General features: G+C 64.7%; 56 protein-coding genes (2 of these 56 running past the window's edge). 16 read left to right on the plus strand and 40 right to left on the minus strand.

Annotated elements, in window-relative coordinates:
- Positions 1–183: the 3' portion of a thermonuclease family protein gene (locus HZS63_RS03925; protein WP_180682738.1), read on the plus strand. It extends 312 nt beyond the left edge of the window; only the last 183 of its 495 coding nucleotides appear in the window; its start codon lies off the left edge, out of view; the stop codon is at positions 181–183.
- A gap of 11 nt (positions 184–194) precedes the next feature.
- On the opposite strand, the gene HZS63_RS03930 is transcribed toward HZS63_RS03925, so the two are convergent.
- Entirely contained in the window at positions 195–1,403 is a 1,209-nt protein-coding gene (locus HZS63_RS03930; RefSeq protein WP_180682739.1) for an HD-GYP domain-containing protein, read from the minus strand.
- Between the two features lie 76 nt (positions 1,404–1,479).
- On the opposite strand from HZS63_RS03930, the gene HZS63_RS03935 reads away from it, so the two are divergent.
- Together HZS63_RS03935 and HZS63_RS03940 are read left to right on the plus strand one after the other, a co-directional pair.
- On the plus strand, positions 1,480–2,814 hold the full coding sequence (locus HZS63_RS03935; protein ID WP_180682740.1) for a cyclic di-GMP phosphodiesterase: 1,335 nt from the start codon (positions 1,480–1,482) through the stop codon (positions 2,812–2,814).
- The gene (locus HZS63_RS03940) at positions 2,811–5,228 is read left to right on the plus strand and encodes a sensor domain-containing protein (RefSeq protein WP_180682741.1); all 2,418 of its coding nucleotides are present in this window, start codon (positions 2,811–2,813) and stop codon (positions 5,226–5,228) included. Before HZS63_RS03935 ends, HZS63_RS03940 begins: the two co-directional genes overlap by 4 nt.
- On the opposite strand, the gene HZS63_RS03945 is transcribed toward HZS63_RS03940, so the two are convergent.
- Positions 5,216–5,737, minus strand: coding sequence for a TlpA family protein disulfide reductase (locus HZS63_RS03945; protein WP_180682742.1), 522 nt, complete (start codon positions 5,735–5,737; stop codon positions 5,216–5,218). The genes HZS63_RS03940 and HZS63_RS03945 overlap by 13 nt on opposite strands.
- Positions 5,734–6,336 (minus strand): hypothetical protein, encoded by a 603-nt coding sequence (locus HZS63_RS03950; RefSeq protein ID WP_180682743.1) that lies wholly within the window; start codon positions 6,334–6,336, stop codon positions 5,734–5,736. The genes HZS63_RS03945 and HZS63_RS03950 overlap by 4 nt, the downstream gene beginning before the upstream one ends.
- A gap of 49 nt (positions 6,337–6,385) precedes the next feature.
- Between HZS63_RS03950 and mpl the strand changes: the two genes are divergently transcribed.
- Positions 6,386–7,807 (plus strand): UDP-N-acetylmuramate:L-alanyl-gamma-D-glutamyl-meso-diaminopimelate ligase, encoded by a 1,422-nt coding sequence (gene mpl, locus HZS63_RS03955; protein ID WP_180682744.1) that lies wholly within the window; start codon positions 6,386–6,388, stop codon positions 7,805–7,807.
- Here the strand turns inward: mpl and HZS63_RS03960 are convergent.
- From HZS63_RS03960 to rodA, 4 genes are all read right to left on the minus strand, one after another.
- A complete protein-coding gene (locus HZS63_RS03960) occupies positions 7,797–8,117 on the minus strand; it encodes a hypothetical protein (protein ID WP_180682745.1) in 321 nt (106 codons plus the stop codon). The genes mpl and HZS63_RS03960 overlap by 11 nt on opposite strands.
- 70 nt (positions 8,118–8,187) lie before the next feature.
- Entirely contained in the window at positions 8,188–9,327 is a 1,140-nt protein-coding gene (locus tag HZS63_RS03965; RefSeq protein WP_180682746.1) for a 3-deoxy-7-phosphoheptulonate synthase, read from the minus strand.
- Between the two features lie 259 nt (positions 9,328–9,586).
- On the minus strand, positions 9,587–11,047 hold the full coding sequence (tldD, locus tag HZS63_RS03970; protein ID WP_180682747.1) for a metalloprotease TldD: 1,461 nt from the start codon (positions 11,045–11,047) through the stop codon (positions 9,587–9,589).
- 23 nt (positions 11,048–11,070) lie between these two features.
- On the minus strand, positions 11,071–12,225 hold the full coding sequence (rodA, locus tag HZS63_RS03975; protein WP_180682748.1) for a rod shape-determining protein RodA: 1,155 nt from the start codon (positions 12,223–12,225) through the stop codon (positions 11,071–11,073).
- A 21-nt stretch (positions 12,226–12,246) separates the two neighbouring features.
- Between rodA and HZS63_RS03980 the strand changes: the two genes are divergently transcribed.
- The 6 genes from HZS63_RS03980 to HZS63_RS04005 all read left to right on the plus strand — a co-directional run bounded on the left by HZS63_RS03980 (position 12,247) and on the right by HZS63_RS04005 (position 18,648).
- Positions 12,247–12,849 (plus strand): YqiA/YcfP family alpha/beta fold hydrolase, encoded by a 603-nt coding sequence (locus HZS63_RS03980; RefSeq protein ID WP_180682749.1) that lies wholly within the window; start codon positions 12,247–12,249, stop codon positions 12,847–12,849.
- 9 nt (positions 12,850–12,858) lie between these two features.
- Positions 12,859–14,259 (plus strand): DNA repair protein RadA, encoded by a 1,401-nt coding sequence (radA, locus tag HZS63_RS03985; protein WP_180682750.1) that lies wholly within the window; start codon positions 12,859–12,861, stop codon positions 14,257–14,259.
- Positions 14,260–14,594: 335 nt separating this feature from the next.
- Positions 14,595–16,070, plus strand: coding sequence for a HEAT repeat domain-containing protein (locus HZS63_RS03990; protein ID WP_180682751.1), 1,476 nt, complete (start codon positions 14,595–14,597; stop codon positions 16,068–16,070).
- Position 16,071: 1 nt separating this feature from the next.
- A complete protein-coding gene (locus HZS63_RS03995; protein ID WP_180682752.1) occupies positions 16,072–17,109 on the plus strand; it encodes a DNA-methyltransferase in 1,038 nt (345 codons plus the stop codon).
- Positions 17,110–17,212: 103 nt separating this feature from the next.
- A complete protein-coding gene (locus tag HZS63_RS04000) occupies positions 17,213–17,770 on the plus strand; it encodes a hypothetical protein (protein ID WP_180682753.1) in 558 nt (185 codons plus the stop codon).
- Positions 17,771–17,859: 89 nt separating this feature from the next.
- Positions 17,860–18,648 (plus strand): toll/interleukin-1 receptor domain-containing protein, encoded by a 789-nt coding sequence (locus HZS63_RS04005; RefSeq protein ID WP_180682754.1) that lies wholly within the window; start codon positions 17,860–17,862, stop codon positions 18,646–18,648.
- Positions 18,649–18,855: 207 nt separating this feature from the next.
- Here HZS63_RS04005 and HZS63_RS04010 read toward each other — a convergent pair whose 3' ends face one another.
- Both HZS63_RS04010 and HZS63_RS04015 read right to left on the minus strand, forming a co-directional pair.
- Positions 18,856–19,278 (minus strand): PIN domain-containing protein, encoded by a 423-nt coding sequence (locus HZS63_RS04010; RefSeq protein ID WP_180682755.1) that lies wholly within the window; start codon positions 19,276–19,278, stop codon positions 18,856–18,858.
- On the minus strand, positions 19,275–19,532 hold the full coding sequence (locus HZS63_RS04015) for a type II toxin-antitoxin system Phd/YefM family antitoxin (RefSeq protein ID WP_180682756.1): 258 nt from the start codon (positions 19,530–19,532) through the stop codon (positions 19,275–19,277). Before HZS63_RS04015 ends, HZS63_RS04010 begins: the two co-directional genes overlap by 4 nt.
- 305 nt (positions 19,533–19,837) lie before the next feature.
- Between HZS63_RS04015 and HZS63_RS04020 the strand changes: the two genes are divergently transcribed.
- The 5 genes from HZS63_RS04020 (at position 19,838) to ruvC (ending at position 24,889) form a co-directional block, all read left to right on the plus strand.
- Positions 19,838–20,506 carry a 7-cyano-7-deazaguanine/7-aminomethyl-7-deazaguanine transporter gene (locus tag HZS63_RS04020; protein WP_180682757.1) on the plus strand — a complete coding sequence of 223 codons (669 nt, stop codon included), beginning with the start codon at positions 19,838–19,840 and terminating at the stop codon, positions 20,504–20,506.
- Positions 20,507–20,625: 119 nt separating this feature from the next.
- Positions 20,626–22,695 (plus strand): ribonuclease catalytic domain-containing protein, encoded by a 2,070-nt coding sequence (locus HZS63_RS04025; RefSeq protein ID WP_180682758.1) that lies wholly within the window; start codon positions 20,626–20,628, stop codon positions 22,693–22,695.
- 59 nt (positions 22,696–22,754) lie between these two features.
- A complete protein-coding gene (locus HZS63_RS04030) occupies positions 22,755–23,600 on the plus strand; it encodes an energy transducer TonB (protein ID WP_219339085.1) in 846 nt (281 codons plus the stop codon).
- Positions 23,601–23,611: 11 nt separating this feature from the next.
- On the plus strand, positions 23,612–24,322 hold the full coding sequence (mtgA, locus tag HZS63_RS04035) for a monofunctional biosynthetic peptidoglycan transglycosylase (protein WP_180682883.1): 711 nt from the start codon (positions 23,612–23,614) through the stop codon (positions 24,320–24,322).
- Positions 24,323–24,340: 18 nt separating this feature from the next.
- On the plus strand, positions 24,341–24,889 hold the full coding sequence (gene ruvC, locus HZS63_RS04040; protein ID WP_180682884.1) for a crossover junction endodeoxyribonuclease RuvC: 549 nt from the start codon (positions 24,341–24,343) through the stop codon (positions 24,887–24,889).
- A gap of 88 nt (positions 24,890–24,977) precedes the next feature.
- Here the strand turns inward: ruvC and HZS63_RS04045 are convergent, their stop codons facing one another.
- The 31 genes from HZS63_RS04045 to HZS63_RS04195 form a co-directional block, all read right to left on the minus strand.
- Entirely contained in the window at positions 24,978–25,154 is a 177-nt protein-coding gene (locus tag HZS63_RS04045; protein ID WP_180682760.1) for a hypothetical protein, read from the minus strand.
- Between the two features lie 17 nt (positions 25,155–25,171).
- The gene (gene lpxC / locus HZS63_RS04050; protein ID WP_180682761.1) at positions 25,172–26,095 is read right to left on the minus strand and encodes a UDP-3-O-acyl-N-acetylglucosamine deacetylase; all 924 of its coding nucleotides are present in this window, start codon (positions 26,093–26,095) and stop codon (positions 25,172–25,174) included.
- Between the two features lie 188 nt (positions 26,096–26,283).
- Positions 26,284–27,528 (minus strand): cell division protein FtsZ, encoded by a 1,245-nt coding sequence (gene ftsZ, locus HZS63_RS04055; protein ID WP_180682762.1) that lies wholly within the window; start codon positions 27,526–27,528, stop codon positions 26,284–26,286.
- Positions 27,529–27,702: 174 nt separating this feature from the next.
- A complete protein-coding gene (gene ftsA / locus HZS63_RS04060) occupies positions 27,703–28,932 on the minus strand; it encodes a cell division protein FtsA (RefSeq protein WP_180682763.1) in 1,230 nt (409 codons plus the stop codon).
- Between the two features lie 15 nt (positions 28,933–28,947).
- Positions 28,948–29,748, minus strand: coding sequence for a cell division protein FtsQ/DivIB (locus tag HZS63_RS04065; protein ID WP_180682764.1), 801 nt, complete (start codon positions 29,746–29,748; stop codon positions 28,948–28,950).
- 2 nt (positions 29,749–29,750) lie between these two features.
- Positions 29,751–30,728 (minus strand): D-alanine--D-alanine ligase, encoded by a 978-nt coding sequence (locus tag HZS63_RS04070; protein ID WP_180682765.1) that lies wholly within the window; start codon positions 30,726–30,728, stop codon positions 29,751–29,753.
- Positions 30,725–32,149 carry a UDP-N-acetylmuramate--L-alanine ligase gene (murC, locus tag HZS63_RS04075; protein WP_180682766.1) on the minus strand — a complete coding sequence of 475 codons (1,425 nt, stop codon included), beginning with the start codon at positions 32,147–32,149 and terminating at the stop codon, positions 30,725–30,727. Before murC ends, HZS63_RS04070 begins: the two co-directional genes overlap by 4 nt.
- Complete coding sequence (gene murG, locus HZS63_RS04080) at positions 32,146–33,243, minus strand: undecaprenyldiphospho-muramoylpentapeptide beta-N-acetylglucosaminyltransferase (RefSeq protein WP_180682767.1); 1,098 nt, start codon at positions 33,241–33,243, stop codon at positions 32,146–32,148. The genes murC and murG overlap by 4 nt, the downstream gene beginning before the upstream one ends.
- Positions 33,240–34,529 (minus strand): putative lipid II flippase FtsW, encoded by a 1,290-nt coding sequence (gene ftsW / locus HZS63_RS04085; protein ID WP_180682768.1) that lies wholly within the window; start codon positions 34,527–34,529, stop codon positions 33,240–33,242. The genes murG and ftsW overlap by 4 nt, the downstream gene beginning before the upstream one ends.
- Entirely contained in the window at positions 34,526–36,085 is a 1,560-nt protein-coding gene (gene murD, locus HZS63_RS04090) for a UDP-N-acetylmuramoyl-L-alanine--D-glutamate ligase (RefSeq protein WP_180682769.1), read from the minus strand. The genes ftsW and murD overlap by 4 nt, the downstream gene beginning before the upstream one ends.
- A complete protein-coding gene (gene mraY / locus HZS63_RS04095; protein ID WP_180682770.1) occupies positions 36,082–37,260 on the minus strand; it encodes a phospho-N-acetylmuramoyl-pentapeptide-transferase in 1,179 nt (392 codons plus the stop codon). The genes murD and mraY overlap by 4 nt, the downstream gene beginning before the upstream one ends.
- Positions 37,250–38,668 (minus strand): UDP-N-acetylmuramoyl-tripeptide--D-alanyl-D-alanine ligase, encoded by a 1,419-nt coding sequence (locus HZS63_RS04100; protein ID WP_180682771.1) that lies wholly within the window; start codon positions 38,666–38,668, stop codon positions 37,250–37,252. The genes mraY and HZS63_RS04100 overlap by 11 nt, the downstream gene beginning before the upstream one ends.
- The gene (locus tag HZS63_RS04105; RefSeq protein ID WP_180682772.1) at positions 38,665–40,197 is read right to left on the minus strand and encodes a UDP-N-acetylmuramoyl-L-alanyl-D-glutamate--2,6-diaminopimelate ligase; all 1,533 of its coding nucleotides are present in this window, start codon (positions 40,195–40,197) and stop codon (positions 38,665–38,667) included. The genes HZS63_RS04100 and HZS63_RS04105 overlap by 4 nt, the downstream gene beginning before the upstream one ends.
- The gene (locus tag HZS63_RS04110) at positions 40,197–41,927 is read right to left on the minus strand and encodes a peptidoglycan D,D-transpeptidase FtsI family protein (RefSeq protein ID WP_180682773.1); all 1,731 of its coding nucleotides are present in this window, start codon (positions 41,925–41,927) and stop codon (positions 40,197–40,199) included. Before HZS63_RS04110 ends, HZS63_RS04105 begins: the two co-directional genes overlap by 1 nt.
- On the minus strand, positions 41,924–42,268 hold the full coding sequence (gene ftsL, locus HZS63_RS04115) for a cell division protein FtsL (protein ID WP_180682774.1): 345 nt from the start codon (positions 42,266–42,268) through the stop codon (positions 41,924–41,926). Before ftsL ends, HZS63_RS04110 begins: the two co-directional genes overlap by 4 nt.
- Entirely contained in the window at positions 42,265–43,200 is a 936-nt protein-coding gene (gene rsmH / locus HZS63_RS04120) for a 16S rRNA (cytosine(1402)-N(4))-methyltransferase RsmH (RefSeq protein ID WP_180682775.1), read from the minus strand. The genes ftsL and rsmH overlap by 4 nt, the downstream gene beginning before the upstream one ends.
- A 9-nt stretch (positions 43,201–43,209) precedes the next feature.
- Positions 43,210–43,638, minus strand: coding sequence for a division/cell wall cluster transcriptional repressor MraZ (gene mraZ, locus HZS63_RS04125; RefSeq protein WP_180682776.1), 429 nt, complete (start codon positions 43,636–43,638; stop codon positions 43,210–43,212).
- 247 nt (positions 43,639–43,885) lie between these two features.
- Positions 43,886–44,023: a hypothetical protein gene (locus HZS63_RS04130; RefSeq protein ID WP_180682777.1), complete on the minus strand. Its 138-nt coding sequence runs from the start codon at positions 44,021–44,023 to the stop codon at positions 43,886–43,888.
- A gap of 49 nt (positions 44,024–44,072) precedes the next feature.
- A complete protein-coding gene (locus HZS63_RS04135) occupies positions 44,073–44,600 on the minus strand; it encodes a DUF4893 domain-containing protein (protein WP_180682778.1) in 528 nt (175 codons plus the stop codon).
- Positions 44,601–44,625: 25 nt separating this feature from the next.
- The gene (locus tag HZS63_RS04140; RefSeq protein ID WP_180682779.1) at positions 44,626–45,510 is read right to left on the minus strand and encodes a class I SAM-dependent methyltransferase; all 885 of its coding nucleotides are present in this window, start codon (positions 45,508–45,510) and stop codon (positions 44,626–44,628) included.
- Between the two features lie 115 nt (positions 45,511–45,625).
- Positions 45,626–46,954, minus strand: coding sequence for an ATP-dependent protease ATPase subunit HslU (hslU, locus tag HZS63_RS04145; RefSeq protein WP_180682780.1), 1,329 nt, complete (start codon positions 46,952–46,954; stop codon positions 45,626–45,628).
- A gap of 2 nt (positions 46,955–46,956) precedes the next feature.
- Complete coding sequence (hslV, locus tag HZS63_RS04150) at positions 46,957–47,517, minus strand: ATP-dependent protease subunit HslV (RefSeq protein WP_180682781.1); 561 nt, start codon at positions 47,515–47,517, stop codon at positions 46,957–46,959.
- Positions 47,518–47,519: 2 nt separating this feature from the next.
- On the minus strand, positions 47,520–49,214 hold the full coding sequence (locus HZS63_RS04155) for an STAS domain-containing protein (protein ID WP_180682782.1): 1,695 nt from the start codon (positions 49,212–49,214) through the stop codon (positions 47,520–47,522).
- Positions 49,215–49,263: 49 nt separating this feature from the next.
- Positions 49,264–50,007, minus strand: a complete 744-nt coding sequence (gene dksA, locus HZS63_RS04160) for an RNA polymerase-binding protein DksA (RefSeq protein WP_343039944.1) — start codon at positions 50,005–50,007, stop codon at positions 49,264–49,266.
- A gap of 146 nt (positions 50,008–50,153) precedes the next feature.
- Complete coding sequence (locus HZS63_RS04165) at positions 50,154–51,221, minus strand: CobW family GTP-binding protein (protein WP_180682783.1); 1,068 nt, start codon at positions 51,219–51,221, stop codon at positions 50,154–50,156.
- Positions 51,222–51,311: 90 nt separating this feature from the next.
- On the minus strand, positions 51,312–52,496 hold the full coding sequence (locus HZS63_RS04170) for a class I SAM-dependent rRNA methyltransferase (RefSeq protein ID WP_180682784.1): 1,185 nt from the start codon (positions 52,494–52,496) through the stop codon (positions 51,312–51,314).
- Positions 52,497–52,537: 41 nt separating this feature from the next.
- Positions 52,538–52,966 carry a DsrE family protein gene (locus HZS63_RS04175; RefSeq protein ID WP_180682785.1) on the minus strand — a complete coding sequence of 143 codons (429 nt, stop codon included), beginning with the start codon at positions 52,964–52,966 and terminating at the stop codon, positions 52,538–52,540.
- A gap of 89 nt (positions 52,967–53,055) precedes the next feature.
- Positions 53,056–53,997 (minus strand): tyrosine recombinase XerC, encoded by a 942-nt coding sequence (locus HZS63_RS04180; RefSeq protein WP_180682786.1) that lies wholly within the window; start codon positions 53,995–53,997, stop codon positions 53,056–53,058.
- Between the two features lie 22 nt (positions 53,998–54,019).
- Positions 54,020–54,703: a DUF484 family protein gene (locus HZS63_RS04185; RefSeq protein ID WP_180682787.1), complete on the minus strand. Its 684-nt coding sequence runs from the start codon at positions 54,701–54,703 to the stop codon at positions 54,020–54,022.
- A 24-nt stretch (positions 54,704–54,727) separates the two neighbouring features.
- Positions 54,728–55,612, minus strand: coding sequence for a diaminopimelate epimerase (gene dapF / locus HZS63_RS04190; protein WP_180682788.1), 885 nt, complete (start codon positions 55,610–55,612; stop codon positions 54,728–54,730).
- 30 nt (positions 55,613–55,642) lie between these two features.
- On the minus strand, positions 55,643–56,296 hold the full coding sequence (locus HZS63_RS04195) for a YiaD family glycine zipper/OmpA-like lipoprotein (RefSeq protein WP_180682789.1): 654 nt from the start codon (positions 56,294–56,296) through the stop codon (positions 55,643–55,645).
- 132 nt (positions 56,297–56,428) lie between these two features.
- Between HZS63_RS04195 and HZS63_RS04200 the strand changes: the two genes are divergently transcribed.
- A protein-coding gene (locus tag HZS63_RS04200; protein ID WP_180682790.1) for an MBL fold metallo-hydrolase crosses the window boundary here: on the plus strand, positions 56,429–57,143 show its beginning. It continues 941 nt past the right edge of the window; the window shows 715 of its 1,656 coding nt (coding positions 1–715); the start codon lies at positions 56,429–56,431; the stop codon falls past the right edge of the window.

A 57,143-nucleotide genomic window follows, 5' to 3' on the forward strand; every position in this document is an offset into this window, starting at 1 on the left:
ATCAACCTCATGATGGTACGAGACGGCATGGCTTGGCATTACCGGCAGTTCCAACGCGACCAGCGCCCGGCCGACCGAGCGCTGTATGCGGCGGCCGAACGCGAGGCCCGTGCCGCACGCAGAGGACTCTGGGCCGACCCCGAGCCCCAGCCCCCGTGGGAGTTCCGACGCCAGTCCCGCTGACGCGGTTGCGCTCAGAGACGGGCCAGCAGCCGGGCGGGCTGGATACGCACCCGTACCTCGTCGGCCGCAATGCCCTCCTTGACTTCGAGACCGTGATCGGCGGTGTCGCGCAATGCGGGTTCGCCCAGCGGCATGCCATGCCGACCGACCAAGGCGAACACCAAAGGGGCGTTGGCCTTGCGGCCGCGCCGAACCACCACGGCCAGCTCGCCATTGGCCAGCCGCACGTAGCTGCCTGGAATGTACACCCCCAAGGTTTTGATGACCGCCGCCCCCAGGGGTGTCGGCTGCCCCTGGGGATCGAGGGAAATGTCGCGGGCAGCCCGGTGCGGGGGCAGGCCCCGGCGTCCGGCCCGGGGACTGATGCGCGCCACAAACACATCGCTCAGATGCAGAAGCTGCGCCATGACGATCAAAGGGTCGGTCCCTGCACCAGTAGCGACCGGCGGCAACTCGGCATGGTGATGGCGCACCAGCTTGAGCCAGGTATCGTCCGTCACCCCCAGTCGATGCAGCATCTGGGCACCGATCAAAGGGTGTGTATCGATGACCTTGCGCTCCTCTGCAGTGGGCTGGCCCGGTCGGACGGCCAGCGCGTCGTGCAGGTGGCTCATGCCGATGTTCATCGTCAGGCTGGCCCGCAACAAGCTCTGCCGCTGGGGCTCCGGCCAGCCCATCTGGCCCGACACCAGCCGGCACACCACGGCGCAAAGCAAGGCGTGGCTGGCACTGTACCCCATGGAGCGGTCGTGCAGCATCTGCACCAGCAGAAACAGACTGTCGTCCACGCGCGAGCGCAGGGCATGCAGCAGGCGGCGCTCCACGCCCTGGAGGCGAGCGAGAAAATCGCCGGCTTCGCTGCCCTGGCGCAGCAGCAGGCTGAGGACGGCGTGCAGGTCAGGCCAGAGTTCCGCCAGGGGTCTTTCGGGTGCCTGGCTCACCCGTTCGACCTCTACCCCCATGGGCCGGGTCACGCTGGCAATCGCCTCCAGGCGCTCGTTGTCACGCAGCTTGCGGTCGATCGCCGCCGTGTAACGGAACGTCCATTGCCGGTATTCCTCCTCGTCCACCATCGGCAGATGGGTCTGGAGCAGGTCGCGGTGCGCTTCGTCACGGATCACCTCGCCACGGCGCAGCAACAACACGCCGTTCGGGTCCCAGACATTGACCGGCAACGGCTCTCGCAAAGCGATCTGATCCAACGGGAAGGGGACGTACATGGAATTTCCATCTCAAACCCGGACTTTACACTTTACAGGGAAGGCCTGAAGATTGGCGATAATGCCCCGAGATTCTATGAATGCGCCCGCACAGGGAGAACTCCCGCCCACGCCCCACAACAACCCTCCGCGGATTGCGGTGGCCGATTTGCGCGTGGGTCATTACGTCCATCTCGATCTCGGATGGATGGATCACCCCTTCGCGCGCAGCAGCTTCAAGATCACGAGCCTGCGCCAGATCGAAACCATCCGCAGCCTGGGGCTGACCGAGGTGCGCTACGCGCCCGAACGCAGCGACCCGGTGGTCACCGCGCCTGCCGATCATCCGCAGGCAGCGGCGGATGCAGCCGGCACCCCCGCCACCGAGGCCAGCGTCGCGCCCGCCCCCTCGGCAGCCAGCGACACACACCACCAGAGCGTACTGGACGCGCAACGGCAGGCACTCCAGCAATGCGAGCGCCGTTGCGCCGAGAGCAGCCGCGCCGTCAAGGCCGTGCTCGACCAGTTTCAAACGGCGCCTGAACAAGCCGGCCAAGCCTGCGCTCGGCTGATCCAGGGCATGGTGACACAGATCCCCAGCCAGGAAGACGCCGTGTTGCGCCTGCTCGCCGAAGGGCACGGCGACCGCGCCACCCTACACGCCATGAACGTGACCGTGCTCAGCCTGCTGCTCGGACGCGCCATGGGCATGGCGGCCGAGGAGCTCGAAGCGCTGGGCGTGGCTGCCGTGCTGCACGACGTGGGCAAAGTCGAGCTGCCCGACCGCGTGCGCTTTCGTGACGACAGCTTCACCAGCGCCCATTTCAAGCTTTACCAAGAGCATGTCATGCACAGCGTGGCCTGGGGCCGACGCATGGGGCTGTCCACGGCGGCGTTGCTGGCCATCGCCCAACACCATGAAGCGGCCGACGGCTCGGGTTTTCCCAAGGGTCTCCATGAAGCTCAACTGTCGCCAGCAGCGCGCATTTTGGCACTGATCAACCGCTACGACGGTCTGTGCAACCCGCCCAACCCCCTGAAGGCATTGACGCCCCATGAAGCCCTGTCGCTGATCTTCGCGACCATGAAGCCACGTTTCGAGCAGCAGACGCTCAACGCCTTTATCCGGATGATGGGTGTGTACCCGCCGGGCTCCGTCGTGCAGCTCACCGACGAGCGCTACGCGCTGGTGATCTCGGTGAATTCGTCGCGGCCGCTCAAACCCCGGGTCATGGTGTACGACACCACCGTTGCTTGCGAGGACGCGCTGCTGCTGGATCTGCAGCAACACGAGGACCTGGGCATCCAGCGCAGCCTGCGCATCGAGCAATTGCCCCGGGCAGCACTGACCTATCTATCGCCCCGGCAGCGCATCTGCTACTACTTCGAACGCGCCGCACAGGCAACGGAGGTGTCGGAGACCATGGCATGATCCCGCGGGACTGGACGGCTTTCATGGATCATCTGCTGGAAGCGATCTGGCTGGTCGATCCCGCGACCCAACGCGTCGTGGCAGCCAATACCGCGGCGGCGCGGCTGCAGCAACTCGATAGCGACGAGCTGGTGGACGCCTCGGTGCTGGAGCTGTCGGCCTCCCCGGAAGACCTGCTGTTCTGGCAAGGCCTGCGCAGCGGGGAACGGCTCACACTGCACTCGGAGACACTGCTGCGTCGTCGAGACGGCTCCACCGTACGGGTGTTGCGTCACGCCACACCGGTGCAAAGCCCGGACGGTCAACTCCTCTACTTGGTGGCCATGCAGGACCACACCCTGCAACACCAGACGGAACAGAAACTCGAGGAGCTGCTGGCCGAGCTGCGCGCCACGCTGGAATCGACGGCCGACGGCATCCTGGTTTGCGACCTGGATGGACGCATCCGCGCCTTCAACCGCCTGTTCACGCAGCTGTGGGGCATCCCCGAAAACCTGCTCATACAAAAAGACGACTCGTCCATCTACACCTGGCTGGCCAGCCAGGTGACCGAGGCGATCGACTACCAGCGCAAGATCGGCGAACTGCTGCGCGCTCCCATGCTGGAAGCCACCGATGTGCTGATCCTGCAAACCGGGAGGGTCATCGAGCGCATCTCCAAACCCCAGCTCGCGCGGGGGCGGCCCATCGGACGGGTGTACGTGTTTCGCGACATCACCGAACGCACCGCGGCCGAAGCCCAGCTCAAACTGGCGGCCAAGGTCTTCGAGTCCAGCCTGGATGCCATTTTCATCACCGATCCGGCCTTCGGCATCCTCACCTGCAACCCGGCTGCGGAGCAGTTGACGCACGCCCGCGCCGACCAGCTGCGTGGCCGGCCCGCGCCCGATCTCTTCCACTCCCCCTCCCATCCACGCTGGCAGCAAGACCTGAATGAGCGGCTACAGCACTCCGGATTCTGGGAAGGGGAGATCTGGTATCGCCGGTCAGACCAGTCGGCGGTGGCGCTTCAGGCCTCCTGGGTGGTGCTCAAAGACCCCCATGGTCATCCGCTCAACACCATCCTGTTCGTCAAGGACCTGTCGGAAAAGCTGGCGGCGCAGCAGCGCATCGAGCAATTGGCCTATACCGACGCCCTCACCGGGCTGCCCAACCGGCTGATGCTCACCGAACGGGTGAATCACGCGATCCGCGTGGCCGAACGCAACGGACAGGGGTTTGCCGTCCTGTTCCTTGACCTGGACCGCTTCAAGAGCATCAACGACTCGCTCGGCCATCTGTTCGGCGACATGGTCCTGATCGAGATCGCCTCCCGGCTGAAGCAATGTCTGCGCCAGACCGACACGCTGTGCCGACTCGGCGGCGACGAGTTTGTCATCCACCTGCATGACGCCGACGAAAGCGGCGCCGAAATCACCGCCCAACGCATCATCGATGCGGTGATCCGGCCGGTCGAAATCGAGGGCATGAGTTTCAACCTGTCGTGCAGCGTCGGGATCGCCATGTACCCCAGCGACGGCGAGACGCTCGACGAGCTGATCCAACACGCCGACACGGCGATGTATCAGGTCAAGGATCGTGGCAAAGGTCATTACCGTTTCTACCGTCCCCAGATGAATGCCGACCTGCTGTCGCGCATCCAGCTCGACCATGCCATGCGTGAGGGCCTGGAGCGTCACGAGTTCGTGCTGCACTACCAACCACGGGTTTGTGTCCGTTCCGGCGAGCTGCGTGCCTGTGAGGCATTGGTGCGCTGGAACCACCCAGACAAAGGACTGGTGCTGCCGGGCATGTTCATCACCGTGGCCGAGGAGACCGGCTTCATCGTGAAGTTGGGCCAGTGGGTGCTGGAAGAAGGTATTCGACAGGCCGCGGCGTGGCTGCGCCAGGGCACACCGTGCCAGGTGGCGGTGAACGTGTCGGCCCTGCAGTTTCAGCAAGCCGGCTTGGTGGACGGGGTGGCGCAGGCCCTGCGCACACATGGGCTGCCGGCGCACCTGCTCGAACTCGAGCTCACCGAATCCATCCTGATCCGAGACGCCGAGGAGGCGCTGGCCCGCCTGCAGGCCCTGGCCGATCTGGGGGTTCACCTGTCGCTCGACGACTTCGGCACCGGCTACTCCAGCCTCACCTACCTGAAACGATTCCCCCTGCACACGCTCAAGATCGACCGCACCTTCATCGCCTCACTGCAAGAAGACGAGGCCGATGCCGCCATCGTGTCGGCCATCATCCAGATGGGGCATGCAATGCACATGCAGGTGGTGGCCGAGGGGGTCGAGCGCGTCGATCAGCATCAGCGGCTGCGGGCCCTGGGCTGCGACCACTTCCAAGGCTTTCTGTTTTCGCATGCGGTCCCCGCCGACACGTTCGGCCAGGCGCTGCAACGCGGCGAACTGCATTACAAGGGCTGAGCCCAGGCCACCAGGTCCTCGGGCTTGACCTGCCCGATCTTGCGGTGGGCGATTTCACCCTGGGCGTCGAATACCACGGTAAAGGGCAGGCCCCCGTTCGGGTTGCCCAGTTGTCTGCTCAACTCGGTACCCCCCAGACCGGCCATGCCGATCGGGAAATCCACCGGCCAACGCTGCAGGAATTGGCGCACCGCGCTGGGCTGATCGACCGCCAGCCCCAGCACCGTCCAGCCATCGGCACGCCGCTCCCGGTAAAAGGTGTTGAGCATAGGCATCTCCTCCACACAGGGTGGGCACCAGGTGGCCCAGAAATTGAGCAGCAGCGGGCGGCCCTTGAATTGTTGCATCGCCACGGGCTGGCCTTCGGGGCTGTCCCAGGTGTGCTGCCACAGGGCTTGCAGGGCGCCGTCCTGCACCGCGTGCGGCTGAAAACGCCACCAGGCCCAGCCAGCCCCGGCCAAGCCGGCCACGGCGGCCACGCCACCGGTCAGAAAATGTCGTTTGTTCATGGGGTATCGGATTCGCTGGCGTCCAGCAAGTTTCTGAGGGCCACGGCATCGCCACGGGGCTTGCGGCCCAGCTCGTCGGGCAACAGAGCACCCCGCTGGGCACGGCCGTCGTTGACCAGCAGGTGCAGGCCCACCCAGTCCTGCAAGGGTTCGCAGCGCACCTGCAGGCTGAGCGCCTCCACCGGCTGGCCGTGGAGCCCTTTGACGGTGGTGGCATCATATTCCACATTGCGGTTGATCAGCGCGAGCTCCACGGCCTTGGGGTCGTCGCTGAAGACCTGCAGGTAGATATCGCTCAAGCGAGTGGCCGTGCCGTGCCACACCGCACCGCCCACCAGGGGAGAAAACTCGGCGAGCCGCTCCATCCACAGCAAGGCCAGCTCGCGCAGGGCTCGCAACTCGCGGGGTTGCGTGTCGGCATGAAACAGGGCGATGTGTTCACGCACGGCGGCCTCCACGGCGGGATTACCGGGCAGGGCGGTACGCGACGGTAGGCCGAGCACCTTGAGCGCACGCACCTTGGCCTGACCGTAGTCCATGCCTTCATCGACCACGAGCGCGGCCGCGGCTTGGGCAATTTCCTGCTGCAGCGTGTTCATGGGGAGGATTGTCCCTGATCCGCCTCCTTGGCGCCCCGATAATGCGGGGATGCACATACACATCCTCGGCATTTGCGGCACCTTCATGGGCGGCGTGGCAGCCCTGGCACGGGAAGCCGGACACCGTGTCACCGGCTGCGATGCCGGCGTCTATCCCCCAATGAGCGAGCAGTTGCGCGCGCTCGGCATCGAGCTGATCGAAGGCTATGGCGCAGACCAGATGGCGCTGCAGCCCGACGTGTTCGTGGTGGGCAACGTGGTGTCGCGGGCCCGACTGCCAGACGGCTCGCCGAAGTTCCCACTGATGGAGGCCATCCTCGACGCGGGCGCCCGCTACACCAGCGGGCCCCAGTGGATGAGCGAACACATCCTGCACGGCCGGCACGTGCTGGCGGTGGCCGGCACCCATGGCAAGACCACCACCACCGCCATGCTGGCCTGGATCCTCGAAGCGGCGGGCCTGCAACCGGGTTTTCTGGTGGGAGGGGTGCCGCTGAACTTCGGGCTTTCGGCACGGCTGGGTGCGGGCACCCCGTTCGTGATCGAGGCCGACGAATACGACACCGCCTTCTTCGACAAGCGCAGCAAGTTCGTGCATTACCGCCCACGCACGGCCGTGCTCAACAACCTGGAATTCGACCATGCCGACATCTTCGACGACCTGGCCGCGATCGAACGCCAGTTCCACCACCTGGTGCGCACCGTGCCGGCCAGCGGGCGGGTGGTGTACAACGCGCTGGAAGAAAGCCTGACGCGGGTGCTGCACCAGGGCTGCTGGAGCGAGCAACGCAGCTTTGGCGCCGCGGTCAGCGACTTCACGGCCGAAGGTGAACCCGGTGACTTCACGGTACTGCACCATGGTGAGCGATGCGGGCAGGTGCGCTGGGCGTTGAGCGGCCAGCACAACCAGCTCAATGCCCTGGCCGCGATCGCTGCCGCGGAACACCTGGGCGTGCCGGTGGCACAGGCCTGCGAAGCCCTGGCGCGGTTTCAGAACGTGCGCCGCCGCATGGAGGTGCGCGGACGGGTGGACACCCCGGCAGATGCCATCACCGTGTACGACGACTTTGCCCACCACCCCACCGCCATCCGCACCACGGTGGACGGGTTGCGCCGCCAGCTCGACCAGACGGCAGCGCAGCGCTGCCGCATTCTCGCCGTGTTCGAGCCGCGCTCCAACACCATGAAGCTGGGCACCATGAAAGCACAACTGCCCTGGAGCCTGGAACACGCCGATCTGGCTTTCTGCCACAGCGGGGGCCTGGGTTGGGATGCCGCCGAGGCGCTCGCCCCCATGGGCCCCCGGGCCCGAGTCGCCAACGATATCGACACCCTGGTGGCCCAGGTGGTGGATGCAGCCCTGCCCGGCGATCAGGTGCTGTGCATGAGCAATGGCGGCTTCGGGGGCATCCACCAGAAGCTGCTGGACGCCCTGCAGCGCCGTTGGCGCACCGTCGGCGTCAGTAGCTGACGGTCAGGCTGGGCACGTCGATGTGCACCACCGGCTTGGCCAGCATGGCGCTGACGGCCTTGGCAAACACCTGAGCCCACGGCCGGTAGGCCTCCTCGGCGAACCGGCTTTCGCCCACCGCCTGGGCAATGGCCACCACCTTGTCGGCCAGCAGCACCTTGCCCGTCAGGCGCAGAGGCTCGCAACCGAGATCGGTGAACTGCTGGTCCAGCCAGGCGCGCGCCATCTCGTGCGGCATGGGCTGCACCTCCTCCAGATCGAAGGTGTAACGCCTCGCGTCTCCCCAGCTGACGATGACTTGGCTGCGCATGGATCAGGACTCCTGTGGGTATGGATACTCAGTCGGGTAGGCCCGATTGTGCCGTCGCGGCCGCCGTCCATCAACCCTTGCCGACGGCTTTGCTCCGGCGAGCCTGCACCGCATCGGACAAGCCTTGCAACAACTGCACGGATTGGTCCCAGTCGATGCAGGCGTCGGTGATGCTCTGGCCGTATTTCAGCGTGTTGACGTCGTCTTTGCCGGGCGTGAACTTCTGGGCCCCGGCCTTGAGATGGCTTTCCACCATCACCCCGAAGATGCGACGCGATCCCCCTGCGATCTGCCGGCCGACGTCAGCGGCCACCTCCAGCTGCTTGTCGTGCTGCTTGCTGCTGTTGGCGTGGCTGCAATCCACCATCAGCGTGGCTGGCAGCTTGGCGGCTTCCAGATCGGCACACGCCTGGGCCACGCTGTCGGCGTCGTAGTTGGGGACCTTGCCGCCGCGCAGAATGACGTGACAGTCCGGATTGCCCTTGGTTTGGACGATGGCGACCTGGCCGTTCTTGTGCACCGACAGGAAATGGTGTCCCCGGCTGGCGGCCTGAATGGCGTCGGTGGCGATGCGGATGTTGCCATCGGTGCCATTCTTGAAACCGATCGGTGCCGACAGGCCCGAGGCCAGCTCGCGGTGCACCTGGCTTTCCGTGGTGCGGGCCCCGATGGCTCCCCAGGAGATCAAGTCACCGATGTACTGCGGGCTGATCACGTCCAGGAATTCGCTGGCGGCTGGCAAGCCGATGCGATTGATCTCGATGAGCAATTGGCGTGCGATGCGCAGGCCCTCGTCGATGCGGAAGCTGCCGTCCAGGTAGGGATCGTTGATCAGACCTTTCCACCCCACGGTGGTGCGTGGCTTCTCGAAATAGACCCGCATCACGATTTCCAGCGTGTCTTTGTGAAGGTCGCGCATCTCTTTGAGCCGGCGGGCGTAATCCATGGCCGCAGCCGGGTCGTGGATGGAGCACGGCCCAATGACCACCAGCAGGCGGTCATCCTTGCCATGCAACATCTGGTGGATGCTCTTGCGGGTGTCGCTGATGAGTTGCTCCACTGCGGTGCCGCGAATGGGGAAGAAGCGAATCAGGTGTTCAGGCGGGGGAAGCACGGTGATGTCCTCGATGCGTTGGTCGTCGGTCTGGCCGGTGCGGTCGGAGGGGCGCGCATACCAGACATCGGTCGCTGCGGTGGCGGCTTTGCTCATCGTGAACTCCTGAAAAAACCAATGGTGAAAGAATGGGGGGTAAAAAAAAAACCGCCGGTGGTGACCGACGGTTGGGGGGAGGCTTTGCGCTTTTCAGGGCCAGATCCAGCTCTCTCTTCCGTCGGTGACGCGTGAGAACCAAAAATAGGCAAAGTAAAAGCGAGCGGCTTTCATGTGAACCAATGTACCACAAACCTCATGACAAGGCGCTGACAACTGGCCCTGCTTGTGGGGCGGATGCGACGAACGAACCTCGCCCTCAAGCGGTGCCACCCACGGTCAGGCCCTCGATGCGCAACGTGGGTTGACCCACGCCCACCGGCACGCTCTGACCTTCCTTGCCACAGGTGCCGACCCCGCTGTCGAGCGCCAGATCGTTGCCGATCATGCTGACCTTCTTGAGCGACTCCGGGCCGCTGCCCACGAGGGTGGCACCCTTGACCGGGTACTGCAACTTGCCGTCCTCCACCCACCAGGCCTGGCTGGCGCTGAAGACGAATTTGCCGCTGGTGATGTCCACCTGCCCGCCGCCGAAATTGGTGGCATACAGCCCCTTCTTGATGCTGGCGATGATTTCCTGCGGGTCCATGTCGCCACCCAGCATATAGGTGTTGGTCATGCGCGGCATGGGCAGGTGAGCGTAGCTTTCCCGGCGGCCATTGCCCGTGGGCTTGACCCCCATGAGGCGGGCATTGAGGCTGTCCTGAATGTAGCCGCGCAGGATGCCGTCCTCGATCAGCACATTGCGTTGGGTGGCACAGCCTTCATCGTCCACGTTGAGCGAGCCGCGCCGGTCGCTGATGGTGCCGTCGTCCAGCACGGTCACACCCTTGGCGGCCACGCGCTTGCCGATCATGCCTGTAAACGCACTGCTGCCCTTGCGGTTGAAGTCGCCTTCCAGGCCGTGGCCGACCGCTTCGTGCAGCAACACGCCGGGCCAGCCGGGGCCGAGCACCACGGTCATCTCGCCGGCCGGGGCGGGGCGGCTGTCGAGGTTGGTGAGCGCGGCCTGCACGGCTTCGGTGACGTAACGGTCGATGAGGGCGTCGTCGAAACGGTCCAGGCCGAAACGGCCACCGCCACCCGAAGAGCCGATCTCGCGCCGCCCGTTCTGTTCGGCGATCACGGTCACCGAGAGGCGTACCAGCGGGCGCACGTCGGCGGCCAGGGTGCCATCGGCACGCGCCACCAGCACCACGTCGTATTCGCTGGCCAGACCCGCCATCACCTGCACGATGCGCGGGTCGCGGGCCTTGGCCCGGCGTTCCACCTGTTCCAGCAGGGCCACCTTGGCGGCACTGTCCAGCGAGGCAATGGGGTCGCCAGCGCCGTAGAGTGCCCGCGACTTGGCCACCTTGCGGGCACCCACTTTCACGCGCCGGCTCTGGCCTTGGGCACCGATGGCGCGCACGCTGCGGGCGGCGTCCTGCAAGGCCGCCCAGGAGAGGTCATCGGAATAAGCAAAGGCGGTCTTGTCGCCGCTGACGGCGCGCACCCCCACCCCCTGGTCGATGCTGAAGCTGCCCGTCTTGACGATGCCCTCCTCCAGGCTCCAGCCTTCGGAACGGGTGTATTGGAAATACAGGTCCGCGTCGTCCACGCCAGGGGCCAGTATCTCGCCCAGCGCGCGGCGCAAATGGGTTTCGTCGAGGCCGTAGGGGGCCAGCAGCAGGTCGTGGGCAGTGGCCAGACGGGCCAAGGTGGGTTCGCGTGCAATCATGCCGTCATTGTAGGAACACGGCTTCAAGTCTGCACCAGCCGCTTCGATTTGGCGATCGACATGAGGATGCCCAAACTGGCACCGAGCGTCACCATGGCGGTGCCTCCGTAACTCAGGAACGGCAAGGGCACACCCACCACCGGCAAAATGCCGCTGACCATCCCCATGTTGACGAAGGCATAGACGAAGTAAATCAGCGTCAACGCCCCGGCGAGCAGGCGCGCGAACAGCGTGGGCGCCTCCAGCGCGATCTTCAGGCCACGCCAGATGAGGAACCAGAAGGCCCCCAGCAGCACCAGCACGCCGATAAAGCCGAACTCCTCGGCGAAGGCGGCGAAAATGAAGTCGGTGCTGCGTTCCGGCACGAAGTCCAGGTGCGTCTGCGTTCCCTGCAAAAAGCCTTTGCCCAGCAAACCGCCGGAGCCGATCGCGATCGTGCCCTGGATGATGTGGAAACCCTTGCCCAGCGGGTCCTTCATCGGGTCCAGCAGGGTGCAGACGCGCTGGCGCTGGTATTCATGCAGAATGTGCCAGTCCACCCCCGGCGCACACCAGTGGGGTTCCATGACGATCAGCGTGACCACCCCCACCAGCCCCAACACCACCGGCGGCACGATCAACTTCCAGCTCAGGCCCGCCAAGAAGATGACGAACAAACCCGAGGCGACCACCAGCAGCGTGGTCCCCAGGTCGGGCTGGCGCAGAATCAGAAAGGACGGCACCGCCAAAATCACGGCCGCCACCAGAAAGTCCAGCCCCCGCAACTGGCCTTCGCGGCGCTGGAACCACCACGCCAGCATCAACGGCATGGCAATCTTCATGATCTCGCTCGGCTGAATCACGATGCCCACGTTCACCCAGCGTTGCGCACCCTTTTTGGTGATGCCGAACAGGGCCACCGCAATCAGCAGGGCCACACCCACCGTGTACAGGGGGACGGCCAGCGCCATGAGCCGCTGGGGCGGTACCTGCGCGACCACGAACATCACGCCAACGGCAATCACCATGTTACGGGCATGGGCTTGGAAACGGCCCGGCAGCTCGTGCGCCACCGAATACATGACCACCAGCCCCATGGCACTCAACAACAACACGACGGCCAGCAACGGCCAGTCAAAGCCCTGAAACGCCGGCAACACCCGGCGCCAAAGTGGTGGTTTCTCGATCACAACGGCCATGGTCTGCATTATCCTTTGCCCATGAATGCGACCACCCCTGGCGGGACCACCCACCTGCTCTACCTGCACGGTTTTCGTTCATCTCCCCGTTCGATGAAGGCCGTGAAATTGGCCGAGCGCCTGCGGCGCGATCACCCTGGCGTGACCTGGTGTTGCCCGCAGCTGCCCCCATCGCCTCGGCAAGCGTTTGATGCAATCCGCCAGCACATCGCGGACTGGCCACGCGAGCACATGGCGGTGGTCGGGTCTTCGCTGGGCGGGTTCTATGCCACGCGGGTGGCGCTGGAGACCGGTTGCCGCGCGGTGCTGCTCAACCCCGCTGTGGACCCGGCGCGCGACCTGGCCAAGTACATCGGCGAGCAAACCGCGTGGCACAACCCCGAGGAGCGCTTTTTCTTCCGTCCCGAATACGTGGACGAGCTGCGCGCCTTGGCCTGCGGCACCCTGCCCCACCCCGAACGGGTGCTGGCCATCATCGCCAAAGGCGACGAGTTGCTGGACTGGCGCGAGATGGTGGCCCGCTACCCGGGCGTACACCTGAAACTGCTCGAAGGCAGCGACCATGCCCTGAGCGATTTCGACGAGCATATCGACGAAGTGATCGCTCACTTGCAACTGATTTGACCTCACCCGATGGCCAAAGACAAGACCCTGTACGCCTGCAACGAATGCGGCGGCACCACCCCGCGCTGGCTGGGCAAATGCCCGCACTGCAACGCCTGGAACAGCCTGGTGGAAACCGTGGCCGAAACCCCCACCGCCAGCAAGAACCGGCTGAGCGCGGGCAACAAAGGCCTGGCCCCCACCGCCGAACTGGCGGTGTTGAGCGAGATCGAGGCCGCCGACGTGGCCCGCACCCCCACCGGCCTGGGTGAACTGGACCGGGTGCTGGGCGGCGGCGTGGTGGAAGGCGGCGTGGTGCTGATCGGCGGCGACCCCGGCATCGGCAAATCCACCCTGCTGTTGCAGGCACTGGACGCCCTGCAACGCGCCGGGCTGGACACGCTCTACGTGACCGGTGAAGAAAGCGGCGCCCAGGTGGCCCTGCGCTCGCGCCGATTGGGGCTGGCACAGAGCCAGGTGAAGGTGCTGGCCGAAATCCAGCTGGAAAAAATCCTGGCCACGCTGGACGCCAAGCAACCCGCCATCGCCGTGATCGACTCGATCCAGACGCTGTATTCCGACCAGTTGAGTTCGGCCCCCGGCTCGGTGGCGCAGGTGCGCGAATGCGCCGCCCACCTGACGCGCGCGGCCAAAGCCAGCGGGGTGGCCATTGTGCTGGTGGGCCACGTAACCAAGGAAGGCGCACTGGCCGGCCCGCGCGTGCTGGAACACATGGTGGACACGGTGCTGTACTTCGAGGGCGACACCCACAGCAGCTACCGGCTGATCCGCGCCATCAAAAACCGCTTTGGCGCGGTGAATGAGATTGGCGTCTTCGCCATGACCGAAAAAGGCCTGAAGGGCGTGAGCAACCCCAGCGCCATTTTCCTCTCGCAACACGCCGCCCCCGTACCCGGCAGTTGCGTGCTGGTGACGCTGGAAGGCACCCGGCCCATGCTGGTGGAAATCCAAGCCCTGGTGGACAGCGGCGGCCCCAGCCCGCGGCGCCTCTCCGTGGGACTGGACCGCGACCGCCTGGCCATGCTGCTGGCCGTGCTGCACCGCCACGCGGGGGTGGCCTGCATGGACCAGGACGTGTTCGTCAACGCCGTGGGCGGTGTGCGCATCGGCGAGCCGGCGGCCGACCTGGCGGTGATGCTGGCCATCACCAGCAGCCTGCGCGGCAAGGCCCTGCCCAAGGGCTTCATTGCGTTTGGTGAAGTGGGCCTGGCGGGCGAGGTGCGCCCTGCCCCACGCGGGCAAGAGCGGCTGAAAGAAGCGGCCAAGCTGGGCTTCAGCGTGGCCGTGGTGCCCAAGGCCAACATGCCCAAGAAGGGCGACACGGCCATGGCCAAGGCGCTCGAAGGCATGACCATCCACGCGGTGGAGCGGGTTGAAGAAGCGCTGGAGGTGGTGCGGGGGGTTGGTTGAGCCCGGCTGATGAGGAAGGCAGCCGCCTGATGATTGCCGCCACAGAGACAAACGTGTTAAAAATGCACAAGTTTTGCCAACGCTAAACCACTGATCCCACAGTGCAGTTGCTTCGGTGCCATGGTTGGCTTGGCTGGAGATGCGGTGTAAATCTCTGACGTGTTCGGCACCGTTTGAGGTGCCTATCTTTGATGCTCACCAGGGAGGGGGTTGTGTTATACGCCACTTATGCTGATTTTGAGTATGCACCCGAATGGGTGCATACTAGACGTTGGGCGTCAGGGTAGCGCGCGCAAGTATAATGGACATTCGAAAGAAATTACGGTGGTAGCACAGTGGCAAATAACTTCAAGAGTGACGATAGTTTTCTGAGGAAACTCGCTGTTGGTGCCGCTGGCACAAACTCAACGATCAATCGGCTGAAGGCTATAGGATTCAATCCCATAGAACTTGAGCGTGGTTCCACAGGCTTCAAAATCTGGAAGAAGATCAAGATCAAGCGGGTGCGCGTTCCCGATATTCTATGTTTGAACACAGGCATACGATTCGAGTCCCGTGGCAAGACAAAGCTTGAAATATCAATGTCTCATTCCCTCAATGACCCGAAGCGCGCATGGGATGCAGGCATGCGTGACGATGACATTGTTTCAATCGTTGTCTTCGAGCAAAAAGACGATTCCCCGATAGACTTGAAACAAATTTCACCTGTTCACTTCGTCAGCGTTAGAGAAATGCGGAAAGCATTCGCCGCAGGACAGGTATCCATCACTCAGCCGAAAGGAGTTGAGGAAGGCTCCGAAATTCGGGTGATGTGGACATGTGCTGCCGCAAACCAGCGATCAGTTGTTCTAGCAGTGGAAGCGGGAAGAATCAGCCTGGCCTCTATTCCAGAGGCGCGGCGACAATCTATTCAGATGAGCCGGAGCAAAGGCAAGATAACCTTGCTGCCACAGGTCAAAGTTGGTGAAACCGTCGAGGCAAATCAGATAGTCGCAGCAGTCGTTCCTGTAACCACCGCGCTTCAGTGCCCTGCGTCGGTTGACGAAGCCTATTTCGTTGACAAGCTCTTGAGTGTCAACCTGAGCGAACGGTACGCCGCAGCAAAAGCATTGCGGTACAGAGGCTACACGACAGCTAAATCGGCGCTCGAATCAAGGATGACTGATGCCGACGAAGATATTTACGTCCAGCTTGAGGCTGCCGCTGCGCTGGCCGCTTTTGATGATCCAAACGGATGGGAGTTCATTGAGAACAAGCTGCGTAGCTCGGCCATGATCGTTCCCCTTGAAACACAGCTTGAAACGGTCATCGTTGCATCCGAAATACCCAAGAGCCGGAGCGAACAACTATTAATCGAAGTGTTGCAGGACTCGCAACGTGACGATGAACTACGCGCTGGAGCAGCTTGGGCGCTTGGCCAATTCTTTACCAAGACTTCTGCGACTGCACTTGTTGATACATTTAATTCAAGCCCCTTAGAAATCAAAGTTGAAGCTGCACGTGCGCTTCTGCGAATTGCCGAGTCACAAATTCCTCACTTGATCGATCTCTTGAAAAGCGGCGACCCCGCCAAGCGCGATGGCCTATCATGGGTGCTTGCTCGAACTGGCAAGTTCAATCCATCAGAAATGGTCGTCGGAGCTGATGAGAACCTTAGAAGATGGATGAGCTACATCGTTGGCTATGGTAAAGAGAAGTTCGTTCAGGGCGAAGTTGAGGCAATCTGTAAGACAGACCCGGAAGTTTATTTCGCCGCAAGTGTTTTGTGGCAGATTGTGGCAAGCTGGGTCAACGACCTGAGGGAATACTGATATGCGAAACAAACCGCTTTACTACACCACCAACGGTCAAGCCTATGTTGGTGATTCGCTTAAGCTTCTCAAGGAGTTACCAGACGCCAGCATTGATCTGGTCATGACATCACCGCCGTTCGCACTTCGGCGTCAAAAGACCTATGGCAACGTTGATGAAACAGAGTATGTGCAATGGATTAAACCATTCGGTCAAGAGGTTTTTCGAGTTCTCAAGGAAAGTGGGAGCTTCGTTCTCGATTTAGGGGGAGCATACCGCTCTGGGATGCCATCACGCTCTCTGTATAACTTTCGCGTACTTCTGGCTTTCTGCGACGAGATTGGATTTCACTTGGCCGAAGATTTCTATTGGTTCAATCCGGCTAAATTGCCGTCGCCAATTGAATGGGTAAACAAACGAAAGATCAGGGCAAAGGATTCCGTCAACACTGTGTGGTGGTTTAGCAAGACCGACTCTCCAAAAGCCGACGTTCGGAAAGTGCTGGCTCCATATTCTGATCGGATGAAGAAGTTGATTGAAGACCCCGAAAGTTTCTACACGCCAAAAAAACGCCCTTCAGGTCATGACATTAGCGCCGGATTTGGAAAGGACAATGGAGGGGCTATTCCATCCAACCTTCTTTCAATACCGAACACCGATAGCAACTCAAGCTATCTTCGGCTCTGCAAAGAACTCGGACTTGAACGTCATCCTGCTCGTTTTCCTTCGGAACTCCCTGCGTTTTTTATCAAGATGCTGACTGACGACGGAGATGTTGTTCTCGACATTTTTGGCGGGTCAAATACAACAGGATTTGCCGCTGAAGCTTTGAAGAGGAAGTGGCTGACTTTTGAAATGAATCATGAATATCTCGCAACATCGGTCTTTCGGTTCCTTGATGGACACAGTTATGACACTGTAAAACGTGTATTTGACAAGCTGAACAATAGCCATGCCAACTACTTTATTGGCGAGACAATCTGTGCATTAGAGTCAATCAATAAAGCAAAGTCGAAAAGCACATCGCTAGGACAAGGTGCGCTAATTCTTCTGCGATAGACGCGAGTAGCCGGTCATTGGAAAGCGCCCAACAAATCGTTCCAGCGGACGCGCAAAAAGCGGCGCGCCGCTGAACTCGGACGTTATCCCTCAAGGAGCCCCCATGGCGATTGTCCCAACATATAAAGCGTTACAAAAGCTTTACGACGCGAAATCCGATCAAGTGAAGAACCACTTTGGGCATTTGCCGCAGCTAATAGCTGATGGACTTCCATATGAAATCGCTATTGCATATGTCTTTCTAAAAATCGAGCAAGCGCAGAATAGAGCGCTTTATGGCGGGGTTGTTAAGATTCATCGTTGCGAGGCCGAATTTGCCCGTCGTGTTATGAATTACCAACACCTTACACGAGACGGATTCAAAGACCTCTACAAAAACGTATTTGGTCGTGCGCTGCCAAAAGCAACGGCCGATCTCATGGCTGACGCAGAAACTACAAGAGACAAGGTCATTCATGGTAAGGCCGCAACCGATAGTGAACTTCGCGGCGCCATTGCTGACGTCCTTGAATACGCAGAAGCATTCAACAATGAGGTAAATGATATCGCCGGTTTTAAGCCCCTTGGAGACATGCGTGGTTTCAAAGGGCGTGCAGAACCGCTAGATAAACGCACCAGTAAATGGTTAATGAGGGGGCTAGGTTTTGGCGTTAAGGCATAACCCTGCGCTCAACCCGGACGCCCTACAGCAAGCTTCGCTTGCTTCCGGTCGCCGGATAGCTACACGTTAGGCACTTCTGAGGAGTTCACTTGATCTTTTTGTCCCATAACCATAAAGACAAACCCCTCGTTGAGCAGATTGCTCTGCGACTTCGGGACACTTTTGGCCAAGACAAGGTCTTCTACGATTCATGGTCCATCCAACCCGGGGACGGTATCGTCGATCGAATGAATGAGGGCTTGGAAGCCTGTGAACTTTTTTTGTTCTGCGTTTCTAGGAACAGCTTGCAAAGCAATATGGTGAAGCTGGAGTGGCAGAACGCCGTGCTGAAAGCCGCGAAGGGGCAGGCAAAGCTAATCCCGGTCAAGCTTGATGACTGCTTGATGCCCCCGATCCTCCTCCAAAGCTTGTACATCGATCTCTTCGGTCAAGGGCTGGAAGTAGCGCTGCGGCAAATTGTCGACGTATCACAAGGCCGTAATACCTTCGCCCCGGGACCGCAGGAGTTCTCTAACCTGCGTGCGTATACCTACCAGGAGGGTCCGGCGACGGTCGTTGAGTGTCACGCAGAGCACTACCTTGAGCCGATATCGCATTTCCTGTTCTTGCTGCACAACAAAGCAGATGAAGTGCGTGTTGAGTATAAGTCTGGGTCCATGTGCGATACGGGCTTCCACGAAGGCATCAAGCTCAACAATGGCGAAATGTTCAACGCGCAATTCGTTGGCGTAGATCGCGGCACGGTTCCGAACTTCCCGTTTATCGTCCACATCACACCAACTGGCGGAGTACAAGTTAAGTTGGCCGGTGTCCTTCACGAAAAGGCGATGGGTCAGTTCTTAGGTATACCAGTCGTAGCGGGTCGGAGAACTGCCTAACTGTCGCATCCCGAATAACCATATATGGACTCCCCCACAACAGCAAGAGCCTGATCGATCGGGGCCTCATGGGTAAAGCACCTGCTTCTCGTTATCCGGCATCTGTGGTGGACTCTATTGTAGTCCGTTCCTTGTGGTCCGTTCCGACATGAAATCTGCGCCAAACGGTACGTGGCCGCGCAGCATGGCGAAGCAGATTCTCACACCTCATTCAATGGGCGCAAACGGATTAAAAACCTCGAGCCCCAGCGCCTTGAAGTCGGCTACGTTTCGGCTGGCCACGGTCAGTCCATGCACGTTTGCGGTGGCCGCAATCATGGCATCTTCGTAGAGCGTGTCGGACTTTCTGTGCATCAATCGGGCCCAGGCCCTGAAGGTGGCCGCGTCCATGGGCAAGACGTTGTAGGCCCCTGCCACCAGTTCCAACCAGGCTTCAATTTCGCTCGCTTTCCCAGGGTCTTGCTCTCGCGTCAACTCGATGCCCGCCTGTATTTCCCCCAGGGTGACGGCAGAAAGATGGATTTGCGCATCGTCCAGAGATTCCAGCCAGGCAACCACCGCCCCGTGCGGGCGCTGCCTGCGAAGTTCTGAAACCACATTCGTGTCGAGCAGGTAGTTGCCCGCCGTCACTGCACGGACTCCACTTTGCGGCGCTTTGCGTGTCCTCTGGCAGGGGCGATCGTGTCTACACGCGCCTGGTCAGACAGCAGCAACTGCTTCAAGGAAGGCCGCGCTGCCGACTGCAATCGCCGCCACTCTTGCACGGGCACGAGCACGGCCGCTTCGGCACCCCGCCTGGTCACCATCTGTGGACCTTCCTGCAAGCAGGCATCCAGGAACTCACTGAAACGCGCTTTCGCGTCTTGCACGGGCCATGTATGCATAACACCCTCCAATCAAACCAGTCATCTGTCTAGTTTTATGCATAACTCCAGTTCTGTCAATCGAGACGACTGGCAAGACTCGATTGGCCTGGTAGAGGGCCTGGTCGCTGGGCAGGTCGGTGTCGGGCAGCAGCACCGGGACTTGCTGGGTGAGGCCTATCGCCCAGATAGTGGCCACGATACCCTCCGCGGCAACAAAGCCACTCACTTCGCAGCGCTGCTAAAATTCATAGGCTACAACCCCATGCAGCTTCCATCGATGGGTTCCCTCGCCCCCATCCTGTTTCAAAAAAAAGGACCCCTCCATGACCTCCCCCCATGGCGCCGCCGAATTGCGCGCCCGCTCCGTACTGCCGGCCCTGGCGGCCATCCACATCGCGCTCATCATCGCCAGCAACTACCTGGTGCAGTTGCCGTTCGAGCTGTTCGGTTTTCACACCACCTGGGGCGCGTTCACGTTTCCGCTGATTTTCGTGGCCACCGACCTCACGGTGCGTCTGCTGGGGCAGGAAGTGGCCCGCCGCGTGATCATGCGGGTCATGATTCCGGCCCTGCTGGCCTCTTACGCCGTCGGTGTGTTGTTCCACGATGGAGCGTTTGGCGGTGTGGCCGCCCTGGGTGAATTCAACGGCTTCGTGTTTCGCATTGCCCTGGCCAGCTTCGTGGCCTATGTGATGGGCCAGTGGCTGGACATTGCGGTCTTTGCCCGCCTGCAGCAGGTGCGCGCCTGGTGGGTGGCCCCGGCGGCCTCCACGGTGCTGGGCAGCTTGCTGGACACCGCGCTGTTTTTCTCGGTGGCGTTCTACCACAGCAGCGACCCCTTCATGGCCGAACACTGGGTGGAAATCGCCGCGGTGGACTATGTGACCAAGCTGGTCATCAGCCTGCTGTGCTTCCTGCCACTGTATGCCGTGCTGCTCAACGCCCTGGTCAAAACCCTGAAGGCCCCCACACCCACGGCCACCGCCACCTGAACCGGCGTGCCACCCCGCCTGCAATCCCCACTGCAACAGGGGGCCGGTACACTTGATGGTTTCGGGCGGCCTCCCCCGCAGGGCTGCCCGCGTCCATGATGGCTACTGAAGGTCCCGTTTTGTTTGCATTGTTCGATGAAGCCGGCAAGTTCCTGACCGGCCGAGTGTTGTCTGAGGCCGAAAGCTCCCTGCAGGTGGAGCTGGAATCGGGCAAGCGCGTGAAGGTCAAGGCGGCCAATGTGCTGCTCAAGTTCGACAAGCCCGCGCCTGCCTCACTCATGGCGGGCGCTCAGGCGCTGGCACCCCAGATCGACCTCGATCTCGCCTGGGAATTCGCACCCGAAGACGAATTCGGCTTTGCCGACCTGGCCGCCGACTACTTCCAGCACCCAGCCACGCTGGAGCAGCAGGCGGCGGCCCTGCTGCGCCTGAGCGAGGCGCCGCACTACTTCCGCCGCGCGGGCAAGGGCCGCTACAAAAAAGCCCCGGCCGACATCCTGCAGCAGGCGCTGGCCGCCATTGAAAAGAAAAAACAGGTGCAGGCGCAAATCGACGCCTGGGCGGCCGAACTGGCGGCGGGCAGCTGCCCGGAACCGATCCGCCAGCAGCTCTACAAGATCCTCTTCAAGCCCGACAAGAACGCGCCCGAATACAAGGCCGTAGTGCATGCCGCCCGCGAAACGCACCTGGCCCCGCTGGCCCTGCTGCAAAAAGCGGGGGCCATCTCCAACGCCTACCAGTTCCATTGGCAGCGCTTTTTGTTTGAACACTTTCCCAAGGGCACGGGTTTCCCAGACCTTCAGGCCCCGCCCGTCGCGGACGAACTGCCCCTGGCGGCCGTGCAGGCGTTTTCGGTGGACGATTCCAGCACCACGGAAATCGACGATGCATTGAGCGTGCAGGGTTTGGGCAGCGGAGAAGTGACGCTGGGCATCCACATCGCGGCCCCGGCGCTGGCGATCCAGCCCGGCAGCCCGATCGATGAGGTCGCGCGCCAACGCCTGTCCACCGTCTATATGCCCGGCCACAAGGTGACCATGCTGCCCGACGCCGTGGTCCAGACCTACACCCTGGAAGCCGGCGGGCCGCGCCCGGCGCTGTCGCTCTACCTCACTTTCAACGAAGCCGACCTGACCCTGCTGCGCCACGAAAGCCGGATCGAGCAGGTGCCCATTACCCACAACCTGCGGCACGACCAGCTCGACCAGGCCATCACCGCCGAATGGCTGCAAGATCCAGCGGCCGAGCCCGGCGCGCCACTGCCCGACGAATTCGTGGCGCTGCGCCCCGAACTCGCCTTTCTGTACCGGCTGGCGCTGACTTGCAAGGCCCGACGCGAAGCGGTACGGGGCAAGCCCGAAACCTTCACCCGGCCCGATTACACCTTCAAACTCGAAGGCATGCAGGGCGACGAGCCGCACGGCGACGAAACCGTGATCATCGGCACCCGCTCGCGCGGTGCGCCACTGGACCTGATGGTGGCCGAAGCCATGATTCTGGCCAACAGCACCTGGGGCCAGTTGCTGGCCGACAGCGGTGTGCCCGGCATCTACCGCAGCCAGGCCAGCCTGGCACCAGGGGTGAAGGTGCGCATGGGCGCCAAGGCGCTGCCCCACGCCGGCATCGGCGTGAAGTGTTACGCCTGGAGCACCTCGCCCCTGCGCCGCTATACCGACCTGGTCAACCAGTGGCAGATCATCGCCTGCGTACGCCACGGCGCCACCGCCGCGCTGGCCGCGCCTTTCAAGCCGAAGGACACGACGCTATTCGCCGTCATCAGCGCCTTCGATGCCGCCTACACCGCCTACAACCAGTTCCAAAGCGGCATGGAACGCTACTGGACGCTGCGCTACCTGCAACAACACGGCATCACCGAACTCACGGCCACCGTGATCAAGGACAACCTGGTGCGCGCCGACACCCTGCCGCTGGTGTTCAGCGTGCTGGGGGCCGAAGGGTTGCAGCGCGGGGCCCATGTGCAGGTGCGGCTGGGGCAAATCGACACCATCTCGCTCGAAGTCAGTGGTACCGTGCTGGCACGGCTGGACGCCGCGCCAGACACCTTGGACGAGGAGACCGAAGACGAGCTGGAACTCGCCACCTCGCTGACCATCGCGGTCGATGTGGACGAAGCCGCCGACACCGACACCCCCACGGCCCCGCCATCCGCTGCAACCCCTGCGGACTGATTCCCGAGCGTTCACTCCGCCTGCGGCACCCGGTGGTCGGATAATCATCGACTGTGAAGCTGCTCCGCCAACTGACCACCCTGCAGATCGCGCTGACCCTGTCGGTGCTGGCCCATGCCGCCTTGCTGACGGTTCGCTTCGTCGATCCGCAGCGCTTCGAGCGGGTGTTTCAGGACACGCCGCTGGAGGTCGTCCTGGTCAACGCCCGCAGCGACGAACGCCCCGACCAGGCCCAGGCCATCGCTCAAGCCAACCTGGCCGGCGGAGGCCAGGTGGAGCAGGGTCGCGCCACCTCGCCACTGCCTCCTTCGCCACAGGCCCGTTTCGGTGAGGTGCTCGAGGAAGAGGAGCGCCGCATCGAAGCGATGAAAGAGCAGCAAAGCCGCCTGCTGGCCCAGTTGCGGCAGCAGCTGGCGGCCCTGCCGGTGCCCGATCCCCGCAACGCCCGCGAAGCCGACTGGAAAGAGCGCGAGCAGCGCCGACAGGCCTTGGTGCGAACCCTGGCCGAAATCGAGAAACGCATCAACGAGGAAAACGCGCGACCGCGCAAGCGCTACATCAGTCCGTCCACGCGCGAAGAGGTGTATGCGATCTATTACGACGAGTTGCGCCGCCGCATCGAGGACCGGGGCACGGCCAACTTTCCCGAGGTGGGGGGACGCAAGCTCTACGGCGAGCTGACCATGGTGATCACCGTCAACCACGACGGACGGGTGTTGGAAACCGAGGTGGTGCAAAGCTCGGGGCAACCCGCACTCGACAGCCGCGCCCAAGCCATCGTGCGCAGTCTGTCGTTCGGCCGCTTCAGCCATGAGATGCGCCGGCGGGCTGACCAAATCGTGGTGGTGTCGCGCTTTCGTTTCACCCGCGACGATGGCCTGCAAACCCGACTGAGCGCCCAGTGATGAAAAAGGCTTTGCGGTTTCTGGGACGCTGGCTGCTCTGGGTGGCGGTGGCGGCGCTCGGGTTGCAGTTGTTCTTCCTGGGGCGTATCGCCACCCTGGCCGTGCTGGACCCTTCCAGCACCACCTTCCAGCGCTCCGAGGCATGGCGGCTGGCCACCAGCGGCCAACCCTGGCGCTGGGCCCACACCTGGGTGCCCTACGAATCGATATCCCCGCACCTCAAGCGTGCCGTCATCGCCTCTGAAGACGCCGGCTTCACCTCCCACCGGGGTGTGGATTGGCAGGCCCTGGAGACGGCGCGGGAACGCAATGCCCGCCAGCAGGCTCGCGCGCAATCGCGCGCCACGGCGCCCAGACTGGTGGGGGGCTCGACCATCACCCAGCAACTGGCCAAGAACCTGCTGCTTTCGGGTGAACGACACATGGCACGCAAAGCGCAGGAACTGGTGCTGGCCTGGATGCTGGAAGCCTTGCTGAGCAAGGAACGCATTCTGGAGATCTACTTGAACCACGTGGAATGGGGCGAGGGCATCTTCGGGGCCGAGGCGGCGGCACAACACTATTTCCGCAAGCCGGCGGCGCGCCTCAACCCGCACGAGGCGGCGCGCCTGGCGGTGATGCTCCCGGCGCCCAAACGCTTTCAGCGCAACCCCTATTCCAGTTACCTGAACCAGCGCACCCACACCATCGTGGCCCGCATGGGGGCGGTGCAACTGCCGTGAGATGATCGCCGCATGAACATGCGCATACTTGGCATCGACCCCGGCCTGCAAGCCACCGGCTTCGGGGTGGTGGATGCGGACGGTGGCCACTTGAGCTATGTGGCCAGCGGCACCATCCGCACGACGCCCGACGATGGCGCCCTGCTGCCCGAACGGCTGGGCGTGATCTTCCAGGGCATCACCGAGGTGGTTCAGCGCTACCGACCGACCGTGGCCGCGTGCGAAATCGTGTTCGTGAACGTGAACCCGCAAGCCACGCTGATGCTCGGGCAGGCGCGGGGTTGCTGCCTCACCGCCCTGGTGGCCAACGGCCTGCCGGTGAGCGAGTACACGGCGCTGCAACTCAAGAAGGCCGTGGTCGGCTATGGCAAGGCCGCCAAGCCCCAGGTGCAGGAAATGGTGCGCCGGCTGCTGAATCTGCCCGGCCTGCCGGGGAAGGACGCGGCCGATGCGCTGGGCCTGTGCATCACCCACGCCCAGGTGGCACGCACCACGGCGGCCATCAATCAGGTCAGTCCGCTGCAGGCACGCACGCATGCGGCCTACAAGGCTGGCCGCAGCTATTGAGGGCCTGGGCAGGGGGGCGTGTCTGGGCCGATTTTTGGCCGCGCAGCGGACGGTATGAGGCCCAGACACGCCCCCCTGCCCAGGCCACTCAGACGATGCGGCTGATGATCAGCACCCCGAAAAAGAAAAACGCGGCGATCAGCGTCCACTTGAGGATGACGATGCCCCAGCGGCGAAAATGGTCTTTGCCGGTCGCGATGTAGAATCCAAAGCAGATGGCCGCTCCCCCGAGCAACGTGAACAGAAGAAAGCGGAACAGAAACATGGGTTGACCGGCGGGATTCACCACGCCATCGCGAGCTGCGCAAAGCCCTTGGGTGCACGGGCGTCGTGCTCGAAGGTCACGATGTCGTGGCTTCCGGGCTCGGCCAGCAGGGCTCGCAGCAACTGGTTGTTCAGGGCATGGCCGCTGCGGTAGGCGCTGTAAGCGGCCAGCAAAGGCTTGCCCACGATGTAGAGGTCGCCCATCGCATCGAGGATTTTGTGCTTGGCGAACTCGTCGGCATAGCGCAGGCCATCGGCGTTGAGCACCTTCACATCGTCCATGACGATGGCATTGTCGAGTCCTCCTCCCAGGGCCAAGCCGTGGGAGCGCATCGTCTCGACGTCTCGGGTGAAACCGAAAGTGCGGGCGCGGGCGATTTCACGGGCGTACTGGCCCTGCCCCAGATCGAACTCCACACGCTGACCCGTGGCGCTGACGGCCGGGTGGTCGAACTCGATCTCGAAGCTCAGTTTATAGCCGTGGTAAGGCTCCAGCCGGGCCCATTTGAGCTGACGCCCCTCTCCTTCGCGCACTTCCACGGGCTTGAGCACGCGAATGAAGCGCTTGGGCGCTTTCTGCAACTCGATGCCAGCGCTCTGGATCAGGTACACGAACGATGCCGCGGAACCATCGAGAATGGGCACTTCCTCGGCCGTGATGTCCACGATCAGGTTGTCGATGCCCAAGCCGGCACAGGCGCTCATGAGGTGCTCGATGGTGTGCACCTTGGCTCCGCCCTTGGCGATGGTGGAGGCCAGCCGCGTATCGGATACGGCGGTGGCGCTGACCGGGATGTCCACCGGCTCGGGCAGGTCCACACGCCGGAACACGATGCCCGTGTCCGGCGCGGCCGGGCGCAGCGTCAGCTCGACCCGTTGACCGCTGTGCAGGCCCACGCCCACGGCTTTGGTCAGGGTCTTGAGGGTACGTTGCGCAATCATGCAAACGATTTTAGGTTTTCGACGCCGACTTTGCTGGAAATCGTCTTCATACCCTTCATAGCAAGAATTGATTGAGGGGATGGAAAGCGTAGCGAGCAGCCCAGGTGCGGCCGAAGCGCGCAGCCGTACTGGGGTACGGCGAGCACTGCAAGCCTCAGATGGGGTTGAGCTGTGTAGCTTTACACCCCTCAATCCGCTTGTTTGCGCAGGAAGGCGGGAATCTCGAAGTCGTCCATGCCACCGGAAGACAGCGCGTCCACCTTGGCCGCCGCCGAGGTGCGGTCGCGGGTGCGCCAGACGCTGGGCACCGCCGGATTGCCACCGACCGAAGCGTGCCCCACGCCCGTGGCCTGCGCCAAACCCGAGCCGCCCACGGCCTGGTTGAGCGTGGGAATGAAGGGCATGTTGTCGGTACCCGTGCGCAAGGCCTGGGCCGGCGACTGCACCACCGTCAAGGGCTGGCGCGCGCCGGCAGCACGGTTCAGGCCCGTGGCCACCACGGTCACGCGGATCGCGTCGCCCAGGGACTCGTCGTAGGCGGTGCCATAGATGACGTGTGCGTCCGGCGCGGCAAAGGCACGGATGGTGTTCATGGCCAGCTTGGACTCGTTGAGCTTCAGAGAGCCTTTGGCGGCGCTGATCAGCACCAACACGCCCTTGGCACCCTTCATGTCCACACCTTCCAGCAGCGGGCAGGCCACGGCTTGTTCGGCGGCGATCCGGGCGCGGTCCGGGCCGCTGGCGACCGCCGTGCCCATCATGGCCTTGCCGGGCTCGCCCATGACGGTGCGCACGTCCTCGAAGTCCACGTTCACCAAGGCCTCGACGTTGATGATTTCGGCAATCCCGCCCACGGCGTTCTTGAGCACGTCGTTGGCTTCGGCAAAGGCCTCGTCCTGGGTGACGTCGTCCCCCAGGACTTCGAGCAGCTTGTCGTTGAGCACCACGATCAGCGAATCGACGTTCTGCTCCAGCTCGGCAAGACCGGCATCGGCGTTGCTCATGCGGCGCCCACCCTCCCAGTCGAAGGGCTTGGTGACCACGCCCACGGTGAGAATGCCCATGTCCTTGGCGATCTTGGCGATGACAGGCGCCGCTCCAGTCCCGGTACCCCCGCCCATGCCAGCGGTGATGAAGAGCATGTGAGCGCCGTGGATAGCGTCGCGGATGTCGGCCTCGGCCATTTCGGCAGCGGCGCGCCCCTTCTCGGGCTTGCTGCCTGCGCCCAGACCGGTCTGGCCCAGCTGAATCACGCGGTGCGCGGCCGTCCTGGCCAGGGCCTGGGCGTCGGTGTTGGCGCAAATGAACTCCACACCCTGCACATGGCTCTGGATCATGTGCTCGACAGCGTTGCTGCCCCCGCCGCCGACGCCGATCACCTTGATCTGGGTGCCGCGGTTGAATTCTTCGACTTCGATCATTTCGATGCTCATGTGAATACTCCTTGAATGCCTTGAACTCGTGAAAACCTGAACAAACGTGGGAACAACAAAACCGGGGGGATCAAACAGGCGGCGCATTGGCGCCGTGACTTCGTCGGACGTGCGCCTCACGGGGATTGCAATGGGTGCGGCGGCGCAGCCGCTGGAACGTGCGCTGGTGCTGCATCAGAAATTCCCCACGAACCAGTCTTTGAGACGCCCAAGGGCGGAGCCCACCGAGCCGACTTTCTGGGCCACTTTGTGCCCCCGCAGGCGGGCCAGCCGGGCTTCTTCCAGCAGGCCCATGACGGTGGCCGCACGCGGCTGCGCCACCATGTCGCTGAGCACGCCGGTGTACTTGGGCATGCCGCGCCGCACGGGCTTGAGGAAGATGTCCTCGCCCAGTTCGACCATGCCCGGCATCACGGCGCTGCCGCCGGTGAGCACGATGCCGCTGGACAGCAGCTCTTCATGGCCCGACTCGCGGATCACCTGCTGCACCAGCGCAAAAATCTCCTCCACGCGCGGCTCGATGACCCCGGCCAGTGCCTGACGGCTGAGCAGGCGCGGCCCGCGATCGCCCAGCCCCGGCACTTCCACCTGCTGGTCCGGATCGGCCAGCAACTGCTTGGCGCAGCCACTCTCCACCTTGATGTCCTCGGCGTCCTTGGTGGGGGTGCGCAAGGCCATGGCAATGTCGTTCGTGATCAGGTCGCCGGCGATGGGGATCACCGCCGTGTGCCGGATCGCCCCGCCGGCGAAGATGGCCACGTCGGTGGTGCCGGCGCCAATATCCACCAGCGCCACACCGAGTTCTTTTTCGTCTTCCGTGAGGATGGCCTGGCTGGCGGCCAGCGGGTTGAGCATGAGCTGGTCCACTTCCAGGCCGCAGCGGCGCACGCACTTGATGATGTTTTCGGCCGCGCTCTGGGCGCCGGTGACGATGTGTACCTTGGCCTCCAGCCGGATGCCGCTCATGCCGATCGGCTCCTTGACTTCCTGGCCGTCGATGATGAATTCCTGTGGCTCCACCAGCAGCAGGCGCTGGTCGGTGGAGATGTTGATGGCCTTGGCGGTTTCGATGACCCGCGCCACGTCGGCCGGCATGACCTCCTTGTCCTTGATGGCCACCATGCCGCTGGAGTTGATGCCGCGGATGTGGCTGCCGGTGATGCCGGTATAGACACGGGCGATGCGGCAATCGGCCATGAGCTCGGCCTCTTTCAGCGCCTGCTGGATGCTTTGCACGGTCGCATCGATGTTGACCACCACCCCTCGCTTGAGACCGTTGCTGGGCGCCACGCCCAGCCCGGCGAGCTTGAGTGTTCCGCCTGGCTGCACCTCGGCCACCACCGCCATGATCTTGGCGGTGCCGATGTCGAGGCCGACGACGATGTCTTTGTATTCCTTGGGCATGATGGGTGCTGTCGTTTATCGGGTCGTGGGAGGGGCCGGTCGGGCCGGCGGGGGGGCGGTCAGGGTGGTCACGCCGCGCATGCGCAGGGCGTAGCCGTTGGGGTAGCGCAGGTCGGCGGTTTCGATCTCGCGCTGGCCGTAACGCAGCGCCAGGGTGGGGACGGTGCTGGCAAAATGCTGGGCACGGGTCACGATCGCCTCAGGCTCGCCACGCCCGAGTTCGAGTCGGGTGCCGCCATCCAGCACCGCCTTCCAACTGCCGCGGGCATTGAGTTCCAGCCGGTCCAGTTCACGCCCCATGCGTTCGAACACGGGGGCCAGCGCCAGATACAGGGCATAGACCTGTGCGGCACGGTCTGCCGGACCGGCCAGTTCGCTCCAGCGATCGGCAGGAACATCCTCCGGGTTGGCTTCGAACACCTCTCCATACCTGTTCACGAGGCGCCCGCTGCCCGCCTCGCCCCACCACGCGACGGCCTCGTGCTCCTCCAGCACGACACGCAAACGGTTCGGAAACTCCCGCTGCACCCGGGCCTGGCGCACCCAGGGGGCGGCCTCGAACAGGCGTTGCACCTCCCGCAGATCCACGGTCAGAAAGGTCCCTTCCAGGCGAGAGCCCAGATGGGTACGCAATGTGACCGCACTCTGGTGCTCGACGTCCCCCAGCACCGTGATACCGGTCAGCGTCCAAACCGGTTGGCGCGCCACCCACCACGCCACCGTCCCCAGGCCCATGACGAGCAGCACCGCGAACAAACTGTTCGCGGCCCAGCCCATCAGGCGGACATCCAGGGGTATGACGAGGGGTTTGGCCATGGTCAGCCCCGGCCTCCTGAGGGCAGTGGGTTGTCGAGAGCGGCGCTGGCCAGTACCTGCAGGCACAGCGCTTCATAATCCACGCCCACGGCACGGGCCGACATCGGCACCAGCGAATGGCCAGTCATGCCGGGAGAGGTGTTGATTTCCAGCAGATAGGGCTGGCGGGTGCGGGCGTCGATCATCACGTCGGCACGGGCCCAACCCCGGCAACCCAGGGTCCGATAGGCCTGGAGCACCAGGGCCTGAATGACGGCCTCCTCACCAGCCGGCAGGTCGCACGGCACGATGTACTGGGTGTCGTCGGTGAAGTACTTGTGCTCGTAGTCGTAGTTGCCGCCGGGCGCGACGATGCGGATCACCGGCAGGGCACGGGCTTGTGCGCCAGTGCCCAGCACCGGACAGGTGACTTCGTCGCCGCTGATGAACTGTTCGCACAGCACCTCGGGGTCATGCCGGGCGGCCAGCGCATAGGCCTCGGCGCACTGCGCAGCGTCGGTGACCTTGGTCAGGCCGATGGTGGACCCCTCGCGCGCGGGCTTGACGATCATCGGGGCGCCCAATGCGGTGAAAGCGGCTTCGGTCTCAGCGGCGCTGGCCACCTGCCGCCAGTCCGGCGTGGGCAGGCCTTCGGCACGCCAGATGCGCTTGGTCATCACCTTGTCCATGGAGACGCTGGACGCCAGCACACCCGGCCCGGTGTAGGGAATGCCCAGCAATTCGAGGGCGCCTTGCACCGTGCCGTCTTCGCCGAAGCGCCCATGCAGGGCGATGAAGGCCCGCTGGAAGCCCTCGCGCCGGAGTTCTCCCAGGTCCCGCTCGGCGGGGTCGAAGGCATGGGCGTCCACCCCCACACGCCGAAGGGCCTCCAGCACGCCGGTGCCCGACATGAGGGAGACCTCGCGCTCGGCGGAATGCCCGCCCATGAGCACGGCCACCTTGCCCAGGGCTTTCGGATCGATCGTTGTTGCTGCGCTCATGCGCTCACCTGCTTGTCTGCCCCGGCCGTCGCCAGAGCGATCACTTGACCTGCCACCGCACCGATGGAGCCGGCCCCCATGCACAGAACCACATCGCCGTCGCGGGCGTTGTCCAGAATGGCCTGCGGCATGGCGGCGATGTCATCCACGAACACCGGCTCCACCTTCCCGGCCACGCGCAACGCACGGGCCAGGGCCCGGCCGTCGGCTGCCACGATGGGCGCTTCGCCCGCTGCATAGACTTCGGACAGCAACACCGCATCGGCCTGGCCGATGACCTTGACGAAATCCTCGAAGCAGTCGCGCGTGCGGGTGTAGCGGTGCGGCTGAAAGGCCAGCACCAGGCGGCGCCCAGGAAAAGCCCCGCGTGCGGCGGACAAGGTGGCGGCCATTTCGACCGGGTGGTGGCCGTAATCGTCCACCACGGTGGCGGTGCCGCCAGTGGGAAGGGGCGCCTCGCCGTAGCGCTGGAAGCGCCGGCCCACCCCTTTGAAGTTGGCCAGCGCGTCGAGCACAGCGGCATCGGGCACGCCCAGCTCCACAGCCACGGCAATGGCCGCCAGCGCGTTGAGCACGTTGTGCTGGCCCGGCAGGTTCAGCACCACCTCCAGATCGGGCAAGCTCACCCCGTTGCGGCGCTGTACGCGGAAATGCATCTGGGTACCGATGGCGCGGATATCGAGCGCTCGCACCTGCGCGTCCTCGCTCACACCGTAGGTGGTGATGGGGCGCTGGATGTCGCCGAGCAGGCTGCGGATATTCGGATCGTCCACGCACACGATGGCAGCGCCGTAGAACGGCATGTGGTGCAGGAAATCGACGAACGCCTGCTTGAGCCGGCCAAAATCGTGGCCGTAGGTGTCCATGTGGTCGGCGTCGATGTTGGTGACGACGGCCATGACCGGCAGCAGGTTGAGGAAAGAGGCATCGGACTCGTCGGCCTCGACCACGATGTATTCGCCCGAGCCGAGCCGTGCATTGGCACCCGCGCTGTTGAGTCGCCCGCCGATGACGAAGGTGGGATCCAGTTCGGCGGCGGCCAGCACGCTGGCCACCAGGCTGGTGGTGGTGGTCTTGCCGTGGGTGCCGGCGATGGCGATGCCTTTTTTCATGCGCATCAGCTCGGCCAGCATGATGGCGCGCGGCACCACCGGCAGAAGCTTGGCGTGCGCGGCCGCCACCTCGGGGTTGTCGGCCGTGACGGCGGTGGAGGTGACGATGCAGTCGGCCCCCTCGATGTGGGCCGCGGCGTGGCCGATGTGGATGCGTGCTCCGAGCTGCTGCAAGCGCCGGGTGGTGGCGCTGTCGCTCAGGTCGCTGCCCGAAATGGTGTAGCCTTGGTTGAGCAGCACTTCGGCGATGCCGCTCATGCCTGCGCCACCGATACCGACGAAATGAATGTGGCGGATCGCGTGTTTCATACATGGCCTCCCGTTGAGGCTAGGGGATGTTGGGCCAGGTCGCGGCAGGCCCGCACAAGGGTAGGCACGGCCTCGGTTTGGGCCAGGGCGCGCGCCTTCTCGGCACGGGCCTGGAGGTCGCTGCGGGTCAAAGCCTGCAGCATGCTGGCCAGCCCCTGGGCCGTGAGTTCGGTTTGTGGCACCAGCCAGGCGGCACCCGCATCCACCAAGAAGCGGGCGTTGTGGGTCTGGTGATCGTCCACGGCGTGCGGGAAGGGCACGAAAATGGCCGCCGCTCCGACCGCGGCCAGCTCGGTGACGGTGCTGGCGCCGGCGCGCGTGATCACCACGTCCGCAGCGGCGAAGGCTGCCGCCGTGTCCTGGATGAAAGGCGTCAGGGTGGCCTCGACTCCGGCTTGTGCGTAGGCCGCCTGCAGGGCGCCGATCTGCTTCTCGCCGCTTTGGTGCGTCACGACCGGACGCCGCTCGGCAGGAATCAACGCCAGCGCCTGCGGGACGATGTCGTTCAAGGCCTTGGCCCCGAGGCTACCGCCCACCACCAGCACCTGGAGCGGGCCGGTGCGACCGGCAAAACGCTGCGCCGGTACAGGCTGCTGGAGGAATTCCGCACGCAACGGATTGCCGATCCACTCGCCCTTGGCCAGTGCCTGGGGGTAGGCGGTGAACACCCGGTCAGCGACTCTGGCCAACACCTTGTTGGCCATCCCGGCCACGGCGTTTTGCTCGTGCAGCACCAAGGGCTTGCCCGCCAATACCGCCATCATGCCGCCCGGGAAGGTGATGTAGCCGCCCAGGCCCAACACCACGTCGGGCTTCACACGCCGCACCACGGCCAGGCTCTGCCAGAAGGCCCGCAACAGGCGCACCGGCAACAGGGCCAGCGTGAGCAGACCCTTGCCACGCACGCCGCCAAATGCCACCGGTTCGAATGCAAAGCCGCGCGGCGTTACCAGCCGCTCCTCCATGCTGTCAGGCGCACCGAGCCAGTGCACGCGCCAACCCTCGGCGCGCAGGGCCTCGGCCACGGCCAGGCCGGGGAAGATGTGCCCACCGGTGCCACCGGCCATCACGAGCGCACAGGCAATCTTGCTCATACCCGGCCTCCGTGCATCAGCTTGCGGTTTTCATGGTCGATGCGCAGCACCACGGCCATGGCCACGATGTTCATGAGAATCGCCGATCCGCCATAGCTCATGAATGGCAGCGTCAGTCCCTTGGTGGGCAGGGTCCCCAGGTTCACGCCGATGTTGATGAACGCCTGAAAACCGATCCACAGGCCAATGCCCTGAGCCACCAGGCCGGCGAAGACCTGATCCAGCGCTATGGCCTGCCGCCCGATCTGCATGATGCGCCGAACCATCCACATGAACAGGGCGATCAGGATCAGCACCCCCACCAGCCCGAACTCCTCGCCGATGACGGCCAGCAGGAAATCGGTGTGGGCCTCGGGAAGCCAGTGCAGCTTCTCCACACTGCCCCCCAATCCCACACCGAACCATTCGCCGCGCCCGAGCGCAATCAGCGAGTGCGAGAGCTGATAGCCTTTGCCCAGAGCATGCTCGGCGCTGAACGGGTCCAGGTAGGCGAACACCCGTTCACGGCGCCAGGGTGAACTCAGGATCAGCAGGGCGAACACCGCCGTGAGCAGGCCAAAGATGAGGAAAAACATGCGCGCATTGACCCCTCCCAGGAACAGGATGCCCATGGCAATCACGGCGATCACGATGAAGGCGCCCATGTCGGGCTGCATCAGCAGCAGCAAGCCGGCGAGACCGAGCGCCACCCCCATGGGTGCCACCGCCCGGAAAAAGCGCTCCTTGACCTCCATGCGGCGCACCATGTAGCCTGCGGCATACATGACCATCGCGAGCTTGGCGAGCTCGGACGGCTGGAAATTCATCACGCCCAGGGGAATCCAGCGGCGGGCCCCGTTCACCCCTTTACCGATGAAGGGAATGAGCACGACCACCAGCAACACCAGTGCGCCGAAGAAAAGCCAGGGCGACCACTGCTCCCAGCGGCTCATGGGCACCTGAAAGGCGAGCAAGGCGGCCACGGCTCCGATGCAGATCGCGATCGCGTGGCGGAGCACGAAATGCTCGTGGCTGTAGTTGCGAAAACGCGGGTTGTCGGGCAGTGCGATGGACGCGGAATAGACCATCACCAGGCCCCAGCAGAGCAAGGCAACGATGACCCAGAGCAACGTCTGGTCAAAGCCCATCTCACGCACCACGGCGGTTCGGCCACGCGCGTAATCCCGGCTCGACAGCCGCACCGGCAGATCGCCCACCCAGTCACGGGCTGCGTCTTGGGCGGTGCGGACACTGCCCCACCAGCGGGTCAGGCGACTGAAGGGATGCAAGAGGCGTGGCTGGCTCATGCCGGTGTGCCCTCCTCGTGCTGCAACTCGCGCACGGTCTCGACGAACACGGCTGCGCGGTGGGCATAGTCGCGGAACATGTCGAGACTCGCGCAGGCGGGGGACAGCAGCACCGCGTCACCGGGCCGGGCCTGTCGGGCACACCAGCGCACGGCCTCGGGCAGGCTGGCCCAGTCGGACAGCGGCACGCCGGTGGGCGCCAGCACGGCGCGCAGCGCCGGAGCATCGCGTCCGATGAGTGCGACCGCACGCGCATGCCGGGCCACGGCCGCCGCGAGGGGTTCGAAGTCCTGCCCCTTGCCGTCGCCGCCCAGGATCACCACCAGTTTGCGCTCGGCCCCCAGCCCGTTGAGGGCCGCCAGCGTGGCCCCGACATTGGTGCCCTTGCTGTCGTCGATGTACTCCACTTCACCGACGATGCCCACCGGCTCGACCCGATGCGGCTCACCCCGGTAGTCGCGCAGACCGTGCAGCATGGGTGCCAAGGGAACTCCGGCCGCGGTGGCCAGGGCCAGCGCGGCCAGCGCGTTGCTGGCGTTGTGGCGGCCGCGGATGCGCAGGGCCTCCGCCGGCATCAGCCGTTGCAGGTAGGTTGCCTCTTCTTCGCCGGCGTGTCGGCCCTTGCGCCGTGTGTCGTCCACCGGCAGGGCCCGTACCAGCCAGGTCATGCCGTTGACCACCTCCAGCCCCCAGTCACCGGCGCGGCGAGGGCATTCGGTTCCAAAGGTCACACAGGGGCGCCCCGGCTCCGTGCGCGTGCGTGGGCCTTCCCGCACGGTCACGGGCTGGGGCTGCCAGCCCATGACCATCGGATCGTCGCGGTTGAGCACCATCAGGCCCGTTCGGCCAAAAATCCGGCGCTTGGCCTCGGCGTAGGCCGCCATGCTGCCGTGCCAGTCCAGGTGGTCCTGGCTGATGTTGAGCACGGTGGCGGCGGTGGGCTCGAAATCGTTCACGCCGTCGAGCTGGAAACTGGACAGTTCCAGGACCCAGGCCTGGGGCCAGGCGCCGGTTTGCAACGCCTGGCGCAATTCGTCGAGCAGGGTGGGGCCGATGTTGCCAGCCATCGCCACCGACCAGCCCGCCTCGCGCAACAGGTGGGCCGTGAGCGCGGTGGTCGTGGTCTTGCCGTTGGTGCCCGTGATGGCCAACACGGCGGGCCGATACGGTGCGGCATCGGGGGCGGTTTCTGCCGAAGGCTCGGCCAGCGCCCGCAAGGCCTGTGCAAACAGGCTCAGTTCGCCCACCACGGGCACGCCCACCGCAGCAGCGGCGGCTTGCAACCCCTCCATCTGGGCCGGGGCAATGCCGGGGCTGCGGCACACCAGCGCCCAGGGCTCGGCGGCAAACAGCGTCTCGTCGAAGCGAGCCTGCACCCGCCGCACGCCCGGCAACTCGGTATCCAGGGTGGATGCGTGAGGCGGCGCTTCGCGGGTATCGGCCACCGTCACACGGGCACCGGCCAGCGCGCACCAGCGCGCCATGGCCAGGCCGGAGGCGCCCAGCCCCAGCACCAGCACGTGGCGATCGTTGAGCGGCGGCAAGGCGTGTTTCATCGCAGTTTCAGGGTGGACAGGCCGATCAGGCACAACAGCATGGTGATGATCCAGAAGCGCACCACCACTTGGGTTTCGCGCCAGCCGGACTTCTCGAAGTGGTGATGCAACGGGGCCATCTTGAACAGGCGCCGGCCTTCGCCGTAGCGGCGCTTGGTGTACTTGAACCAGGTGACCTGCAGCATCACGGACACGGCCGAGGCCACGAAGATGCCGCCCATGATGGCCAGCACGATCTCCTGCCGCACGATGACCGCGATGGTGCCCAGCGCTGCGCCCAGCGCCAGCGCCCCGACGTCGCCCATGAACACCTGGGCCGGGTAGGCGTTGAACCAGAGGAAGGCCAGCCCAGCGCCGGCCATGGCGGCGCAGAAGATGAGCACCTCGCCCGTGCCCGGGATGTGCGGCAGCAGCAGGTAGCGCGCGAACACCGCATTGCCCGTGACATAGGCAAACACGCCCAGGGCCGACCCCACCATGACCACCGGCATGATGGCCAGGCCGTCCAGGCCGTCGGTGAGGTTGACGGCGTTGCTGGAGCCCACGATCACCAGGTAGGTGAGCAGCACGAACCCGAACACGCCCAAGGGGTAGCTCACCTCCTTGAAGAAGGGCACCATCAGGCCGGTCTGCTCGGGCAAATCGATGCTGAAACCCGACCGCACCCATTCCAGGAACAGGCGGAACACACGCTCGTTCGAGCCTTCGGAAATCGCAAACACCAGGTAGAACGCCGCCAGCAGGCCGATGACGGACTGCCAGAGATACTTTTCACGCGAACGCATGCCCTCCGGGTCCTTGTTGACCACCTTGCGCCAATCGTCCACCCAGCCGATCGCCCCGAAGCCAAGCATGACCGCGAGCACGATCCACACGAAGCGGTTACTCCAGTCGAACCACAGCAGGGTCGAGAGCGTGATCGCAAACAGCACCAATACACCCCCCATGGTGGGCGTGCCGCTCTTGCTCAAATGGGTCTGCATGGCGTAGCCGCGAATGGGCTGGCCGATCTTGAGCTCGGTGAGCCGGCGAATGAAGTAAGGCCCCGCCGCGATGCCGACCAGCAAGGCAGTCATCGCCGCCATCACGGCCCGAAACGTCAGGTACTGGAACACCCGCAGAAAACCGAACTCCGGGCCCAAGCCCTGCAGCCAGAGAGCCAGACTAAGCAGCATGCGATGCTCCTTCCTGTGTCGTGACGCAGCCACCAGCGCCCTGCAAGGCCTGCACCAGCCGCTCCATGCGCATGAAGCGCGAGCCTTTCACCAGTACGCTGCCCGCCGTTGGCAGCAAAGCAAGCGCATCCTCGATCAGGGGTTCGATGTCGCCGTAACTGCGCAACCGCCCGGCACCTTCATGCGCCAACCCGGCTGCGGCCTGCACCATCCACGCGCCGGTGACGAGCACATGCTCGATACCGCAGTCGAGGGCATGACGCAAGACCTCGTCGTGGAAGACCAATCCCTGGTCTCCCACTTCGCCCATGTCGCCCAACGCCAACACCCGCGGCGCTGGCAGCTCGGCCAGCACATCGATGGCGGCGCACACCGAATCCGGATTGGCGTTGTAGCTGTCGTCCACCAACGTGAGCGTGCGGTCATCGAGCGCGAGGGGCAAGGTCCGGGAACGCCCCGCCACTGCTTCGAAGCTCGACAACCCCCGAGCGATCGCTTGCGGTGCAATGCCCACGGCAAGTGCGCACGCCGTCGCAGCCAGGGCATTGCGCGCGTTGTGCCTGCCCGCCACCCGCACACGGGCTTGAAAGGCTCCCGCCGGAGAGGCGATCTCCAGCGACCAAGCCCCATCGACCCACACGGCCTGCTGCGCGAACACGTCGGCTTGCTGGTCGGCGTCGCTGAAGGTCAACACCTTGCGACCCGCCGCCAGCTCCCGCCACAGGCCGCTGTAGGCATCCCCCGCTGGAAACACCGCCACGCCCTCGGCCGGCAGCGCGTCGAAAGCGCTGGCGTTTTCCCGCGCCACCGCCTCCACCGACGCCATGAACTCCTGGTGCTCGCGCTGCGCGTTGTTGACCAGCACGACGCTGGGCTGGACCATGGCAGCCAATGCAGCGATTTCGCCTGGATGGTTCATCCCGAGTTCGAGCACGGCCAGCCGGTGCGACGGCCGCAGACGCAACAGGGTCAGGGGCACGCCGATATCGTTGTTGAAGTTCCCTTGCGTCGCCAATGCGGCATCCCCCACCGCCGCACGCAGGATGGCGGTAATCATCTGGGTGACGGTGGTTTTGCCGTTGCTGCCCGTGACCGCCACCAGTGGCAAATGGAATTGCCTGCGCCAGATCGCAGCCAGTTCACCCAGGGCACGCCGGGCGTCCGGCACCTCGACCCCCCCCAGACCGGCTTGGCCGAGCCCGCGCTCGGCCACGGCGCCCACCGCACCGGCTGCCTTGGCCTGGACCAACAAGTCGTTCGCGTCGAAACGCTCGCCTCGCAGGGCCACGAACAGGTCTCCGGGACGCAGGCTGCGGGTGTCGGTATGCACCCGCTCGATGGGCGCCGTCAGGCTGCCCATCACACGGGCACCCGAGAGCAACGGCAACAGTTCAGCCAAGGTGTTCATGCGGCTCCTCCCTGCTGCGACTGCCAGCGGGCCTGCAGCGCCTGACGGCCCTGGACCACGTCGGAAAACGGGCGCTTTTCCCCCGCCACCTCCTGGTAATCTTCATGCCCTTTGCCGGCAAGCAGGATCACATCCCGCGCATCGGCCATGTTGACCGCCTCCCGGATCGCCTCGGCACGGTCCGGCTCCACGATCGCGCGCACGGGCTCGGTGAGCCCGGCTTGCATGTCGAAGAGGATCTGCAACGGGTCTTCACTGCGCGGGTTGTCGCTGGTCAGCACCAGTCGTGCCGCCTCGCGCTCGGCCGCAGCGGCCATCAGCGGGCGCTTGCCGCGATCACGATCCCCGCCGCAGCCGAATACGCACCACAGACGACCACCCCGGTGCGCCGCCAGCGGCTGCAGGGCACGCAGCGCTTTTTCGAGCGCATCGGGGGTGTGGGCGTAGTCCACCAGCACCAGAGGCAGATCGGCAGGCCCATCGGCCCAGGCCGCGTGCATGCGACCGGGTACCGCCGTCAGGGCATGGCTGGCCTGGGCCGCGTCGGCCAGCGACACCCCCCCCGAACGCAGCACCGCCAATGCACACAGCAGGTTGGACAGGTTGTAGTCACCCACCACACCCAGCGCCATGGCCACGCGCTCGCCCGAAGGCTGCTCCTCGACCACGAAATGCAAACCGGTGGCCGTCCAGGCACGCTCGGCCACGCGCAAGCTGGCGCCACGATGCCCGGGCGCTGCCTCGTCCACGGACACGGTCCAGAGCGTCATGGCGGGCGTGCGAGCGGCCAGTTCATCGGCCAGCGACCGGCCATGCGCATCGTCCAGGTTCACCACGGCCACCTGCAGACCAGGCCAGTCGAACAACGCGCGCTTGGCCGCCCAGTAGGCTTCCATGGTGCCGTGGTAGTCGAGATGGTCCTGACTCAGGTTGGTGAACACCGCCGTGTGCAGGTGCGTGCCGTTCAAGCGGCCTTCCTCGATCCCAATGGAAGAGGCCTCCATCACCACGGTGCGCCGACCTTCGTCGACGAAGCGTTTGAGCAGCGCCTGCAAGGTCATCGGATCGGGCGTGGTGAACCCGGTGGGCTGCAACGCCTCATGGGGTACGCCGGCCCCGAGCGTACCGATCAGGGCCGCCGGATGGCCCACGGCGGACAACCACTGGGCGCACCACCAGGCGGTGGACGTCTTGCCGTTGGTGCCGGTCACGGCCACGGTTCGAAGGCGTCGTGAGGGATGGTCAGCGAACTCCGCTGCGATCTCGCCGGCCCAACCTTTGAGGCCGGCAAAGGCGGCGATGCGGTCGTCGGTGAAACCCCACAACTCGGCGCCTTCGGCTTCGATCAGGCACGCAGTGGCTCCGGCCCTCAAACTCGCGTTGACAAAACGCCTCCCATCCTGCCCGCTGCCGGGCCAGGCCACGAATGCGTCGCCCGCCTGCAGTTGCCGACTGTCGCACACCAGACGCCGCGCCTGGTGCTCCTTCAGCCATGCGGCTGCCTCGGCGGCATGGGTCAGGTGCCTCATCAAAAGGGCTCCTCCACGACTTCGGCCACGATGTGGGGCTGTACGCTCATATCTGGCTCCACACCCAGCACCCGCAGCGTTTGCTGGACCGTGGCACTGAACACCGGAGCGGCGACCACGCCGCCGAAATAATGGCCATTGCTGGGTTCGTCGATCATGACGGCCACCACCACCCGTGGCGACTCGACCGGAGCGAAGCCCACGAAAAAACTGCGATAGCGACGTGCCGCATACCCCTTGCCCTCCTGCACCCGGGCGGTACCCGTCTTGCCACCGACCGAATACCCGACGGTCTGCGCGCGTTGGGCCGTCCCGCCGGGGCCAGTGGCCATTTCCAGCATGCGACGCACCGCGAGCGCATGGCGTTCGCTGAACACCGGCACGCCTTTGGCCTTCTCGTCGCTGCGCAACAAGGTCACGGGCACCAGCTCACCATCGCGCGCGAACACGGTATAGGCCTGCGCCAACTGAAACAGCGAGGTGGACAGGCCATAGCCGTAGCTCATGGTCGCCTGCTCCACCGGGCGCCAGGATTTGTAAGCCCGCAACCGTCCGCTGACCGCTCCGGGAAACGGCACCTGCGGCTTTTGACCAAAACCCGCCTGCACATAGGTCTCCCACATGTCGCGTGCGGGCATCTGCATCGCCAACCGTACCGTGCCCACGTTGCTGGATTTCTGGATCACCTGGTTGACCGTCAGAGGTCCGTAGTCCTTCACGTCGCTGATGGTGAACCCGCCCATGGTCATGCGCCCGGCACTGGTATCGACCACGGTATCTGGCTTGACCAGCCCGCGCTCCAGTGCCAGGGCGACGATGAAAGGCTTCACCGTGGAGCCCGGCTCGAAGGTGTCGGTCAGGGCGCGGTTACGCAATTGCTCCCCGCTGAGGTTGCGCCGCAGGTTGGGGTTGTAGCTCGGGTAGTTGGCCAGCGCCAGCACTTCGCCAGTGACCGCGTCCAGCACCACGATGCTGCCTCCCTTGGCCTTGTGCTCCCGAACCGCATCGCGCAAGCGCTCGTAGGCGAAGAACTGGATCTTGCTGTCGATGGACAGCTGGATATCCTGCCCATCGACCGGAGGAATGGCCTCCCGCACGTCCTCGATCACGCGCCCCAGACGGTCGCGGATCACCCGGCGCGAGCCCGGCCGGCCCGACAAGCGCTCGTTGAACGCCAGCTCGATCCCTTCCTGGCCGACATCCTCCACGTTGGTGAACCCCACCACATGGGCGGCCGCCTCCCCTTCGGGGTACTGGCGCTTGTATTCCTTGCGCAGATACACGCCGCGTATGCCCAGGTCGCGCACCTGCAGTGCCACGGGTTCATCCACCTGTCGCCGCATCCACACGAAGGTGGGGTGGGCATCGAGCCGGCGATTCAGCTCGGTCATCGACATGCCCAACAGCCGGGCCATCTCGGGCAGCTTGGGATGGCTGCGGTCGACGTCCTCCGGAATCGCCCAGACGCTTTGCGCCACCACGCTGGTGGCCAGGATCAACCCATTTCGGTCCAACACGCGCCCCCGGTTGGCCGGCAATTCCAGCGTGCGGGCGAAACGCACTTCGCCCTGGCGCTGGTAGAACTCGTTGCCGAACACTTGCACATAGGCGGCACGCCCCGCCAGTCCCAGAAACGCCAACGCAAAACCCGCCACGATGAGCCGGCTGCGCCAGACTGGCGTGGCACTGGTCAACAAGGGGCTGGAGCCGTAGGCGATGCCGCGCCTCATGGACGCCCCTCCACCGCCGGCGCGGGCCCAAGCAGACGCTGCACCTGCCCGGCCGCAGCCCCATCGGTGCCGCCTTGGGCCGGCAAATGCACGTACTCGGTGATGCCAGGATGGGCGGGACGCATCTGCAATTGACTGACGGCCAATTGCTGCACGCGAGCCGGTGTGGCTTGGGCCCGCTTCTGCACCACGAGCTGTTCATGATCTGCCGCCAGCCGGTCAGCCACCGAACGGGCACGCTCCATGGCGACATAGAGCCGGCGCGACTCGTACTGCAGGTGCACGAGGTAGAACGCACTGGCCAGCACCGCCAACAGCAACACGAGATTGAGCCGGGTCATGCCACCCCCTCCGCAGCAGCCGTGGTGCGGCAGGCCACACGCATGACCGCGCTGCGCGCACGCGGGTTCGCGCTCACCTCGTCATCCGAAGGCATGACCCGGCCCACCTGCTCCAACGCCATGGCTGGAGGCTGCGCAAACGGCGCGCGACGGTCGTAGACCGCTTTCGAATGGCGCACCATGAACTGCTTGGTGATGCGGTCTTCCAGGGAATGGAAGCTGATCACCACCAACCAGCCCCCCGGCTTGAGCACCCGCAGACTGGCATTCAACGCTTGTTGCAGCTCCTCAAGCTCGGCGTTGATGAAAATCCGAAGAGCCTGAAATGTGCGCGTTGCAGGGTCCTTGCCCGGCTCGCGGGTTTTGACCGCGCCAGCCACGACTTCGGCCAGCTCGGCGGTGGTTCGAACAGGGCCCCGTTCCTGTCGGCGACGATCAATCGCCTTTGCAATCTGTTGAGCAAACCGTTCTTCGCCGTATTCACGAATCACCTCCGCCATCTGGGCAATGTCGGCCTCGGCCAGCCACTCGGCCACGCTCATGCCCCGGGTGGGGTCCATGCGCATGTCCAGCGGCCCGTCGTGCCGGAAGGAAAAACCCCGCTTGGGGTCGTCGAGTTGGGGGGAACTCACCCCGAGGTCCATCAGGATGCCGTCGGCACTGGCGGGAGCCAGCTCCCCCAGCGCCTTGAAACCCTCGTGGCGCACGCTCAGCCTGGGGTCAGCGGCGGCCATCTCGCGCGCCACCGCCACCGCCTGCGGGTCCTTGTCGAACACCGTCAACCGGCCCGCCGCCGACAGGCGCGACAAGATGAGCCGCGAATGCCCGCCACGACCGAACGTCGCGTCGATGTAGTGACCGTCTGGTTGGATGTGAAGGGCATCGACCGCTTCGTTCAACAAGACGGTGCAATGTGTGTAAGACGCTTGCACCGCCGGGCCTCAGAAAGAAAAGTCCTTGAGGGCGTCGGGCAGCTCGCCCTGCATGGCCTCGGCCTCCTGGGCCGCGTACGCCTCCGCGTCCCAGAGCTCGAAATGGTTGCCCATGCCCAGCAGGATGGCCTCTTTGGTGAGTCCGGCAGCGGCACGCAGCTCCGGCGAGATCAGCACCCGCCCGTTGGCGTCCATCTCGCAATCCATGGCGTTACCCAGGAAGATGCGCTTCCACCACTGGGCCGACATGGGCAGGGCCGCGATGCGCTCACGGAATTTTTCCCATTCGTTGCGGGGAAACACCATCAGACAGCCATGAGGGTGCTTGGTGACGGTGAGTTGGCCGCCTGCCGTGGCGCTCAGGACGTCGCGATGCCGGGTCGGCACTGAGAGCCGACCCTTGGCATCGAGACTGAGAGAGGAAGCACCTTGGAACACGATCGTCAGGCCTTGAAACCCACTTTTCACCACTTAATGACACTTTTTTCCACTGTATCACCAAAATGGGCGCCTGCACACCACCGCACCGCTTTTTTTCGAATGGAATCAAAGACTTAGAGCCCGAATCGAAGGCCGAATCAAGGCAAAAACCCTCAATAAATAAAGACTTAGGGTTTAATGTGGAAGTGATTTCTAAGCTTGATCCGACCTGCCGCCCACGCGAGCGACACCGGCACACCAGGCCTCAAGGATTGGCCGGATCGCCGAACGAGGAAGAGCCGCCATCCGGGGCAGCCGGTGGCGAGAGCTCACGGCTCAGCGCGCGGTTCATCTTCGCAAAGAGTTTGAGCTTTCGGGTGGCATCACGCAGGTGCTCGGCCATGCGTTGGGACATGGCCCACGACAACCCAAAGCGGCTCTCCAGCAGGGGTTCAGCGGCGCAGTTCGAGGATTTCCAGCGTCACGTCTGGGCGGGGTCGAGGGAACTCCAACCGCAAGCGATCAGGCAGTGGGCTCACCACGACGGCCACTTGGCGCTGGGCGTCATCGACATAGATCATGTCACGGTCGCTGCGGGGATGCAGCCGCCCATGGCTGCGCCATGCCCCGCCCAACTTCTCCAGCCGCAAGCCCATCGCATCTTCGGTGATCCGGCAGTCGTACCAGGGGAACAGCGTCACGGGCCGCGCCTGCGCAAGCCGCACGGTCCGACACTTCCAGGCGCCGCTCAGATCCTCACCCAGCAGCACGCGCGGATGCCCGTCCAGCACATGGGCCAGTTCATCGAGGGCCTCCTGGGAGGCGTGCAGGTTGGCATGGGAAACGGCGTGGGCTCGATGCGTCTCCCACGCATCGAGGCGGGCCTGCTCGGCCGGCGTCAGACGAAGCGGGGCTTCGGCCCAGGCTGTCGCCCAAGCCGCGAAGCCCAAAACGAGAGCAGCGAGCACGGGTTGGCTCACGAAACATCCTCCTGTGCTTGAACGATCAACGGGGCCCGACCGTCAGCGCCACCAAAGAGTAGAGGGGCGCGCCGAACCAGGGCATGCACAGCATCTCGGCGGCCCAGCCCATCCAGCCGTAGCATTCGGAGACGCTGCGCGACTCGGCGAGTCTCAGACGCGGATGGACGGCCAGAAGTTCATCGGTTTGCCGCAATCCCCAACGAAATTCGGCGCCCGTGGGGCCCACGCTGAGGCTGTGCCGTGCTTGGCCCACGCCCAGATGAGAGATGGCATCCAGCACGAAAACGGACCCCGGCGGAGCGTGCGCCGCATACTCGGCCACGATGGCTTGCGCCTGTGCCGGCGGCAAGTACATCAGCACGCCCTCGCAGATGAGGAACAGCGGCGTCTCTGCATCGAAAGCCGGCAGGCGCAGCGTGTCCCACCAACCGGGGCGCGACAGATCCACCTCGGCGTTGATCCGCCGGTCGCGGGCCGGGGGCAGCAGGGCAGCGCGCAATGCACACACCTCGGGCAAATCGGCATCGATCCAGCGGTTCGCTCCGTTGTCCAGCCACTGGAAGTAGTGTGAAAGTCCACACCCCAGGGCAACGCCGGTGGCGGCAGGGTATTGCTGGAAAAATGCTTCGGCCCACGCCTTGATCACGCGGGTGCGCCACAGTACGTTGAGCACCGCGACCCGATCCTGCAACAGCGGGGCACAGTCCACGCCCAGACAATCGAGCAGATGCCGGGCCTGCGTGTCCGCGCATTCGAGCCAAGGGTACAGCTGCGCACCGTAGGCCCGGGCGGCCAGCGGAATCAACAGGGTGCCGGGAACGGCCTCCAACCGGGTCTGTCGCACCCGGCAGTCGGGCAAAACCGCGCCCGGTAGACAGTGGGTTCGGCCACAGGATCTGATCGACATCGTTATCACGTCCTCCGCTCGACGGGCCGTCTCCCGCCACGTGACTCAACGCTAGCACGCAACAGCCCCCGGGTACATCGGGTTAACCCTCCGGGGATGCGAACAGCGGCCTCGATCAGAGGATGTAGCGCGACAAGTCCTCGTTCTGGCTCAGCGCCGACAGGCGGGCATCGACGTAGGCGGCATCCACCGTCACCGTCTGCCCGCTGAGCTTGACAGCGTCGAAGCTGACCTCATCGAGCAGGTGCTCCATCACCGTGGAGAGGCGGCGCGCGCCGATGTTCTCGGTGCGCTCGTTCACCTCGTGGGCGATCTGCGCCAGACGGGTGATGCCTTCGGGCGTGAAGGTCACGGTCACGCCTTCGGTCGCCAGCAGCGCCTGGTATTGGCGCACCAGACTGGCGTGCGTCTGCGTGAGGATGGCCTCGAAGTCGGCCACGGAGAGGGATTGCAGTTCGACCCGGATCGGGAAACGCCCCTGTAGCTCGGGAATCAGGTCGCTGGGCTTGCTCAGGTGGAACGCCCCGCTGGCAATGAACAGGATGTGGTCGGTCTTGATCGGGCCGTACTTGGTGGACACCGTGGTGCCCTCGACCAGCGGCAGCAGGTCGCGCTGCACCCCCTGGCGCGACACCTCGCCGGTGCTCTGGCCTTCGCTGCGGCTGGTGACCTTGTCGATCTCGTCGATGAAGACGATGCCATTCTGCTCGGCGTTGTGGATGGCCTGCAGCTTGATCTCTTCCTCGTTGACCAGCTTGGCGGCCTCCTCGTCGATCAGCAGCTGGCGCGCCTCCGCGATCTTGAGCTTGCGCGTCTTGCGCTTGGCACCACCGAGCTGCGAGAACATGCCACGCAACTGCTCGGCCATCTCTTCCATGCCGGGCGGGGTCATCACCTCCAGATGGGGTTGCATGGCGGAGACCTCGATCTCGATCTCCTTGTCGTCCAGCTGGCCTTCGCGCAGCTTCTTGCGGAACACCTGGCGGGCGGTGCTGTCGCGGTCCACCTCGCCGTCGCCCAGGCGCGGTGGCGGTATCAGCGCATCCAGGATGCGCTCTTCGGCGGCGTCCTCGGCGCGGGCGCGCACCTTGGCCGACGCCTGTTCGCGCGTCTGCTTCACGGCCATGTCCACCAGGTCACGAATGATGCTGTCCACGTCCTTGCCGACGTAGCCGACCTCGGTGAACTTGGTCGCCTCGACCTTGATGAAGGGCGCATTGGCCAGCTTGGCCAGGCGGCGCGCGATCTCGGTCTTGCCCACGCCAGTGGGGCCGATCATGAGGATGTTCTTGGGCGTGATCTCGGGGCGGAGTTTTTCGTCCACCTGCTGGCGACGCCAACGGTTGCGCAGCGCAATGGCCACGGCGCGCTTGGCCTGTGTCTGGCCGATGATGTGGGCGTCCAGCTCGGAGACGATTTCCTGGGGGGTCATGGCAGACGACATGCTTACAGGACCTCGATGGTGTGGTTCATGTTGGTGTAGATGCACAGCTCGCCCGCAATGGCGAGGGATTGGCGGACAATGGTTTCAGCGTCGAGATCGGTGTGATCGACCAGCGCCTTGGCCGCCGACTGGGCGTAGGCGCCACCCGAGCCGATGGCCACGATGCCGTGCTCGGGCTCCAGCACGTCGCCGTTGCCGGTGATGATCAGGCTGGCGGTCTTGTCGGCCACGGCCAGCATGGCCTCCAGGCGGCGCAGCACCCGGTCGGTGCGCCAGTCCTTGGTGAGCTCGATGGCGGCCCGCACCAGATGGCCCTGGTGCTTTTCCAGCTTGGCTTCGAAGCGCTCGAACAGCGTGAAGGCATCAGCGGTGGCGCCGGCAAACCCGGCCAGCACCTGCCCGTGGTAGAGCTTGCGCACCTTGCGCGCCGTGCCTTTGACGACGATGTTGCCGAGCGTGACCTGGCCGTCACCGCCGATGGCCACCTGCACACCCTGCGGCGTGACGCGGCGCACGCAGACGATGGTGGTGCCGTAAAAAAGGGAAGAGTCCTTGTGTTCCATGTTCAGTATTGTCGCAGGCGCACGCTGACCGCCTCGTCAATACCCACCACACGGAAAAACGCCGCCAGCAGGCGGCTGACGCCCCGCAGCTCCACCTGCACCCCCTTGGTCATGGCGGCCATGAGCCACTGCATCAAGGTGCTGGCGGCCGGCAAATCGAGGCGATCCAGCCACTGACAATCCACCGCGAAGACCTTGCCGGGCGCATGCCCCTGCAGCGCCGCGTCCAGGGCAGCCAGGGCCTCGGGCATATCGCCCTGTAGGGTGCCGGCCAGTTGCACGGCCGCACCGGAAACGGACGGCAAGGTGGTCGGCCATTCCGAGGACACCTGCGTGGGCGCCGGGGGAAACATCGTCTCGCTACCGAGCATGGTGGTGGCCACGGCGGGCCATTCATGCACATCGAGGCCGGGCGGCGGGCTCGGCAGGCTGTCCACCGCCTCGAAGCCACACCTCGGCTGCGACCATTTGGGGGGCAACACCCCATAGGTGACGCAGTAATCCAGCGCGGCGAGGTCGAATTCGTCGCGCCGTCGCATCAACCTCAGCAGGGCCAAGCGCAAGAGCCACCAGACCGGATCGTTTTCCCGCCGACCCGAGGGGGTGCTGGCCTTGAGGCGGCGCCGCAGCACCGCTGCCCCCAGAAAGCGAAACTCGATCGGACGCATCAACCAGCCATCGACCGCTTGGCAGAGCGCCCGTGCCGCCGGCAAATCGGCGGACAGCAGTCCCGCCCAGTCGATCCATTTGACCGCTCCCGGCTCGGCGATGACGCGCTCCAACTCCGCCACCGCCGCTTCGTCGAGGAACATCGGACAGGTCCAACACCCGCCGCTGCCGCTGTGCCCCGCCGACACCGGCGCAGGCTCCGACACCTGAGAGGGTGGCATGGCCATGGGCCAACGCGGCACCGGCACCCCGAAGCGTTCGGCGAACTCGGCCGCGAACTCTTCGAACGCTTCGAAGTCGCGGCGGGCATGAAACAGGTCCAGCAGCGCCAACCCTGCCACACGGGCGGTGAGTGATCGCACCTCCTGGGCCATCAACGCACGCAGACCTTGCTCGGCACGCTCCATCTCGCCGTTGGCGAACAAAACGGCCGCTTGCGCGATCGCCGGATGGGCCAACGCCTCCATGAGGTCGGCACCGGGTGCGTTGGGGTCGCTGGCCACCACGTCGATGGGGATGCTTTCCGCATCCAGAAGCTCCACCCGGGCACCGAGATGAGCAGGCTGCGTCACCCCACCTTCCAGACGGGCCGGGATGGTGGTGCCACTGCCGATGTGTAGGCCACCAGGCTCGCCCTGCCGGCGTCGTCGCAGCCAGTTCTGGGACATCTGCTGCTCGATGCGGGCGATCTGCTCGATGGTCCGGTGCTTGTCCGCATCACCGGACGATGCCTGCTGGAACGAGGACGGCAGGACCGATGCGCCCTGCCCGCTCGCCCCCGTGCCACCGGATGATGCAACGGACGGCATCTGACGTCGCGCCTGCAAGACCGCGCGCAGGTGGTTCAATTCCTGGTGGCGGACCTTGTCGTTGCGGCGCTTGCGCAGGATCGCCGCCTTCAGCGCCTCGCGCTCCTCGTGGACGCCCCGCACGCGCTGGTCGAGTTCACCCCAGTCCAGCGTCGGATGGCGCACCAAGCGCGCCAGCCTGGACAGCAGCCCGGAGGAACCCGTTTCTCCTTTGCCCATGGCGATTCGGCCCGGTGCGACTGGCATCGCTCCCGGGCTCGACCTCGTCTCAGTCGCCGAACAGCTTCTGCTTGAGCTCGCGACGCTGCTGCGCCTCGATGGACAGGCTGGCCGTGGGTCGGGCCAGCAGCCGGCCCACGCCGATGGGCTCGCCGGTCTCGTCACAGTAGCCGTAGTCACCTGAGTCGATCCGCGCGATGGACTGCTCGATCTTTTTGAGCAGCTTGCGCTCGCGGTCACGGGTGCGCAGCTCGAGCGCGTGTTCCTCTTCGATGGTGGCACGGTCGGCCGGATCGGGCACCACGACGGTTTCCTCACGCAGGTGCTCGGTGGTCTCGCCCGCGTTGATGAGGATGTCGCGCTTGAGTTGTTCCAACTTGCGCCGGAAGTAGGCAAGCTGCACCTCGTTCATGTACTCGCTGTCGGGCATGGCCAGGACGTCGGCGTCCGTCAACTGATCCACCGGCTTGGTTTTCCAGTTGTTGGCCAGCTTGGGGTCCTTTTTGATGGGGGCGGGAGAGATCGGTGTCATGTCACGCTCTTGGGACGGGGTGAAGGTGGCCTTGGCCGCGTCGGGGTGGTGGGAGGGAGCAACGGACTGACTCATCTGCGCCTGCATGGCAGCACGCTCGGCGCGCTTGTTGACGGCCGCGACCTTCACCTCGCTGCCAGCTCGCAAGGCGGACGTCTTGACCGGGGCAGCCTGCGCGTCAGCCGCCTTGCTGGAACGGGCTGGGCTCTTGCCAGCGGCTGTGCGCTGGGTCGCGGGAGGCGACTTGGCTGTGTCTTTCACGACGATACTCCTCTCTGAGGCCGCCGAGGCGGCCGTGATGGATCCCGCGAGCCCCATCTTGCTTGAAGTTGTCGTGGGTTGCAAGGGGACGTAGGATCCGGACGCGGCCGATTGTACGTCCTGCCGGGCACGGGGTCAGCGCGGGGTCAGGCCAGCGACTGTTCCAGGCCCTGGATCAGGATGTCGCGCGGCAGGTCGATGCCGATGAACACCATCTTGCTCTGTCGCGCCTCGCCAGGCTTCCACTCGGGCCCCAGATCGGATCCCATGAGCTGGTGCACCCCTTGGAAGATGACCTTGCGCTCGGTCCCTTTCATGTGCAGCACACCCTTGTAGCGCAGCAGCTTCGGGCCATAGACCTGGACGATCGCACCCAGGAAGTCTTCCAGCTTGAGCGGGTCGAACGGCCGATCGGCACGATAGACGAAGCTCTTCACATCATCGTCGTGATGGTGATGATGCCCGTGGGCATGGTCGTGGTGGTGCCCTTCGTGTGCACAGTGACCGTGGTCATGGTCGCAGTGGCTGTGATCGTGGTGATCGTGCCCATGCTCGTCGGCCTTGAGGAAGTCCGGGTCGATGTCGAGCTTGGCGTTGAGGTTGAAGCCGCGCAGATCGAGCACCTGGCTCAGAGGCACCGCGCCGAAATGCGCGGTCTCGACCGGCGCGCGCGGGTTCATGTGCTTGAGCCGGTGCATGAGTGCGTCCAGCTCGTTGGCGTCGACCAGGTCGGCCTTGCTGATGAAGATCTGGTCTGCAAACCCCACCTGACGCTGCGCCTCCAAACGATGGTCGAGCTGCTGCATCGCGTGTTTGGCGTCCACCAGCGTGATGATGGAGTCCAGCAGAAAGCTTTCGGCCACTTCGTCGTCCATGAAGAAGGTCTGAGCCACCGGGCCGGGATCGGCCAGGCCGGTGGTCTCGATGATCACGCGCTCGAAATCCAGCGCGCCCTTGCGCTTCTTGGCGGCCAGTGTCGACAGCGTGCTGCGCAGGTCCTCGCGGATGGTGCAGCAGATGCAGCCGTTGCTCATCTGGATGATCTGCTCTTCGGTGTCGGCCACGAGGATGTCGTTGTCGATGTTCTCTTCGCCGAACTCGTTTTCGATGACGGCAATCTTCTGGCCGTGGGCCTCGCTGAGGACGCGCTTGAGCAGCGTGGTTTTGCCGGAACCCAGGAAACCGGTGAGGATGGTGGCGGGGATAAGGGCCATGATAGAGGGGAAATCAGATCGGTCAAACAACATCGCGGGGCCTTTGAGCCCCGCTCACGCACAGTGTAGTGCGGCTGTCAAGGGCTTGCTTCAGCGGCGCCGCACCACCACCAGACCCTTGAGGTATTCGCCCTCGGGAAAGGCCAGCGCCACCGGGTGGTCGGCAGCCCCGCCCTGACGCTGCACGATGGCCGCGTCCACCCCGGCGTCGAACGCCGCACCGGCCACGATTTTCTGGAACAGCTCCACCCCGATGCCCCCGGAGCAGGAGTAGGTGAACAGCACCCCGCCGGGGCGCAGCAACTGGAGGGCCAGGCGGTTCAGGTCTTTGTAGGCACGAGCGGCACGCTCGGCGTGTGCCACGGTGGGCGCCAGCTTGGGTGGGTCGAGCACGATGGCATCGAACGTTCGGCCCTCGGCCTGGAAGCGGCGCAGGCTGGCATTGACGTCGGCGTCCAGAAAGGTGCAGCGCGACAGGTCGAACCCGTTGAGGGCCACGTTGGCCCGCGCCTGCTCCAGCGCCGGGCCGGAAGAATCGATGGAGGTCACATGCCGGGCCCCGCCAGCCAGCGCGGCCACGGTGAACCCACCGGTGTAGCTGAAGCCATTCAACACCTCGCCCAGGCCCAGGCGGCGCACCCAGTCGGCGCAGTCGCGCCGGCTGTCGCGCTGGTCGAGGTAGTAACCGGTCTTGTGCCCCGAGGCCACGTCCAGCCCCAGGCGCCAGCCGTGCTCCTGTATCGTCAGCGCTGTCTCGCCAGTGCCGCGCAGCCAGCCGGTGACTTCGGGCAGCCCCTCCCGCGCGCGGGCGCTCGCATCCGAGCGTTCGTACAGGCGCTGCAGCCCCGTGATCTCCAGCAAGGCATCGGCCAGCACCGGCTTCCAGCGCTCGGGGCCGCAACTGGTGAACTGGGCCACCAGCGTATCGCCGTAACGGTCCACCACCAGGCCCGGCAACCCGTCCGACTCGCCATGAACCAGCCGGACGCCGTTGCTGGGTAGCCGCCACATGTCCCGCAAACCGATGGCCTGGCGCAAGCGCTCGCGCAGGAAAGCCGCGTCGATGCGCTGGGCCTGCTCGAAGCTCCACACCCGCACGCGGATGCGTGAAGCAGGCGAGTACGCGCCCCAGGCGAGAAAGGTGCCGTCGTGGCTTTCGACGCGCACCGTCTCGCCCGGGTCGGCTCCGCCTTTGGCGATGGCGCCGTCGAATACCCAGGGGTGGTGCCGCAGCAAGGATTTTTCCTTACCCGGCTTGAGTCGGATGGTTTTCATGGGGCGCTATTGTGACGGCGCGCCCTCATGCATTCATGTGTTCAGGGGCGCAGGTACACGAAGCCTTCTTTGGCCTGCAACCGAGCCACCTCGGCCACGCCGGAGGGCACGATTTTCGCTTCCATTGTTATCTTCGCCGGATCGAGCTTGCGACTGACCAGGGTGTTGTTGCACACCAGGAACTGCACACCTTTGGCGGACAAATCGGCAATCGCGCCCGCGAAAGGCTGGTCGGCCTGGTTGGCGGCTCCCTCAATGAGGAAATCGATGCCCAGGCCGTGGGTGACCACCACGATCTTGGCCGTGGGGTCCGCCGCCAGGTGGTTGCGGATGTTGTTCAGCCCGCGTGTGGCCTGAGGAATGCCTTCGCTCATGTGATAGACCACTTTCACCGGTTCGCTGGCGTGCACCGATGCACTGAACATCACACTCAGCAACAGGGTTTTCAGGGCTGTGATCCAGGCTTTCATGAGAGGCTCCTCGGTTTTCTATATGAACAGAGACGACATTCTGATCCCCGGGGGCACACCCACACCTCAAAACACCATGCCGAGTAGGGTTATTTGCCGGTGCGGCGCGCTCGTGGATGGGCTGCCTCGTACACGCGGCTGAGATGCTGGAAATCGAGCCGGGTATAGACCTGGGTCGTGCCGATGCTTGCATGGCCCAGCAGCTCCTGTACGGCCCGCAGGTCGGCACTGGACTGCAGCAGATGGGAAGCAAAGCTGTGCCGCAGCATGTGCGGGTGCACCCGGGTCGCCAAACCCGAGCCGAGCGCCCAGGCCTTGAGGCGTTGCCGCGCCACCTGAGGCGTCAGGCGTGCGCCTCGGGCACCCAGAAACAGCGCGTCGGTCTCGCGCGGGGCGGCCTGCTCACGCACGGCCAGCCAGGCCGAAAGGGCCTTGGCTGCGGCGCTGCCCAGCGGCACCGTGCGCCACTTGCTGCCTTTGCCCAGCACATGCACTTCGCCCGCCGCCCGGTCCACCCAGCCCCGAGCCTGGGGGCTGTGCCGCGTGTCCAGGCCGAGCAGTTCGGCGATGCGCAGGCCGCAACCGTAGAGCATCTCGACGATGCAGCGGTCCTGCACTGCCTGCCAGCCTGTTCCGACGGACGACGCCGGTTCGTGCTCGGCCAGCCGCAACGCCTCCTCCACCGACAGCGCCTTGGGCAAGGGCTTGGCAGCCTTGGGTGCCCGAACCCCCTGCACCGGATGCTGATCGATCCACCCCTGACGCCCTTGCCAGGTGTAGAAACCACGCCAGCACGAGAGGATGAGCGCCACGCTGCGCGGATGCTGGCCCGCCGCACGCAACTCGGCCGCCCAGCGCCGCACATGCGCCTGCCGCACCGCCGACCACGAGAGACCGGATGCCTGACAACGCCGGCGCAGGGTCTCGAGATGCTGGGCGTAGAGTGCCTGGGTGCGTGCCGCGAGCCGCTTCTCGACCCGCACATGCTCCAGGTAGCGATCGATGAGCGTGGCGTCGGGTACGTCGCTCATGCACACCGCCTGGCAAGCCCCCTCAGGGCAACAAGCGCGACAGGGCCGCCGCCGAAAGCTCGGCGATGCGCCGCAGAAAGTCGGTGCCCATCTGGGCGTGGAAACGTCGGGGATCGTCTGAAGCCAGCACGATCAGGCCGAAGGCCGGTTCTTCGGCCGCCGGCCGCAACGGCATCAGCGCCAGAGAGGCGGCAGCTTCCGGCTTGGTCAGCCAGCCCGCCGCTTCCAGCCCAGGGTTGGGTCCACAGTAGGGCTGGGCGAGCGACTGGGCAAAGGCCTGTGCATCGGCGCTCACCCCCTGACAGCATGGAGCCTGCGCCCAGTCCGGGTGCAGGCCCCACAAGCGCAGCGCCACCTGGGGCAGATCGAACTCGTTGCGCAGGCCATCGATGACGGCCTGCGGCAGATCGGCCGGCTCACGCACCATGAACAGCCCCCGCGTCCAGCGATGCAGATGGTCGGCGATCACCACGTTTTCCTGACCGTGGCGTATCATCTCGGCGGCCTTGAGTTCGAGGTGGCGGATCTTGTCGCGCAGCATCTCGGCCTGCCGCTCCTGCAAGCTCACGGCGCGCTGGCCGTGCGGACTGGTCAGCTGCACGCTGGCCAGCACTTCGGCATGGCGCTCAAAAAAGCCCGGGGTATTGACCAGGAATTGGGCAATGTCGTCTTCGGTGATGGGGGGGACGGCGCTGTGGGTATCCAAGAGGCACTCCGAGGTCGGGGAAAGTCAGGTCATGTCGGGCACGTCGATGACGCCCTCGAACACGGGCTCGGCCGGGCCGGTCATGAGGACCGGAGCCTGCAGGCCCTGCGAGATGGCCCAGGCGATGGTGAGGATGCCGCCGGGCAGATGCACCTCCACCCGCTCGTCGAACCAGCCATGGCGGATGCCGGCCACCACGGCCGCACAGGCGCCGGTACCACAAGCCAGCGTCTCACCCACGCCACGTTCAAACACCCGCAACTGGGCGGTGCGACGGTCCACCACCTGCACAAAGCCCGCATTCACGCGCCGGGGAAAGCAGGCATGGCGCTCGATCAGTGGCCCCCAGTCAGCCACCGGGGCCGCCGCCACGTCATCGACTCGCCACACGGCATGCGGATTGCCCATGGAGAGCACCGACACCGGCACCTCGGCGGTACCACCCATCCAGGCCAGCGGCAGGGGCCAGACCTCCCAGGACCCGGCAAAGCGCGGTGTGAGCCCTTGGGGCTCGAACGGGATGCGGGGCAGCTCGAACACGGGAGGCCCCATGTCCACCGTGACACGGCCGTCGTCGTCGAGCCGCAGCGTCATCTCACCCCCATGCACCTGAACCCGGACCTGGCGCCGGTCAACCAGACCGCGATCATGGACGTAACGCACAAAGCAGCGCGCACCGTTGCCGCAGTTCTCCACCTCGGCGCCATCGGCGTTGTGGATCACGTAGGCGAAATCGACCCCGGGGTGAGGTGCCGGGCGCACACTGAGGATTTGGTCGGCACCGACACCGAAATGCCGGTCGGCCAAAAAGCGGTACTGTGCAGGCGTCAGGCCATAGAGGCGTTGCGTTTCGTCGAGCACGACGAAATCGTTGCCCGCGCCCTGCATTTTCGTGAATGGAATCCGCATGGCGCCATTATCGGGCAGGCCGCAGCGGACTCAACGCGCGGGTTCGGCCATGAAGATCTCGACACGGCGGTTGCGGGCGCGGCCTTCGGCGGTGTCGTTGCTGGCGATGGGCTCGCGCGAGCCCCGTCCGTCGATGGACATCGACGACAAGGGCACCCCACGCGCAGCGAGGTAGTCGCGCACGCTGGCGGCCCGGTTGACGGATAGGGGGTTGTTGATCGCATCCGAGCCGGTGCTGTCGGTATGGCCGATGATCACGACACGGGCCTCCGGGTTGCGCAGCATGCCCTGAGCGAAGGTGTCGAGAATCGGACGGAAGTTGGGCTGGATGTCGGCGCTGCCCACCGCGAACGATACATCGCTCGGGATGTTGAGCTTGAGCTGGTTGTCGGCAGTCTGTACCACCTCCACGCCGGTGCCGCGCGTACTGGCCTCCATCTGGCGCTTCTGTTCCTCCATGCGGGTGGACCAGATGTGCCCCCCTACCGCGCCCACACCAGCGCCGATGGCGGCGCCTCGGACTGCGCCTTTGCTGCCGTCGGTCACGGCGCCGAGCACCGCCCCCGTTGCGGCGCCTATGGCCGCGCCCCGCGTCGTGCCCCGTTGCTGTTCTTCGGACATGTTGGCGCAGCCCGCCGCACCCATGACCACCACCGCCACGCCGGCCCACAGTACATTGCGCATGTCATTCTCCTTGCTGTATGCACAGTTTGACATTATTCCAGCATGGCCCGACCGTGGACATCACCGGGCCGGTTTGGTTACAGACGATTACCATTGTCACCACCATCGACCGCCTCTAAAGGAGACACCCGTATGCCCCGCGCCTCGCAACAGCTGCACCCGCCTCAGACGCCCGCCCCTTTGCGCCCTGCCGCCACCGTGCTGCTGCTGCGCGACACGCCCGAGGGCCCGGAAGTGCTGATGACGCGCCGCGCCGCCGATGCCAGCTTTGCCCCTGGCGCCTACGTGTTCCCGGGCGGCGTGATCGATGCCAGCGATGCGCAAGGCCACGCCCTGGCCGACCACCGGCCCAGCCAGCGCGGCACACCGCTGACGCAGACCATGGCCGCCATCCGCGAAAGCTTCGAGGAGCTGGGGATTTTGCTGGCCCGGCATGCCGATGGCCGCTGGGTGGGCGCCGACGATCTGGCGACGCTGCAACGGCGCGACCCCCTGCTGCCGCAATGCCAGGCCAGGGGGTGGCGACTCGCCGCCGATCAGGTGTACCTGCTGGCCCGCTGGATCACCGACCGCGATCTCCCCCGGCGCTTTGACGTGTCTTTCTTCGTGGCTCGCATGCCTGAAGGCCAAACGCCTGTGGCCGACGACCAGGAACAGTTCGAGCCGGTCTGGGTGCGCCCCGCCAGCGCCCTCGCGCGGCACGAACAGGGGAACTTCTTCATGGTTTATCCGACTGTGCGAACGCTGCAACGGCTGCAAGCTTACCCGACCGTACAAGCCATTCTGGACGCCTGCGCCGCCAGCGACGAACCGCTGTGGACCAGTTGTCCGCGCGCCGGCTGGCTGG

It is taken from the genome of Tepidicella baoligensis, assembly GCF_013432195.1.
GTDB lineage: Bacteria > Pseudomonadota > Gammaproteobacteria > Burkholderiales > Burkholderiaceae_C > Tepidicella > Tepidicella baoligensis.

Bases quoted from the DNA above. Each gene is read 5' to 3' on its own strand.
- ftsL (WP_180682774.1), bottom strand. From the start codon at position 42,268: ATGACCCGGCTCAATCTCGTGTTGCTGTTGGCGGTGCTGGCCAGTGCG.
- tldD (WP_180682747.1), bottom strand. From the start codon at position 11,047: ATGATTGCACGCGAACCCACCTTGGCCCGTCTGGCCACTGCCCACGAC.
- HZS63_RS03950 (WP_180682743.1), bottom strand. From the start codon at position 6,336: ATGAACACGCTGCAGCAGGAAATTGCCCAAGCCGCGGCCGCGCTCGTG.
- murC (WP_180682766.1), bottom strand. From the start codon at position 32,149: ATGAAACACGCGATCCGCCACATTCATTTCGTCGGTATCGGTGGCGCA.
- HZS63_RS04180 (WP_180682786.1), bottom strand. From the start codon at position 53,997: ATGAGCGACGTACCCGACGCCACGCTCATCGATCGCTACCTGGAGCAT.
- HZS63_RS04100 (WP_180682771.1), bottom strand. From the start codon at position 38,668: ATGAACACCTTGGCTGAACTGTTGCCGTTGCTCTCGGGTGCCCGTGTG.
- HZS63_RS04000 (WP_180682753.1), top strand. From the start codon at position 17,213: ATGGCGATTGTCCCAACATATAAAGCGTTACAAAAGCTTTACGACGCG.
- HZS63_RS03965 (WP_180682746.1), bottom strand. From the start codon at position 9,327: ATGAGCAAAGCCGCCACCGCAGCGACCGATGTCTGGTATGCGCGCCCC.
- mraY (WP_180682770.1), bottom strand. From the start codon at position 37,260: ATGCTGCTTAGTCTGGCTCTCTGGCTGCAGGGCTTGGGCCCGGAGTTC.
- lpxC (WP_180682761.1), bottom strand. From the start codon at position 26,095: ATGATTGCGCAACGTACCCTCAAGACCCTGACCAAAGCCGTGGGCGTG.
- HZS63_RS04015 (WP_180682756.1), bottom strand. From the start codon at position 19,532: ATGCATACATGGCCCGTGCAAGACGCGAAAGCGCGTTTCAGTGAGTTC.
- HZS63_RS04105 (WP_180682772.1), bottom strand. From the start codon at position 40,197: ATGAGGCACCTGACCCATGCCGCCGAGGCAGCCGCATGGCTGAAGGAG.
- HZS63_RS04170 (WP_180682784.1), bottom strand. From the start codon at position 52,496: ATGAAAACCATCCGACTCAAGCCGGGTAAGGAAAAATCCTTGCTGCGG.
- HZS63_RS04020 (WP_180682757.1), top strand. From the start codon at position 19,838: ATGACCTCCCCCCATGGCGCCGCCGAATTGCGCGCCCGCTCCGTACTG.
- HZS63_RS03945 (WP_180682742.1), bottom strand. From the start codon at position 5,737: ATGAACAAACGACATTTTCTGACCGGTGGCGTGGCCGCCGTGGCCGGC.
- HZS63_RS04140 (WP_180682779.1), bottom strand. From the start codon at position 45,510: ATGTCGATCAGATCCTGTGGCCGAACCCACTGTCTACCGGGCGCGGTT.
- ftsW (WP_180682768.1), bottom strand. From the start codon at position 34,529: ATGAGCCAGCCACGCCTCTTGCATCCCTTCAGTCGCCTGACCCGCTGG.
- HZS63_RS04045 (WP_180682760.1), bottom strand. From the start codon at position 25,154: ATGTTTCTGTTCCGCTTTCTTCTGTTCACGTTGCTCGGGGGAGCGGCC.
- HZS63_RS04165 (WP_180682783.1), bottom strand. From the start codon at position 51,221: ATGGCCCTTATCCCCGCCACCATCCTCACCGGTTTCCTGGGTTCCGGC.
- ruvC (WP_180682884.1), top strand. From the start codon at position 24,341: ATGCGCATACTTGGCATCGACCCCGGCCTGCAAGCCACCGGCTTCGGG.
- HZS63_RS04065 (WP_180682764.1), bottom strand. From the start codon at position 29,748: ATGGCCAAACCCCTCGTCATACCCCTGGATGTCCGCCTGATGGGCTGG.
- rodA (WP_180682748.1), bottom strand. From the start codon at position 12,225: ATGGCCGTTGTGATCGAGAAACCACCACTTTGGCGCCGGGTGTTGCCG.
- hslU (WP_180682780.1), bottom strand. From the start codon at position 46,954: ATGTCGTCTGCCATGACCCCCCAGGAAATCGTCTCCGAGCTGGACGCC.
- murD (WP_180682769.1), bottom strand. From the start codon at position 36,085: ATGAAACACGCCTTGCCGCCGCTCAACGATCGCCACGTGCTGGTGCTG.
- mpl (WP_180682744.1), top strand. From the start codon at position 6,386: ATGCACATACACATCCTCGGCATTTGCGGCACCTTCATGGGCGGCGTG.
- HZS63_RS04195 (WP_180682789.1), bottom strand. From the start codon at position 56,296: ATGCGCAATGTACTGTGGGCCGGCGTGGCGGTGGTGGTCATGGGTGCG.
- HZS63_RS03940 (WP_180682741.1), top strand. From the start codon at position 2,811: ATGATCCCGCGGGACTGGACGGCTTTCATGGATCATCTGCTGGAAGCG.
- HZS63_RS03995 (WP_180682752.1), top strand. From the start codon at position 16,072: ATGCGAAACAAACCGCTTTACTACACCACCAACGGTCAAGCCTATGTT.
- HZS63_RS04155 (WP_180682782.1), bottom strand. From the start codon at position 49,214: ATGGGCAAAGGAGAAACGGGTTCCTCCGGGCTGCTGTCCAGGCTGGCG.
- HZS63_RS03980 (WP_180682749.1), top strand. From the start codon at position 12,247: ATGAATGCGACCACCCCTGGCGGGACCACCCACCTGCTCTACCTGCAC.
- HZS63_RS03930 (WP_180682739.1), bottom strand. From the start codon at position 1,403: ATGTACGTCCCCTTCCCGTTGGATCAGATCGCTTTGCGAGAGCCGTTG.
- radA (WP_180682750.1), top strand. From the start codon at position 12,859: ATGGCCAAAGACAAGACCCTGTACGCCTGCAACGAATGCGGCGGCACC.
- HZS63_RS03935 (WP_180682740.1), top strand. From the start codon at position 1,480: ATGAATGCGCCCGCACAGGGAGAACTCCCGCCCACGCCCCACAACAAC.
- HZS63_RS04130 (WP_180682777.1), bottom strand. From the start codon at position 44,023: ATGGCCGAGCACCTGCGTGATGCCACCCGAAAGCTCAAACTCTTTGCG.
- HZS63_RS04110 (WP_180682773.1), bottom strand. From the start codon at position 41,927: ATGAGGCGCGGCATCGCCTACGGCTCCAGCCCCTTGTTGACCAGTGCC.
- HZS63_RS04175 (WP_180682785.1), bottom strand. From the start codon at position 52,966: ATGAAAGCCTGGATCACAGCCCTGAAAACCCTGTTGCTGAGTGTGATG.
- hslV (WP_180682781.1), bottom strand. From the start codon at position 47,517: ATGGAACACAAGGACTCTTCCCTTTTTTACGGCACCACCATCGTCTGC.
- HZS63_RS03960 (WP_180682745.1), bottom strand. From the start codon at position 8,117: ATGCGCAGCCAAGTCATCGTCAGCTGGGGAGACGCGAGGCGTTACACC.
- murG (WP_180682767.1), bottom strand. From the start codon at position 33,243: ATGAGCAAGATTGCCTGTGCGCTCGTGATGGCCGGTGGCACCGGTGGG.
- ftsZ (WP_180682762.1), bottom strand. From the start codon at position 27,528: ATGAGCATCGAAATGATCGAAGTCGAAGAATTCAACCGCGGCACCCAG.
- HZS63_RS04070 (WP_180682765.1), bottom strand. From the start codon at position 30,728: ATGAGCGCAGCAACAACGATCGATCCGAAAGCCCTGGGCAAGGTGGCC.
- ftsA (WP_180682763.1), bottom strand. From the start codon at position 28,932: ATGCCCAAGGAATACAAAGACATCGTCGTCGGCCTCGACATCGGCACC.
- dapF (WP_180682788.1), bottom strand. From the start codon at position 55,612: ATGCGGATTCCATTCACGAAAATGCAGGGCGCGGGCAACGATTTCGTC.